We start from the raw sequence: 57,671 nt of genomic DNA on the forward strand, positions 1-57,671 counted from the left end.
ACCTTCCCGACGTCTGTCGGGACGCTCTATCAAGCTGATTTGTTTGAATAATGGGAATTAATCAAAGTAAGTATTTAAAAACAAAAAAGGCCTGCATTTCTGCAAGCCTTTTTGTGGAGGATAACGGAGTCGAACCGATGACCTCTACACTGCCAGTGTAGCGCTCTAGCCAGCTGAGCTAATCCCCCATTAAGTTTGTATTAGAGTACCAGAGACACTTGCTCTAGCCATCCCGATAGCTATCGGGATAATCCCCCAAATCGGATTGCAAATATAGAAAGGGATTTGATTTAGACAAAAGAAAAAAACTACTCGGAAGAATAATTTACCCGGGTGAGAATACTTCTGCCCAAAGTTACCTCATCAGTGTATTCTAATTCACCTCCGATAGGGATGCCTCTGGCGATGCTACTGACCTTGATATTCAGTTCTTTGAGCTTCCTGCTAATAAAAAATGAGGTTGTGTCTCCTTCCATGGTCGCAGGTAAAGCTAAAATTACTTCCTGCACTGCTGACCCAGCACATCGTCGGATTAAGGATTCAATTTTGAGTTCATCAGGCCCTATCCCCTGAATAGGAGAAATTACCCCGCCAAGCACATGATACAAACCTTGGTATTGACCTGTATTTTCTATGGCCAATACATCTGGGATATCTTCCACCACGCAGATGATTTGCTTATCCCTTCGATTACTTAAGCAAATACTACAAGTATCTCCCGAATCAGCTACATTATGACAAGTGGAGCAGTATCGGATATCTTTACGCAATGCTAGTAAAGCACTGCTGAGTTCTTCGGTAACAGTTTCTTTTTGTTTTAATAGGTGCAATGCCAATCTCAAAGCAGTTTTCTTGCCAATTCCTGGCAACCTGCTGATTTCATTGACGGCATCTTCGATTAATTTAGAGGGAAAATTCACGCGAAACCTGTTTTATACGATGGCTGCTTGGATGCCCGCATCAAGTATAGCTTGGCACATTGGTTTTAATTTGCTTCTGCTTCCATACTTGACAGTACATTTACCCTTATAATGGATAATCATCGTACATTGTTCAGCTTGCTCGGGAGAATGTTCACAGACCTTGATTAAGGTCTTAATGACATGGTCAAATGTATTTACTTCGTCGTTAAATACGACCAACTCATACTCCTCTACGTCAATCAGTTCTTCTACCAGAAGCTCAGCATCTTCTATGTATGTTTGTGTCTCTACCATGTGAATCATTTTGCAAATTTAATTATTATAAACAACTTAGCGAAACTTACAGCCCTTTACTATGAACTCTTCCATGGTTTTGATGGTCATTTCGGCCTATTTCGCCTTGCTTTTTTTGATTTCTTGGTTGACTTCAAGAAATGTCTCATCGGACACCTTTTTCACAGGAGACCGACAGTCTCCTTGGTTTTTGGTGGCATTCGGGATGATCGGGGCTTCTTTGTCAGGTGTAACCTTCATTTCGGTACCGGGAGAGGTCGGTAATAGTAACTTCTACTACTTTCAAGTTGTTTTGGGATATACACTTGGATATTTTACTATTGCTAAGGTCTTACTGCCTTTGTATTATCGACTCAACTTAGTGTCTATCTATGCTTACTTGGAAGAGCGCTACGGTTTTTGGTCATATAAGACAGGTGCATTTTTCTTTATATTATCCCGTACCTTAGGTTCTTCCATTCGAGTATTTTTAGTAGCGGGCGTATTACAATTAATCTTATTTGATGATTGGGGAATACCATTTTGGGTTTCAGTTTTGATTACGGTATCATTGATTTGGTTATACACCCATCGTGGGGGGATCAAGACAGTCGTTTGGACGGATACACTTCAGACCTTATTTATGCTTGTGGCTGTTGGTGTGAGTATTTATCTGATCGGGAAAGATTTAGGGATTTCGGGAATAACGGGCTTTATCAAGACAGTGGGGCAAGATTCCCGATCGGAAATATTCAACTTTGACTGGCAGGCAGGAACTAATTTTTTTAAGCAGTTTGCCTCAGGCGCCTTTATTACCATCGTCATGACCGGTTTGGATCAGGATATGATGCAAAAAAATCTAACCTGTAAAAGCTTGGGAGACGCTCAGAAAAATATGTTTTGGTTCACTACAATTCTGGTAGTGGTGAATTTAATGTTTCTCTCCTTGGGAGTATTGCTTTATATCTATTCGGAAACCAATGGGATCACAATTCCTACCCGTTCTGATGATTTATATCCATTTTTAGCGACCCAACATTTTTCAGCAATTGCAGGGATTACCTTTGTTTTGGGGATTACAGCAGCAGCCTATTCAAGTGCAGATAGCACTTTGACAGCATTGACGACATCCTTTTGCTATGATTTTTTGAATATCGAAAAGCGTTACAATAAAAGTCGACAGGTAACTGTTCGCAAGCAGGTACATTTGGCCTTCACACTATTGATGTTTGTGGTTATTTTGATTTTTAGATGGCTTAATGACCAAAGTGTGATTAATGCGGTATTTATAATTGCGGGTTATACGTATGGTCCTTTGTTAGGATTATATGCATTTGGTTTATTTACCAAATGGCAGGTGAAAGATAAAGTAGTTCCATACATTGCCATAGCAGCACCAATTATTGCCTTTGTAATTAGTCAAAACTCTGAGGCATGGCTCTGGGGTTACAAATTCGGATTTGAAATTTTGATTTTAAATGGATTATTGATGTTTACTGGATTGTGGTTGATCCGGAAAAAAACGAGTTAACTATTATGATTATCGGCAATTATGCCAAAGTCAAAATAATATACACGCTATTGCAGATTATCGACCACAGTCAACGGACGACTGTCAACAGATGCTTGAAAACATCATGAATCTATTTATTTGCTTAGCTACTGGAGTGAAAGCGAAAAATCATATTAAATATTTTGATCCAAATGTATTGGATCCCAAAAGTGCTGCTCGAAGTTGATGATTTGATCATTTCTCACGATCACTCCTTCAGCTTCCAATAATTCTTGCATGAGGGTAGGGGTTGGAAAATGATGTTTACCCGTCAAAAGCCCGTTTCTATTGACTACTCGATGGGCAGGTACCTCTGGTTCACTGTGACTGGCATTCATGGCATAGCCCACCATACGAGCTCCACTTTTTAACCCTAAGTAATTAGCGATTGCACCATAGGAGGTTACCCGTCCGTAGGGAATCAGTTTTACAACCTGATAGACCAAGTCGAAATAGTTTTCTTTTGCTTTCATAATCAGTGTATTGCCAGCTAGTTGAGAGAGTCAATTGACGAAATCGAGTATAATTGAGTATATTAGGGCTTTGAGCAAACATACTATAATTTGTCATGGAAAGAAATATAATCATAACAGGTGCCGCAGGAAATTTAGGAAAACAGGTAGTTGCAAAGTTTAAAAGAGAAGGATATAAAGTCATTGCTACTGTTTTACCAAATTCTGAGGAAGAAGTCGAGGATGCGGATGATGTATATGAAGTGGATGTGACCAACGAAACATCTGTGGCGGAATTTGCTAAAGAGTATCAGCTGCAGTACGGAGAAGTGGACGCTATCGGACTATTAGTGGGCGGTTATGCAAGTGGAGGCATAGAAGAGACCAGTGTGCAGGACATCGAAAAAATGATGCAGTTGAATTTTTTCACAGCTTTTAACATGGTCAAAAACTTCCTTCCAATATTCAAAAAGGCAGATTTTGGAACTTTTTTATTCGTAGGAGCACGTCCAGCTCTACAACCTGCCGATGGAAAAGGCGTTGTGGCATATGCTTTGAGTAAAAGTTTATTGTTCCAATTGGCGGATTACGTGGCAGAGGAAGTCAAAGATTCGAAAATCAGGTCACATATCTTTGTGCCGAGTATTGTCGATACTCCTCCCAACCGTGAAGCCATGCCGGAGTCAGATTTCTCTCAGTGGGTGAGTCCTGCCGAAATCGCAGAAGCCATGCATTACGCAGTCAATACCCCATCCTTGAGAAATATGACATTCAAACTTTATGGAGGTGTTTAACAAATTAATGTAATCATGTTTAAATCAGTAGCGCTAACCGCAATTTTAGTATCTCTTTTTTCTTTGACAGTTTGGGCTCAATCTGAAAAAGATACCCGTAATCTGCGTTCATTTGATGCAGTTAAAGTATCCAATGGTATCGTAGCAGAGTTGGTCAAGGGAACAGAAAACAAAGTTGAAATTACAACTGTTGGAATTGAGGCAGGAAAAGTTGAGACGAGTGTGGTTGGGGAAACTTTGGAAATTCGCTTAGCTAGAGGAAATTACCGAAATCATACAGTGAAGGTAAAAGTGACTTATGTGGAGGTTTTGGGCATTGAGGCTACTACCAATGCGCAAGTGACTGTACGCTCTACGATTGAAGCTGGTGAAGCGTATTTGTTTGCTACTACAAGCGCTTACATTGAAGCTAAAATCAATACGGAAATATTGAATTTGGAAGCTGCGACCAATGCACGGATTCTGGTGTCAGGGTCAGCTGATCAGTTGAATATCAAAGGATTTACCAATGCAGATATTGATGGAAGTAATTTCAATGCTTTTGATGTAGAATTACAAGCCAATACAGGTGCGAAAATTAGTTTTCAAGCCAATTCATCTATTACCGGTTCCTTAGCAACGGCCGCTAAAGCGACGTATTCAGGGAATGCCTCGGAGATTGCTGTTCGAACCACTACTGGTGCTAGCCTTAACAGACAATGAGAAAATACAGCTATATAATTGCCTTGTCATTATACATCTTTCTTAGCCCATCTGCTTTTGCCCAAGAGGAGCAAGCTATTCAGCAAGTAATCGCAACCTTGTTTGAAGGGATGAAAACCAAGGATCTATCTAAGATAGAACCTGCCTTTTTGCCTGCTGCACAGATGCAGACCGTCAATGCGAATCCGTCGGGAGCAACTGTTGGGACCAACTCAGTACAGGATTTCTTCAATCGCATTGCGACTACGCCGGCAGAGACTATTCTGGATGAGCAAATACTTGATTATCAAATCAAAGTCGATGGTCAGATGGCCTCTGCTTGGACACCTTATCGGTTTTACGTCAATGGAGCATTCAGTCATTGCGGAGTCAATTCTTTTCAATTGATCAAAACTTCCGAAGGCTGGAAAATCACCTATATCATCGATACCCGTAGGAAAGAAGGTTGTGATTAAAAAAAAGAGAACCGAAATAAATTCGGTTCTCTTTTGTAAAGTGGTTAAATGCAGGCTAATAAATTTACTCCATTTTCACTACCTGTTCTAAGTAAACCTGTCCTTGTTCGCCTTTGATTTGTAAGAGGATTGATTGTGCCTCCCAGTCAAAAGAGGCTAATCCATAATGAAGAGAAGCGATTAGATTCCCCACTCTGTAAGGATTGTACTCTTCCCTATAGCTCTTCCAGACATGGGTCATGCCACTGGAGGTTATTTCGAAGATTCCGTTGGGGAAATCATCGTCTTGCCATTTGGAGATTTCCGCAATGTGACGGTCTCCGCTGATGAGAATGGGATTTTTTACCCTACTTTCAGCAATTAGTTTCAATAATTTCTCTCGTTCCTTTGGGAAATTTTCCCACTTTTCATACGGATGTTCGGTAGGGATAAATTGGATTCCTGATGCAATCAGATGAACCTGGGCGGTACTACCTTTTAGTTCCTCTTCAAGCCATTTCCATTGCTCTTCTCCCAATAATGAGCCTTCAAGGTTGGGTTGATAAACTCTTTCAATTGTAACAAGTGTATCCCTATTGTATCGAGTATCTAGTAGGATGACCTTCACTCGTTTTCCTTTTTCTCCGTACTCATAAGATGCATAGACACCTTGTTGCTTCCTTCTTGGGCTTTCTTTTGGTTCGTCCAAAAAATCCAGCATCAACTGCATGGATTCTTTCTTTTGAGCGTAGTATTTTCCTCCATCGTTGATCCCGAAGTCGTGATCATCCCAGGTTCCGATGATTTCACTTTTACGTACCAATTCCTGATAGGCAGGAATGGCTCGTTGAGCTTCATATTTTGATTGGAGTAAGTTCATATCGTGCGTATCTCCATATACATTATCTCCTAACCACATAAACACTTGTGGTTGATCCTTCAAGATAGGTTTCCACAAAGGTTGTGGTAAGTCATGCTTATTGCATGAACCGAAAGCAATTTTATGAATAGGTTGAGTTTGAGCATTTCCATTGAGTTGAATAGAAAGTGCGATTAGTATGATGAGTAGAAGTACTCTATTTTCTTGCAGTGATACCATATGTTTGATTAGTTGAATAAGTAGATGCCTTAGGGGCATACGGATTGGGTTTTATGGATTTATTTTTTTTATTGATGAGTTTGGATACGGTTTGGCGACTAACGCCAGTCATTTGGGCAATGTCTACAAGCGATAGCAGGGAATGAATTTTGATAGTTTTTCCTTTCATGTCTTGAACTTCACCTGTAAATTCTTGAAATATAGCGTGTATCCTATCTATGGGAGACATGGTGCAGATTTTATACAATCGTGTTTCCATTCTACACCAACGCTGAATAGTTGTTTGATTAAACCAGTCAGAAATAATGGGGTCATGCACAATCATTTTTTTGTAAAATGCCAAATCAATGCTTGCCACCTCACAGTCAGTCATCGCTTTAGCGAATTCAAAAAACTGACCATTCAAGTATCGGAGATTACCAAAAACTTCCTTGCGATATAATAAGTCGTAGCAGATCTCTTGTCCTTCTTCTGAATATGTTCCGATCTTAACTACTCCTGATAAGATTTGAAACATATCAGCAGGTTTTGTCGGTGGCATATAGATATACCTCCCTTTTTTGATGGTAAGGGGCTTGATTAACTGCTGATACCCGTTGACACCTAGGACTTTTTCAAAATACGCAAGAATGTCCATTGTTTTTTTTAATAAAGTTGAGGAAGTATCAGCAGATATACCACATACTTCCTCAATCTTCACCAAAGCTTAATATTCGCTTAATTTTTACGTGTTAAAAGGAATATCGAATCCCCATTTGAACTCTCCAAGGCGTACCATTGATAGGCAATACTCCTACACTTTGCTCTACATTGTACACGTATTGTTGAGTAGCCTGATTGAAACCTCTGATACTTTGAAGGTTTCTTGAGCTGCTAAGGTTGTTATTCACCCCCCAGTCCTTGTTAAGCATATTCATAAAGTTGAAAACATCCGCAGATAATTCTAATCGTTGATTTTTAACAATATTGATGTTTTTCAATAAGCGAAGATCCAAGTTATAAAACATTGGATTCTCTCCTCCGTTTCGTTCTGCTATCTTTCCAAAACTTTCGCGAAGATACTTTTTCGCACTCTCAGCAGTATTCGGGTCATTCAAGATCGCTTGATACCCATCTCTGATAGCCTCCGGAGTATTTGGGTCATTTGGATCGAAGACAAAGGCCAATGCATTGTTTAGTGGGAAATCTCCCTGTAAAGAGCCATTTGACACTAAGAATGAGTAACGCGATCCACCAATACCTATCAAAGTAGCACCCAAAACAAACCCCTTCCAAGTAGGAGTAGCACCGTTTAAGACTATTTTATCTCGGAACTGATTGTCTGAATACGCCCAGTTTAAGTTTCGGGAATCATCAACTACAGGAAGGAAGGTAGAGGTATTGGCCACGCAACAGTTGTAAGAACTATTGTCAAATGCTTGATTGTACGTATACGAAGCGGTAAAATAGCCATCTTTACCAATCCTAACACTTCCATCCAAAATCAATGCATATTGATATCCGGCAGCTACCGAATTCAATTCCAACACTCTTCCAACATCAGCAGATTTTCTGGAATTCAACCAGTTGGTCTGTCCGTTGGCACCAATGGTAGAGGCCGGTACAAATACTCCTCTATTGGCTTCATTGGTTAATCGGAAAAACGGTTCATCGACAAGATTCCGCTCCAAGTAGACATAGTTATTGAAGGTGTAGGAATACAGGATATTAGCACCGAGCCTGTATCTACTGTTGAATAATTTATTATAGTTGAGGTTTGCCTTAAAGGTATTAGGGATCCTAAAATCATCTGCTATACTATTGATTGTAGAGATGAAGCTAGCGCCCTCGGGAATTCCAGGTGCTTCTACACCATTTCTATAACCGATGAAATCAGCTTCTGGCACTAGTGCTCCCTGTACATCAATCGCGGCCAGCATGGCTCCAGAGTTCTGAATGTTGTTTACTTGTGCATAGTAATGAGGTTGAGCAGCAAATATTCCCGCTCCAAACTTCAATACGTCTGTATTTTTCCCCTTTACATCCCAAGTCATCTGCACTCTAGGTTGGATATTTCTGAAGTCGGCAGGTTTGTTGTCAGTCCTGATGCCTAGTTCTGAAAAAACAGAGGGGTTAAATGCTGCTTCATCCATAAATAGGGTAGCGTCATAGCGAATACCAAAAACCATGTTCAAGTCTCTATGAGGATTGTATTCCATTTGTCCAAATAAGGACATGTCTAAGACTGTTTGTTTGACGATTGGAAGTCCTTGTAAGGGTACTTCCCGGGCATATCGGAATGGATTGTTGTTTTCAAAGTCCTGCATAGAGTTGTAAAAAAATCGTCCATTCTGTTCATTGGACAATAGGGTTTCCAAATACGTGACCATATTATCAGTGCCAAAAGTAAAATTCACTTTTCCTCGCTGCATGTAGGTGGTATTGACAATGTGGATTTGACGCTCCATGTTGGTTTCAGGTAAAAAGCGCTGTCCACCGATCTGCACATTAGTGGTCTGTATGGCATTGGGATTGTTTTCGGTTGGGAAAGGGGAAACAATCCTAACAATAGCCCTTGGCATGTTGGTCACAGGTAATTGTCGGTTGACGGAGAAAGCTCTTTCAGCATGTTGCAATTGTACCTTTAGCTCGTTTGTGGTATTGGCATTGGCAATCGAACGAAGGGACACAAGCAAGCTGTTCTCTCTGGAAGTGAAATCACCCCAGACCTCTGCTAAATTAATGGCTGTATTGTCATTGACGGAGAATGGATTAGACCAGTCCGTGTAATTATTTCGGATGGTCAGTTTATTGTTTTTGTTTATCTGCCAATCAACACGAGCAAAGAAGGTGTTTGCAACAGTTTTTCTTGCAAATTCTCCCACTTGTTGTTCTGGACCCACTCCATACAGTCTTCTAGCTACATCTATAAATTTGTCTAGGGTATCTTTTCTGATTCGGAGTCTTCGTTCATCATCTTCATTGCGTATATCGGCAATAAATACCGGTTCACCAGCATCTTGTCTGTCAAATACCGTAAAGAAATGTACTTTGTCTTTAATGATCGGACCGCCTAAGCTGAAACCCCACTGATAATTATAGAAGCTTACATCACGTCTATTTCCACGGATATCATTTGGACTTGCTAGGTTATCGTTTCTGTGGTACACGAAGGCGGAACCTTCCATTTCATTGGTTCCTGCTTTGGTTACAGCATTTAGTGCTCCACCTGCTTGTCTGCCCTGAGTTACATCATAAGAATTGGTAGCAACCTCAAATTCACGGATGGCTTCAATGGAAACGGTGTAAGGACCTCTACCAATTTCGCCTGCCGTAAGCTGATTTCTCGCATTTACACCATCTAGCGTGACATTGGTGGATGTTCTCCGTTGACCACCTAAATTGAGGCCTCCGCCTCCTTGGAGAGGTGAAAGTGCAGTGAGGTTGGTAAAGTTCCGGCCTTCTGTGGGTAAGTTTTTGATTTGTTTGGAATCAATGGCTGTCACCGCTCCTAACTTGTCCACTTGGTTTTTGAAACTATCCCCTGAAACAACTACTTCTTGAAGGTCAGAGCTACCATAATCCATGGCTGTTTCAATGTTGATTCGGTCTCCCTGATTCAACTGATAACCTGTTAACTTCTGTGTGTTAAACCCAATAAAGCTAATTGTAACACTGTAAGGCTTCCCTAAGGGTAGTTGTTGCAGTTGGAATCTTCCATCCACCCCGGTAATTGTGCCAGCTTGAAAGCCTGTTGACTCATTTCTAACGACTACTGTCGCGCCTACCAAGGGTTGCTTGGCATCGTCTAAAATCAAGCCTGCTATGGTAGCATTGGTGGCTTGCGCTTGCAATTCTTGTACGGCCAATAGACTAATCGTTAAAGTAAGAAATCCGATTAGCAGCCGCATACTTTTAGTTTGGAATTTGGTAATCATGAAAGTAAGATTGATGGTTTTGTTGTACAAATCTCATCATGATTAACTCCCTCAAATGTTAAAATTTAACATGTTATGCATTCGTAAATATTCCTTCACAAAGGCTTAATACAGTTCATCTATCCTCAAAAGGTGAGTTTTGATGATTAAATAAAAGAGTAAAAAAAGTTGGAGTGGTTTATGAAAGAGTTGATCCCATAACTCTAATAAAAACCACCCGCTTATTGATGTTTGTTCAATTAAATCTCCGGATTTTTGAAGTTTTCTCAAAAACCTTTTTGCTTTTTAGGATTTTGTGAGTAGACTTGTCAAGATTTTATAAAAAATGATGTTTGCAGTTCCAAATAAACCTAACTTTATAGGATTCGGGAAGATTTCCGAAGGCTGCATGGTATTCATGGGGACCACCCTATTCTTTTTCACCACCACCACGGGCTGAGCCCGTTTCTTATATCATATAGCCCCATTGTATAGGCCTTTATTTGAAGGTTGTCTGTCATAATATTTAGCCAAAAATCACGCATTTATGAAAATTTTAAAGTTTGGAGGTTCATCAGTAGCCAATGCCACGAATATCCGAAAGGTATTTAATATCCTACAAGAACAAAAAGCTCTTGGAGAGTTTGCAGTCGTTTTTTCTGCATTTGGCGGGGTTACAGAGATTTTGTTGGCATGCGCACAAAAAGCCAATGCAGGTGATCGTTCGTATGTAGGAGAGTTGAAAGCCCTTGAAGAAAGACACTACGAAATATTGAAAAGCCTCATCCCTATTCAGCATCAATCCTCAGTATTGACTTATGTGAAGGTTCGTTTCAACGAATTGGAGGATGTTTTTCATGGGATATACCTGATTAAAGAGTGTTCCCCAAGGACCTTGGATTATGTGGCAAGTTTTGGAGAGCGACTCTCGGCATTTATTTTGGCAGAAGCCTTGAAAGTCGAAGGCTTTGATTCAGTATTTGTGGATGCCCGCGAGGTCATTCGCACCAATAATCGTTTTGGTAATGCTAAAGTTGATTTCCCAACGACCAACGACCTGATTGCAGATTTTTTCCATAATCGACCAGGTTTAAAGGTGATTACTGGGTTTATTGCTTCCTCGGAAAAGGGTGAGACAACGACTTTGGGTAGAAGTGGTTCGGATTATACTGCAGCGATTTTTGCATCGGCTTTAAATGCTACCTCCTTGGAAATATGGACAGATGTATCCGGTGTGATGACATCTGATCCTCGATTGGTGTATACGGCTTTCACTATTCCTCAATTGACTTATAATGAGGCCATGGAATTGTCCCATTTTGGGGCAAAGGTGATTTTTCCTGCGACGATGCAGCCTGCGATGAAAAAGGGGATCCCTATTTATATCAAAAATACCTTTGAACCTGAAAATGCTGGAACTTTAATCAATGGAGATGATCCTTCCGGTCAGATTATCAAGGGAGTATCTTCCATGTCTGGTATCTCTTTATTGAATATCCAAGGAGCCGGACTGATAGAAGTTGTCGGTGTAAGTAGACGGGTGTTTGGTTCCTTGGCAGATGCAGGTGTAAATGTAATCTTAATTAGTCAAGCCTCCTCCGAGCATAGTATCTGCGTGGCTGTTCGTGGCCATGAAGTTGGAAAGGCAAAAGAAGCGATTGAACAGGAATTTCTTCCGGAAATAAAAAATGGGGAAATGGACCCTGTGTTGATTACACCGAATATGGCTGTAGTGGCAGCTGTGGGTGAAAATATGAAACATAATCCTGGCTCTAGTGGTCGAATGTTTCAAGCGTTAGGCCAAAATAATATCAACGTGTATGCCATCGCTCAAGGGAGTTCGGAGTTGAATATTTCTGCGGTAGTTTCCCAAGCTGACTTGCAGAAAGCGCTCAACGCACTTCACGAGGCCTATTTCTTGTCAGATAATAAAGTGTTGCACGTCTTTTTGGTTGGGGTAGGCTTGATAGGAAAGGCATTGATCAAAATGATAGCAAGCCAACAGGAAAAGCTACAACGGGAAAATGATCTGGATATTCAAATCCACGGTATTGCCAACTCCAGATACATGGCTTTTCATGAAGATGGGTTTGATCTGAAAAACTGCCCGGAACCTCAAGATGCAGAGGGGGCACAAGCGATGAATTTGGAAGCGTTTATTGCCCAAATGGAGTCCATGAACTTCTCTAATTCAGTTTTTGTGGACTGTACAGCAAGCCAAGAGGTTGCGGATTTATACGATAGAGTGCTGGAGGCCAAAGTCGCTATAGTTACGCCAAATAAAAAGGCAAATTCTGGTGATTTGGCCAAATACAAATCATTGAAAAAGCTGGCTTACAAGAGGGGGGTAAAGTTTTTGTATGAGACCAATGTGGCTGCTGGACTTCCTGTCATCAACACCCTGCAGGATTTGATGCTCAGTGGAGATAAGGTGTTGAGAATTGAGGCGGTGCTGAGTGGCTCGATGAATTTTATTTTCTCTGAATTTGAAAAAGGATTGCCCTTCTCTGAAGTCGTCAGACAAGCAAAGGAGAAAGGGTATACCGAGCCCGATCCAAGAGATGATTTGAGCGGAATGGATGTGGGTAGAAAAATCCTAATTCTTGGTAGGGAAGCAGAGCAGGAGTTGCATTTTGAAGATATTGATATTCAAAGTATGGTCCCTGATGATTGTGTGGAAACCAAGGATGTAGAAGAGTTTTTCACCAAACTCAAGGCCCATGATGCGGCGTTTACGCAACTTTTGACCGAAGCACAGGAAACAGGAAAAAAACTCCGTTTTATGGCTACCTTGGAAAATGGAAAGGCAAAGGTAGGATTGAATTCTTTAGATAGCTCGCATCCGTTTTATACCCTGAAGGGGAGTGATAATATGATCTTATTTACAACGGAGAGATACCATGATTTCCCAATGATTATCCGTGGACCTGGAGCTGGTGCTGATGTGACAGCGGCGGGAGTATTTGCTGACGTGATTCGTTTAGGTAACTTTACCCGATAAGCTATGAAAGCAGTTACTGCCTTTGCGCCGGCCACTGTTGCCAATGTTTCCTGTGGCTTTGATATCTTAGGTTTTGCCATTGGGGACATGGGTGATCGGGTGAAAGTTTCATTAAGCGATCAGCCTGGATTGCGGGTGGTTTCCATTACTGGAGATGGTGGGAGGTTGCCTTTAGAGCCTGAAAAAAATACCTGCACAGTGGCGATTCAGGCTTTCTTGGATCGGCTAAATTCCAATCAGGGATTGGAAATTTCTTTGATGAAAGGACTTCCTTTGGGTTCTGGTATGGGGTCTTCCGCTGCAAGTGCCGCAGCCGCATTGATGGCGGCCAATGAGTTGATGGGCAGTCCATTTGCCAAAGCGGAGTTGGTACCCTTTGCCATGGAGGCTGAGCGGGTTGCTTGTGGTGCAGCACATGCGGATAATGTGGCTCCTTCTATTCTGGGTGGCTTTGTCCTGATTCGGGATTATGCCCCATTGGATATTATTAAACTACCTGTGCCAGAAGGTTTATACACTACCTTAATTCATCCGCATATTGAATTGCGGACAGCGGACTCACGATCTGTTTTGAGAAGGCAAATTTCTTTGCAGGATGCAGTAGTGCAGTCAGGGAATATTGCTGGGTTGATTTCTGCTTTGTATACTTCTGATTTGAAGTTATTGGGCAGGTCTTTGAAGGACGTGATAGCAGAACCTTATAGGGCTTTATTGATTCCCGGTTTTTATGAATTGCGGGAGGCTATTCAAAAAGTGGGAGCTTTGGGCTCAGGTATTTCAGGTTCAGGCCCTACCTTGTTTGTCTTGTCAGAAAGTAGGGAAATTGCTGCTCAAGTAGCCAAGGCAAGTGAAGAAGTGTATGCTAAAATAGGTTTAGGCATGGATGTTTCAGTAGCAGAGGTCAATCCTGTTGGAGCCTATGTTGTTGAATCAGTTTAAAAATTAACTTTTCATAAGCAATGAAGTTTTACAGCACAAATAATCCTGAGAGTTTTGTATCGTTGAAAGAAGCAGTCATCAAAGGTTTGGCTCCAGATCAGGGCTTGTATATGCCTGAGAAGGTTCCTATGATGCCAGCTGAATTTTTTCAAGAACTACCATTTTTGAGTTTCCAAGAAATGGGAGTAGAAGTCATTCGAGCACTTTTCAAGGAAGATCTGACCGAAACCCAAATTCAAGCGCTGGTGGAGCATACGTTGTCATTTCCAGCTCCCTTGGTACAAGTGGAGGAAGGAGTTTATTCTTTGGAGCTATTTCATGGACCGACGTTGGCATTCAAAGATTTTGGCGCACGCTTTTGCTCAAAATTGATGTCCATGTTGATGGCAAAAGAAGAGCGACTAGTGCGGGTGCTCGTAGCTACTTCCGGGGATACGGGTTCTGCTGTTGCTAATGGTTTTTACAAGGTGCCAGGTGTGGAAGTAATCATTTTATACCCCAAAGGGAAGGTTTCCAAATTGCAGGAAAAGCAGTTTACTACTTTGGGAGAAAATATTCATTGCTTGGAAGTAGACGGGGTTTTTGACGACTGTCAGCGTATGGTCAAGCAAGCGTTCTTAGATGAAGAATTGAACCAAAAGATGTTGCTTACATCTGCCAATTCCATCAATATTGCCCGTTGGATTCCGCAGTGCCTATATTATTTTCATGCATGGGCTCAATTGCCTGATAATGATAAAAAATTGGCAGTATCTGTACCTAGCGGGAATTTTGGTAACCTAGGTGCTGGAATTTTAGCTGAGCGAATGGGTTTGCCCATCGATGTTTTTATTGCAAGCACCAATGTCAACAAGGTTGTTCCGGAATTTTTGGACTCTGGGATTTTTGAGCCTATGCCTTCGTTGGCAACTATCAGTAACTCCATGGATGTGGGTAATCCAAGTAACTTTTACCGTCTGTTGGATTTGTATGGAAATGACGAGGAGAAACTCAAGTCAAAAATGATCGGCTACTTTTTCTCTGATGAAGAAACTGCTGATGCCTTGCGTAAAGTTAAAGCCACAACAGGGTATATGATGGATCCCCATGGCGCTGTAGGATACTTGGGTCTAAAGAAGTTTTTGGAAGGGGAAAAAGAGGGGTTTCAAGGCATTTTCCTAGAAACAGCCCATCCAGGTAAGTTTCAATCCACTGTAGAAGAAGTACTCCAAGAATCCATCCAATTACCCGATCGCCTACAAGCGTTCCTGACAAGAGAAGTGAAATCTGAAAGCATGAGGAATGATTTCGGGGAGTTTAAAGGGTATCTTTTGGCTCGCTAACTCGAGGATCCCTCACAGATAAAGCAGATTTGGTAGATTTGGCATAAATAATTGATTCTATTTATTTTAGATAGATTTATTCATGTGAATTTCCCTTTTGCAGAAATCACACTTGCTATCTGTGCTCAATCTGCTCAATCTGTTTAATCAGCGAGAGACTTTTTCTTTGATGTGATTGACGATTTGCTCAGCATGTATAATGGAGTTTTCTATGAAAAACTCTCGTGTATTCAATCCTCCGCAGACTACACCGGCCAGATATACACCTGATACGTTGGATTCTTGGTTGGATGGATCATAGCATGGTTGTCTTTTTTCATCTAAACTGAGTTCTACTCCTAATTGATCGAGCAAAGCAAAGTTTGGGACATAGCCTGTCATGGCGAAAACAAAGTCGTTGGGAATGGTAACTTTGCCAGAAGGAGTATCGAGAACCACTTCTTTTTCTCGGATTTCTTTCACACGGCAGTTGGTGTAGGCCTTAATTGAACCTTCTTTGATACGGTTTTCTATGTCAGGCTTGACCCAATATTTTACATTATCATCAATTCCGTCACCCTTGAGTGCCATGGTTACTTTGCCTCCCTTTCTCCAGATTTCGAGTGCTACATCTACAGCAGAATTCGCTCCACCTACCACCAGAACTTCCTGACCGATGTACGGCCAAGGCTCTTTGTAATAGTGACTGACTTTTGGAAGATTTTCACCTGGAACATTCATGAGGTTGGGCAAGTCATAGAATCCTGTAGCCAAGATAATATTATAGGCTTGGTATGCTTGTTTACTTGTGGTAATTTCAAAAATTCCTTCTGCATTTTTCTGCAAGGTTTTTACTTCCTCGTACAAGTTAACTTTAAGTTTCCATTGCTGAAAAACTCTCCTGTAATACTCAAGAGCCTCTGTTCGGGTAGGTTTATGAGAAATGGACATGAAGGGAATACCTCCCATTTCTAGCTTTTCGGAAGTAGAGAAAAAAGTCATGTTGAGAGGGTAGTTAAATAAGGAATTGGTAAGCACTCCTTTTTCTATAATTACATAGCTGATATTTGCCTTTGCACAGGCAATACCGCAAGCCAATCCTATTGGACCTCCCCCTACAATCAATACATCCAAAATTTCTTTCACGTCATCAGTTTTTTATAACATTAAATTGAAGGCTAGTATCTGAGTGGGTATTTTTTAATTGATCAAATCTCCGCTCCACCAAGGTTACCTCCCCTGTATGCTTCCATAACAAGACAGTAGTGTTAACTGTTCCGTAAATTCCCTCAGCGTGAATAAACTGGCAGCTCATCAGTCGCTCCCTTGCCAAGCCTAAGCCAGTCTCAGGTAACTCCTCGTCAGGAGCAATTTCTCTAGAGTGGAGTATTGGCATCATGGAAATGGGATCAAAGTTTTCTGATGCAATCAGATTTTCTAAACCCTCTTTGGCTAAGGTAAGCTTTGGCCAAGGGGTTTCCAGTAAAGCATTGCTCAGTCCGTAGAGACCTGGAGTTAGCGAACGTATACCTTTATCATAATTTGACAGGTAGTAGGCGACAGTTGGATCACCTACAATTATGTTGAAACCTTCAAAATCATTCCCCTGAGGCTCCAGTGATTGCACATAGTCGAGCGGAGGAATGGATGAATTAAGGTAATTTTTTACTAATTCTCCGCGGCTTTTACTGTTGGGTTTAATGTTCCGCATATCCCGATAGTTCGTAAGGAATGCAAACCTGCCATTAGGATGCATGGCGAGCCAAGTTCCCCCTGCTCGAAGGTCTTTACCTCCAAAAAATCCAGTTTCCCATTGATGGATTCCCTGTGATGGCCGATCAAAAAACTCATCTCTATTGGCCACTAAGATAAGTTTGTAGGTTGGGTGATTATCCCAATTAAATGTTATTAAGCACATCCCGCAATCTAGTGATTTAAGTAAAAAGTTTGAAAAAAATTTTGACTACGATTTTTATCGTATATATTTGTACGAATAAAATCGTAGACTTATGGAGAGCAAACCTACTGAGGCTGAGTTAGAAGTTTTGGCCTTGCTGTGGCAAATGGGGAAAGCAACGGTTCGGGAAATCCATGAAAAATTAGCTGAAACCAAGGAGACAGGTTATACCACTACTTTGAAGATAATGCAAATCATGCATAGCAAAGGTATGTTGGGGAGGGACGAGGCCAATCGTACCCATGTGTATTTTCCTGCGGTAGCGCAAAAAGATACGCAGCAGACCTTGATCAAGAGTTTTGTTTCTGCTGCTTTTGCAGGTTCTTCCAAAGATTTAGTATTACAGGCGCTTGGTCAAGGTAAGCCGACCAAGGAAGAAATTGATGAAATTCGGGCATTTTTAGATCACATGGAAAAAACGAGCTAATGGAATTGTTTACTTCATTGATAGCTCCTCAAATTCAAGAGGCCTTTGGATGGATGTTGATTCATTCCATTTGGCAAATCACAGTGGTGGGATTGTTTTTTTGGGGACTTCTGTTTTTTGGAAAAAATCTTTCAGCGACAAAGAAATACCTAGCTGGTATGATTTGTATAGGATTGATTCCCTTGATGGCAGCCATCACTTTTACTTGGTACATTGACTTGACTATTGATATACCAACCGAAAATTTCACTTCCGAATTTGGTTATGAAGCTGATTTGGAATCTGTTATTATAGAAGCCCATAATCCGTCCACTATTGATAGCATCACCTATTTGGAGAAGTATGTTAGTCCTTATATTCCATTGTTGGTAAAAGGATGGCTTTTGGGTGTTTTTCTTTTCTTGTGGAGGACCTTTATGGGTTGGAGTAGCCTCAGAAATCTTCGTCAAAAGCCTGTGGAGCAATTGAATGAGCGGTGGCAAGAACTTTTCGATCGTATTTTGGAAACTGCTAAACTCAGTTCTTTGGTGGGAATCTATAGTAGCAAGTTTGTAAGAGTTCCGCTAACGTTTGGAGTACTGAAACCCATCATTCTTATTCCGTCTGCCCTGCTTTTTCAAATGAATCCAAACCAGTTGGAAGCTATCCTTATGCATGAGCTGGCGCATGTCAAGCGAAGAGATTATCTATGGAATTTTTTGCAGGTAATGACAGAAAACATCTTCTTTTTCCATCCTATTTGTTGGTGGATTACTAAGGAAATCCGAAGGCAGCGGGAATTGGCCGCTGATGAGTGGGCAATTGCCCAAGGGGTAGCTCCCCAAGAATTGGCCTTTGGTCTAGCTACTGTAGCTTCGTTTCAGCTAAATCATGCTGTCCCAGAATTTGCCATGGCCGCAAGCAAACCAAAACATCCAACCTTAGAACGCATCAAAAAATTATTGGGAGTTCAGAGCTCTCCATCTCAACCAACTACTTTAACCACACTTACCATGATCACAACCATCATTATCTCTGTTTTCCTCCTGGGAATGAATCAACCAGTCAATAGTATTCCTGCTGATTTGGAAGAAACTGTCGTAGAAGAACAACTAATTGCTCAACTACAAGAAGTTGAAGCGAGGGATACTATACCTCCCATTCAAAAGGTAATCCCTAGTTCCCCTAATGAACCTCTGACTGTACCAGCTGTGGAGGTTGCTAAGTCTAAGGCGTCAGATAAGCCTATTACAGCAGTAGCCGTTCAACGGAGGGGCTTCAACACTTACTCGGTTTCGTCTTTTGAATCTGTTAGTGCTGTACCCTTTGCGGATTTATCGGGTTTATCCGGACTTAGTGGTTTTGCCTCTTTACCTCAGGCTTCTTTTGAACCCATACCTGACTTAAACCTTAAGCCGATTACAATTCAGCCACTAAAGCCTATATCTATCCCGAGTTTCAATGGAGGGATTACATTCCCAAGTTCGGATACCACAAAAAATATTCGGAAGGTACAGAGCATTGTTATTCATAATCTGTCTGATACTTTGTTGCTGGACTCAAAAAATCTACGTGCGAAAATAGTAAAAGCAGACAGTGTGGTAGTATTTCCTTTTTACAAGTTAGACTCACTAAGCAAGGTACAGACGTTTGTTTTTGAGAACTTTCAATAGGATAGTTTATTCTTTGGGAACAAGGGTCGCAGTATACGTTTTACAATGGACTCTCTTGGGATTAAAAATCTTTTTTCAGATAGTGTAAGAGTAAACCAAAGCAGATCAAACTTCTACTTCAAAAATGCCGACAAAAACCTGATTGATATTGAAGACTTGGTGAGAAGTCTACAAGAGTCTACTCAAAAGCAGCGTGAGTTTTCTGAAATCAGAACCAAGGAATTGAAGGAGATGTTGAAGCTGAATCAGCAAAAGCTCAAAGATTGGCAAGAAGCTAATACACCGGCTTTGGAAGAGCTTCAAAAACAATTGCAAAATTGGCAAAAGGAAAATGAGCAGCAAATGAAAGAATTGCAGCAACAGATGAAACTGTTGCAGGAAGAACTGCAACAATTGCTAAAGAATCAGCAGCAATCAGGTAAGAAATAATTTGAATCTAAAAAAGAAAAGGAGGTCAATTGACCTCCTTCTGAATTTATTTAATTCACAAAACTGCCATCAGATTTGTGGAATCAATTTAACTAATAAGCCGGTAGCTTCTACTAAGGCATAAATATAGCCATCAGGGCTTTCGGATACTTGACGTACTCGACCAATACCGCTCAGTAGGGTTTCTTCGTGTGTTACTTCTGTTCCGGTTAGCTCCAATCTCGCAATCTGCATTCCTGCCAATCCAGCTACTAGCAAGTTTCCTTTCCAGGTAGGGTATTTATCGGAAGTCACCAATGCCATTCCGCAAGTAGCGATGGAAGGCACCCAATAGGTCACAGGTTGCTCCATTCCTTCTTTTTCGGTCAACTCTGTCAGAATACTGCCATCGTAATTTATGCCGTAAGAAATCACTGGCCATCCGTAATTTTTACCTTTTTCGATCAAATTCAGCTCATCACCGCCTTTTGGCCCATGTTCTACAGCCCAAAGTCTGTTATTGGCTTTGTCATAAACCATCCCTTGGATATTTCTATTCCCAATACTCCAGATAGCTCCTTTGGCATTTGGTTCATTGACAAATGGATTGTCAGCTGGGATTCTGCCATCGTCATGCAATCTAAGCACTTTACCATGATCATTATCTAGTTCTTGTGCATTCATTGGTCTAGAACCTTTATCGCCGTTAGCAAAGAACAGGTAACCATCATTGTCAAAAACAATTCTAGAGCCAAAGTGTCTTCCACCTCTCCATTCCGGTCCACAGACATAGATGTCCTCATAATCGGAGAAGTTGGTGCCGGATAGTTTGCCTCGACCGATAACCAAAACCTCTCCATCTCCCTGAGTTCGTGAGTAGGCTAAATAAATCCAGCCATTGGAAGCATAATCTGGGTGTAAAGTCACATCCAACAGACCAGCCTGATTGATTTCCCTTACTTGGGGAAGTCCACTGACTTTATCCCCTGTGAATTTGTCATTGTCAAAAATCAACATTTCCCCAGCCCGTTCTACTACCAACATGCGTCCATCAGGTAACCAAGTCATTCCCCAAGGACTGATGAAATCAGTGTATAGGGTATCTACTTTAAAGCTAAGTTTCTCTGAACTGACTGCAAATGGATCAGGTTCAGCAGTAATGGTAGGTTCTTTGTCCGCACAGGATACAGCACTGAAGCCTATCAGCCCTGCCACTAATAAAGTCAAGTATCTTCTTTTTTTCATGAGTTTGTGATTTGTTATTCAGTTTTATGTGATGCTAACCATCTGAATCAATAGGATTCAAGTGATAGTTGATCGTATTTTTTGTCGATTGGATGTCTTTTTCACTTGTAAAAGTACTGATTTTTGGGCCATTTTGTTCGAATCAATTGATAGACGGAAAGGTTTTGACCTTGAAGGCTTTTGATTTTGACTAGAGGAAAGTAACTTAGCTTCATTACAACATGGATTGCTATGCATAACCAAATCTGGATTATGAGCTCGACTTTTGATCAGCTCAACTTAGACCAAACGATTCTTAAAGCTCAAGAGGCTGGTGCTCAGGGATTGGATCTGTGTGTTTTTCGAAAAGATGGCACGAGAAATGACTTTGTTGCCACACATTTGGATTATGAAAACTTTGATACGGATGCTGCTCAAGTGATTCTGGAAAAATTCAATAGAGCCAATCTTCGGCTATCAATTGGTGCTTTTGATAATCTGATAGGAGGGGATCCTGTTCAGCGCAGATCGAATCAAAATCATCTGCTCCGCTTGATTCGTATGGCCTATTTACTCGGAGGAGATGAAAACGACGTAAAGGTAGGCACCTTCGTAGGCTACAATCATGAATTGGGCATTCAGGAAAACGGATTCGAAAAGAATTTGCTGGAATACCAAAAGGTTTTTGAGCCGATAATCCGCTATGCAGATGATTTGGGAGTGAGTATTTTGTATGAAAACTGTCCTATGGAAGGCTGGAGGTCCTCGGGTTATTGGGGTACTTTTAATAATTTGTCTGGAGTGTTGGCTGCCAGAAAGTTGATGTACGAACTAATTCCTTATAAAAATCATGGAGAAATTTATGACCCCTCCCATGATATATGGCAACATACCGATCCGCTAGCAGTGATTCAGCATACCGACATGGCTCGATTGAAGCGTATTCACGTGAAGTCAACTCGGAATATCTCCGATCCTTTTTGGGGGAATATGTACGCCATGCAACGGGTGAATCCCGATTTGGCAGCTAAAGCTGGAGTACCTATTTCAACAAATCCTTGGGATCGACACCATTATGAGGCTACTTTACCAGGATTCGGATTGGGAGATCATTTGGATTGGAGGGCTTTTGTGGAAGTCTTGCAGCAAAAGGGTTTTACGGGACCGTTTGAAATCGAAAATGAAGCTAAGCTTTCTAAGCAAACAGGTAACATGGGTGCTATCATGCAAGGAATCAAAGCTGCGGTCAATAACCTAGCCCCTTTACTGTATCCATTGACCGAAGATGGATTTGTGTATCCTAAAACTATGGTAGAACCGTTGCAAGATGTGCAGAGAAAAGATGTGCCCGTGGTGACGATGGAGGAGTTGGGGTGAGTTTAGAAGCGAGATGCGAGAGATGAGAAGCGAGAGTTTAGAAACAAGAAACAAGAGGCAAGAAGCAAGAAACAAGAACTAAAAATGAACATCATAGAGGATTGTCATTCTTTATCAAGTTGCATAAAAACGCTGTTTGAACACAGGGTATGCAAATGTTTTTAAAGCCAAAATCCCGACCTCGAAGAGGTCACATGTTAATAGCTAAATTATTTGCAGCTAGCGACATTCGACTCCGTTCGGAGTCGAACCTATTCCGAGATGTATTGTAACTATAAATATTTGATCCCGCTGGGATCGGAGACTTTGTTTAAGTATTGAAGAATTATAAAAAAAATGTCAAGAATTTTCAGGACGTTACAAAAAGTCTAATCTCTCGCTTCTCGTTTCTCGGCTCTCTTCTCTCCTTTCCACTTGTGGATCACAAAAATAACCACTCCTATTCCTGTCCAGAGGAAGGTGTCCAATATCTCTTTGGCTTGGGTGCCTGATAGAAGCCAGATGGTGGCAAGAATTCCTATAATTGCCAGGGTGTTTCCGTATCGCACTCGGAAATAATCTTTGCTAGTTTGAGTTTTTCGTAGTTTAATTAAAGAGGCACATACCAAGGCGTATAGGATCAATCTTGCAATTACGGATACGGCCAGGGAGTTCATAAATCCCCAAACAATTGCTACGAATGCCACCAAGCTCGCAAAGAATACAATGGAAATATGGGGGGTTGCAAACTTTGGATGGATTTTCCCAAAAATGGCGGGCAATTGATCTTCACCACTGAGGGCAAATGGGAGTCTCGAGCCACTCAAGATTTGTACATTTAATGTCCCCAAAATAGATATCACTGCACCAATCGTGATAAATGTTCCTCCCCAGTATCCCAGCATTTGATTGGCAGCATCTGCTAGAGGCTTTTCGGAACTTGCTAAATCGGGGAGCGTGCCTATGGAAACCACTTGGATCAAAATATAAAAACAAGCGATGATAGTAGCTGCCATCATCAATCCGAAAGGCAGATTTTTCTTAGGATTGACAATTTCACCGCTATTCACCAATCCTGCTTCAAACCCTCCAAAAGCAAATATCAAAAGCAAGGTGGATGCTGAGAAATCTGTTAAACTAGGTATTGGTCCAGGTTCTAAAAGATCCGTATCGATAAAAAAGAAACCTACAACTATAAACAAAGCCAATGGTATCAACTTCGCAACTGTCAATACATTACTCACTTTAGCAGTATTTTTCACACCAATCCAGTTGAAATAGGTGATGATGCCTGTAATCAATAGAATCATGCCTATCCTGACTTCCTCTCGTGCAAAAAAGCCCGAAAAAAAAGTGAGGTATAGAATCAGTAAATTAATCAATGTAGCATAGCTGAATAGGCGGGTCAACATCAATAGCCATCCAATAATAAAAGCGGGGATGGGTCCAAATGCTGTATGGACGTAAAGGTATGGTCCTCCTGTTTTATCAAAGCGTGAACTGACTTCGGCAAATACCAAAATCAGTACAACCATCACCAAGGCGCAGACCAAAAAAGCAGCAATGGAATACACACCTGATAATGCAAAAACCTTTGCAGGTAGGGCGAATATTCCCGCTCCGATAACAGAATTGATGATGAGGAATACTAAATCCCAGCGCTGTATGCCACGTTTGAGTGAGGTTGTCTTCTGCTCCAAGGTGATTTGTTTTTAGAGGAAATCCACGTCTACACTGAATGGATATTTCATCAGGTATTGTAGGGCTTCTTCAATTTTAAGGTCCTCAAAAAGCACCTTGTATAGGTTTTCGGTGATTGGGGCGCGCATATTGCCCTTTCCTTCCAAAAAGGCTTTCATTACTTTGATAGTATTGATGCCCTCAGCAGTTTCTTGCATGGTTTGTTCGATTGCTGTCAAACTCTCGCCCTGTGCCAATCTGTAACCAACCGTGTAGTTTCTGGAAAGGGTAGAATTGCAAGTCGTGACCAAATCACCGATTCCTGCCAAGCCAATAAAGGATTTGATGCTTCCACCAAGGGCATTTCCAAGGTAGGCCATTTCTACCATACCCCTGGATACTAAAAGCCCTTTGGCATTTTCCCCAAGACCCATACCTGCCAAAGCACCTGCAGCAATTGCAATGATATTTTTAAGCACACCTGAAAGCTCGACACCTATGATATCTGAATTTCCATAAACCTGAAATTTCTCTGATCGTAACAGCCGCTGCCCTTCCAAGATGACCTCATTGTAAGGACTGGCAATAACGGTAGCTGCCGGATGTCCTAGCATCAACTCCCTCGCAAGGTTCGGTCCAGCCAGACAACCAACACGAACGACGACGGTCTCCTGGAGAATGACTTCGCTCATCGTCAAGATGTTTTCCCGTTTGATTTTTGGTAATTGTTCCAAAGATTCCCCTGATGGTAAGGAAAGACATAAGCCTTTCGTACCATGGATAATCATGTGGTAGGGGTAGAGATGGGGCGCAAACGAGCGAATCACTGCCTGAAAACCAGAGGAAGCCACCATGAAAAACAGCACATCACAGTTTTCACAAATAAATGCTGGGTCTTGAGTAGCCTGAATGTTTGTATGAATGGATTGACCATCCACGGAATGTTGTTGGTTAATTTCATCCACCAGGTCCGTTCTTCGAACGAATGCAATGACCTGACTTTTTTCTGCAAGTATATTGGCTATGGCTGTACCAAAACTACCCATGCCCACTACGCCAATTGCTTTGGGTTTAGAAGAGTTTTTCGAGCTCATATCCATGTAATCTATTGTGATAGAAATAAAGTAAATTCATGTCTTGGGTGACGATATTACCCACTTGGTTTCGAATAAGCGGACGCTTGGCATGATACATGCCTACATTGTCTAACCCATGGGCAATAAGTAAATCCATTTCTTGCATCAAATGAGGTGCTGTATTCACTTTACCTTCGGATTTTAGTTCCAAGATTCGGTTCAGCACTTGTTCACACTTTTGTTTGAAAAGCTCATAATCCAATTCAATTTCTTCTTCCGGTAATCGAAGCAAGTTGAATAAATCAAGTTTTCTGTTTTCTGCTTTGATCATTTGAAAGGCAGTAAATGCTACCAAATGTGAGCTGAAGACCCGGTTATTTTTATGGAATTCTTCGACAATTCGATCAGCAAGACGCTTGGTATATTCTTCTTCTCTTTGTGGATCGACATTGACGTTTCCGTTGTAAGTGAAGTAGTCTTGTGTGTGGATGATTCGGCCGTTTTTGTCATAACTATTACCATCATTATCCACATAGTTGCCCATGATGTCCATTGCTTTTCCAATGGAGACAGAAATATCCGAGCCTTTGGTGAAAAATTTCACCAAGAACTTGGAGATTTTATAGGAAGTGGAAAATTCATCCGTTTCTCTATAATACCGTTCTTGTCCTGTGATTGTAAGATATTCCTGAATCAGCGAAGGAGCCTCCAATACAAAGTGATAATTGATGGTAACAGGTACAATGAATACTTTTCCGCCAACATCTGTTAATCCTTTTTGATAATTCACCCGCTGCGCTTCGATGGCAGTGCTTAGCAATCCCATTTTCAATTTTTTCTCAATCATTCCACTGCGAGAGCGCGTACCTCCCGGGAAAAACAAGCTATGCGCACCATACTGGATTGCCTCTGAAGAATAGGTTTTCAAGGTCTCCAAATACAGTAAATTCTTTTTTCTTCGGTCTACTTTATAAGCTCCAAGTGCATTCATAAAATAGGCGAAAATCTGAATATTGAAAAGGTTGAGCCCTGCACCATAAATAAATGGAGGTAGTCCCAATACCGAGATAATCCAACCGATAAGGATACTGTCCAAGTTGGAAAAATGGGTAGGGACCATCACGATGGTTCCTTTGGATGCAAGTTCCCGAATTTCGTCTGTAGCGCCGACAATTTGAATTTTGTCCTGAAGCGAATACTGATTACTAAAGAGTGATTTAAATCCTTTCACACGAGCAGCATTGAGCAATCGCCCAAAACCGAAAGTCACCATCCTTCTTGTCAGTTTGTAATGTGAGTGTACAAAGTTACTGGCAATTTCCTCTGCGTATCGGTTAGTGATTCTATCGAGTATGGTAATGTATTGCTCTTTTTTTTCTGCTTTTGATAGCGCAGTATCAGCGGATATCTGGACTAATGCGGATTTGACATCATTCCAAAAATCGTAATCGTCCTCCGGATCTACGTCCCAAGGATTTTGTTTAATCCGCTGTTTTTCCCTGTAAAGAGTTGTCTCAAGCTCCTCTTTTAGCAAATCCACCTGACCATTGGTAATTTCTAAAATGGCTTTTTTACTGGATTCTGCCACTTTTTTAACAAAATCCTTTCGGTTTTTACTCAAGCGGACAACGGGCCATTCGTCTTTTTTGGGTAAAATTGGCTCGTATTTATGTTTGATGTATTCGGTTTCCAATGCAGGATTTCTTTTTGGGTAAAAACAAAGATAGTAAAAAAATAGAAGGCTTTGAATAGAACTTTTTACCGAGAAGTTGATTTAAGTATGTGTGATAATCTTATCTGATCGTCTTAAATTCTATTTGAAAGTTGCAAATTATTGCATTACACCGAATAAATATTCCATACGCTTTTTTGACAGCGCTTTATTCCGTTGTATACTTGCATCGTTAATTTCCTATGAAAGCTGACCTGAAGCAAATACAAGCGCCCATTTCTTCTGAAATGGTGGAATTTGAGAAAAAATTCCGTGACTTTATGAAAAGTAAGGTCAAGTTATTGGATCATATTACCAATTACATCGTCAGACGTAAGGGGAAGCAGATGCGCCCTATGTTTGTGTTTTTGACTGCTGGAGTTTGTGGGGGAATTCAGGAATCCACCTACAGAGGTGCAGCTTTGATAGAATTACTTCATACAGCTACTTTGGTCCATGATGACGTGGTGGATGACGCTAACTACAGGAGAGGATTTTTTTCCGTCAATGCCTTATGGAAAAATAAGATTGCTGTATTGGTTGGTGATTATTTGTTGTCAAGAGGATTGCTCCTCTCGGTAGATCATGGGGAATTTGAGCTTCTTAGAATTGTATCCCACGCAGTAAGAGAGATGTCTGAAGGGGAGTTGTTACAAATTGCCAAAGCTCGGAAGCTAGATATCACAGAAGAAGTCTATTACACCATTATTCGACAAAAAACTGCAAGTTTGATAGCTTCTTGCTGTGCCGTAGGTGCATCTACCACTGGGGCATCCGAAGAGGTAATCGAGCGTATGCGTTTATTTGGGGAAAAAGTAGGTATGGCATTCCAAATCAAAGATGACTTATTTGATTACGGGGAAGATGAAATAGGTAAACCACTTGGTATTGATATCAAGGAAAAGAAGATGACTTTGCCTTTGATTTATGCCTTAAACCATGCGTCTTGGTTGGACAAGAAGAAAATCATTTACCTTATTCGGAATAAAAACGAGGATAAAAAAGCTGTTAATCAGGTAATTGAATTTGTAAAAAAATCAGGGGGGATGGATTATGCCTCGCAAGTGATGAATACCTATTTCCAAGAAGCCTTAGATTTATTGAAAGAGTTTCCTGAATCGGAGTACAAAACTTCATTGGAATCATTAGTTCGCTATACAATAGAAAGGAAGAAATAGTTTTTTTTCAAAAAGGTTTATCGTAAATTTATTGTCGATCAAACCTATTTTTCATGTCACACACAGATTCCCGCAGGGCAGCCGCCCGTCTGTATAGTAAATTAAAATACGGATGGGTCTGGGCTACCACCTCCTTTGCCGGTAACTTCATTCTGGCGATTATTACCACCTCATTATTCAGTAATCTTGGATACGGACAAGAGGTGAATTATGTCTTTTTCCTGGCAGTTTTGGCTGTAGGGCTTTGGGTGACCGAAGCTATTCCGCCTTTTGCTGTTGGGATATTTATTTTTACGGGAATTTTGTTGGGATTTGGGACGGATTATATCCTGGAAGATGCCAAAAAGCCTGTGGAAATGTACCTCGGGACATGGACCAGTAACGTGATTTGGCTGTTGTTGGGAGGTTTTTTTCTAGCGGAAGGGATGAGTATCGTGGGCTTGGATCGCGATCTCTTCAAGATGACCATCAAACGATTTGGTACCGAGCCCAATCGGCTTTTATTGGGCTTGATGCTGATGACCGGAGTGGCCAGTATGGTGATGTCTAATACCGCTACTACCGCTATGATGATTTCATCAATACTTCCAGTAGTACGGATGTTGGGTAAAAACTCACCTTACTCTAAAGCGCTTATGGTGGGTATTCCGGCAGCAGCTACTTTGGGAGGGATGGGTACCATTATCGGTAGTACACCGAATGCAATAGCCGTTGGTGCGCTTCAAAAAGAGGGCATCAACATTACCTTTATCGATTGGATGATTTTTGGAATTCCTTTGGCGTTTATCACTTTGTACTTGTTTTGGTGGTTTTTGAAAAAGACCCTCAAATTGGATGGAATCAAATTGGATATGTCGGAAATCACCAAGTCCCGTCCTGATAATCGCCCAAAATTTGAAAAAAATGCTGTGATTTTCACCTTGATTGTAACAGTGTCAGCCTGGTTGACCGAACCCATTCATGGTCTTCCTATTGCAGCGACTTCGGCTATTCCAATCGTATTGTTGACCATGCTGCAAGTAGTACGGGCTGAGGATGTGCGTAAATTACCCTGGGATACCCTGATGTTGGTAGCTGGTGGTTTGGCTTTGGGTATTGCGATGGTAGATGTTGGCTTGACGGATATTATCATGAAAAGTATTTCTACCTTACCAGTACCTGTATTTGCAGTGGCTGCAATTTTTGCCTTTGTTGGGGTGTCTATCTCTAATATCATGAGTAATACCGCGGCAGCATCCATCTTGGTCCCACTAGGGCTGGCATTACCGGGGATGTGGGGATTAGCTACACCTTTGATTATTGCCATTAGCTGCTCTTGTGCATTGTTACTTCCTGTTTCTACACCTTCCAATGCCATAGCATTTTCCACTGGCCTGGTAGAGCAAAAAAGTTTTAGACCTGGAGGTATTTTGATGATGCTTGTTGGTCCTGTCCTAGGTTTTGGGTTGGTATTGGTGTATGCGTTGATCTTTAAATAATCAAAAAAATAACCGCCATTGTGAAATTGAATTTGATACAATGGCGGTTTTCATTTTATTCATTCAATAACTCTTGAATAAAAGCTTCATGTTCTTCAATCCATCGTTCGTAGTAGGCACCTGTGCCGGGACCGTTGAAGCCTGTGTGGATTTTTCTGACGGTGCCTGATTTATCCAAATAGATTAAGGTAGGAAATGCAATTACTTGATTGAGGGCGGGTAGAGCTTTGGAAGCCTCTTCTTTGTTGCTGCTGCCTGCGATTAGGAAGGTATAGTTTGCTTCTAGTCGTTCAATTGATTTTTTGACACGCTCGCTTGCATAAGCAAAATCTGCTTTGCTTTCAAAAGCCAATCCGATAATCTCAATTCCCTTATCCTTATTTCGCTCATACCAAGGGGCTAAAAAGCGAGTCTCATCCACGCAATTTGGACACCAAGTACCAAATAATTGGATAAGTACTACTTTGTCTTGGAATTTAGGGTCATTGGAAGAAACCATCGTTCCGTTGACATCAGGAAATTCAAATTCTATGCGGTCGTAACCTTCTTTGAGATAGTTCATGCTGTAGGCATCGGGCAATTCAAATGTCTCATTTCGAACGGCAGTAAAGGTTTCCCTGTAGCGTGGACCGCTTCTGAATGTTCCTAATAATTTACCTTCTTCCGATACCGTAGCTTGGAATAAAAATGCATGACTTCCATCAAAGGTGCTTAAGAGCATTTCATTTCCTGAAACATTTCCCTCCAAAAATCTATAATCACCAAGTGGGGTAAGAAATGTCCCGCTGATTCGGTTGCCATTTTGCTGAAATAAACCGATAGCATCGTATCCGTCTCCATCTGCTTTGCTGAATCTGACCTTCCACCTACCCGAAAAATCGACCGAAGGCTCAGTAGTGACAGAAAATCTACTGCTAAATCCCTTTGATCCTTGCACAGGGATGAAGTAATCAGGCACAAAGTTTTTGATAAACCCTCCACTGATGGCATCATCGTTTTCCAGTTTTAATTTAAGCACACTGTCAAAGACGCCCATGGGAATGAAAATAGAGTCCTCTTTGATTAAGATCTCATCAAAATGGTGGATGTCCCGATCATTTTTGATAAATACCTCCCACTTTTCTCCACTTTCCTGAAAGATAAGTTGGAATGGAATAACATCTGGACTGATGACCAATTCCATACGCCAATCTCCAGATAGTTCTAAGGTGGATTTCTCGTTGGTTTGACAACTGAAAAGAACCCAACTTAGCAATAAGCCTACAAACACTTGATTTTTCATAGCTATTTGAAATAAAGCAGCCCAAAATTACTTCAATGTTTCCCAATCATCCTAGCAAACTAATAGGAATTATATGGAAGGTGTCCACCATATTTTGTGAAAACTTCTCTAAAACTTAAAAAAAAGTGGGAAATTCTCCCACTTTTCCCCCACTTTTAAACAGTCGGTTAAAAAGTCTCTTTAACCCCCTGATTTTGATTCAAAAAATGCGTTTTTTGATTTTTTGATTAGGTTTTTTTAGCTTAACTAAAAGCCTCAAGCAACTGATACTCAAGTTAAATTATTGAGATTTTTTCGAAAAAAAATTGGGATATCTGAAACTTTTGAATAGTTTTATAAAAAAGTGGAGAAAAGTGGGGTAAAGTGGTGGATTGTGTGAAACCTTTTCTTACTTTTGTGATTACAGCAAACTCAAGATAAGCCCATGGGAATGTTCAACAGTAAGTATGATGTCAAGATCGACGCAAAAGGTCGTCTGGCATTGCCTGCCAAAATAAAGGCGGCAATTCCGGAGTCCAATGGCGGCGAACTCATCTTACGTTATGGTGACGATGGCTGTCTTGCGTTATACACTCAAGTCAAGTTCAAGAAACTTTTACACCAAGTTGAATCCCTATCGGATAGAGATCCTATTCAGCGAAAAATCAAGAGAAGTTTTTTTGAAAGCATGACTGAGGTGGAATTAGATAGCGCCGGTCGTATTTTGATTCCAAAGCCATTTTTACAGTGGTCTGGAATAGACAAAGACGCTGTGGTTTGCGGTGTCAATGGACTAATTGAGATCTGGAGTCCGGAAAAATACCAAGATAACACCTTGGACCCTGCAGAGCTCTCAAAAATGATGGATCAATACCTTTCATAAATTTATAATGACAATTAGAGATTACCATATCCCCGTAATGCTAACTCCTTGCATTGAAGGCTTGGCTATAGACCCTAATGGAGTCTATGTGGACTTGACTTTTGGTGGGGGTGGTCATTCCAAGGAAATCCTGAAGCACTTGGATAAAGGGCATCTCTACGGTTTTGACCAAGATACAGATGCAGAAGCAAATGTGCCTGATGATAGCCGGTTCACCTTTGTGCAAGCTAATTTCAGAGACTTTAAAAAATATCTAAAACTGTACGGTGTGAAGCAGGTGGATGGGATTCTAGCTGATCTGGGGATCAGTTCTCATCAGATTGATGAGCCAAGTCGTGGGTTTTCCACCCGTTTTGATGGAGCTCTTGATATGCGCATGAGCAGTGATCTTGAACTTACGGCAGGAAAAGTATTGAATACGTACGAAGAAGGTCAATTACATAAGATTTTTGGGATTTATGGAGAAGTGAAGAATGCAAAGACGCTTGCACAGGCAGTTGTGTCACGCAGAGCGATGAAGACTTTTGATACGACAGCAGATTTTAAAGAATTCTTACAAAAGTTTGCCCCAAGAGGGAAAGAATTTAAATACTTCGCACAGGTATTTCAGGCATTGAGAATTGAGGTGAATGATGAAATGGGTGCTTTGGAAGAGATGCTGTTGCAGACGGTGGAGGTATTGAAGCCCGAAGGAAGATTGGTAATCATGAGCTATCATTCCTTGGAAGATCGCTTAGTGAAAAATTTCATCAATAAAGGAAAATTTCAGGGAGAGTTGGAAAAGGATTTCTATGGAAACCCAATCAAGCCTTTGGATTCGGTAGTTCGTAAGGCTATCGTAGCGGATGCGGAAGAAATCGCTCGGAATAACCGTGCGAGAAGTGCCAAATTGAGAATTGCCAAAAAAAACTGAGATGACGGAGAATACTTTCAGAAAAAGAATCAAAGCGAATGGCAAGTCAAAAGGCCCTCAAAAGAGTCTTTTTTCTCGTTTGGACGAAAAGCTGAATGTTACAGCCATTTTCGGGGAGGGGATACCGGTAAAGTTTGTGCCTCCGATTATGTACGCCGCTTTGATTGCTATGATTTATATCTGGAGTAATCACCGCTCAGAGCGCATGATCCGGCAAATTGAGCGGGTACAGCGGGAAGTAGAAGATCTGAGAGCAGATGTCACCACGCTGGAAGCTGAGTTTATGTACAGCAGTAAGCAATCAGAAGTCGCTAAGAAAATTCAAATTTTAGGAATAGAAGAAATAAAGGAACCACCATTTAAAATAGTATCGAAGAAGTGAATATCAAAAGTTCTATAGTGTTACGCGTAAGAATCGCCTTCATCTTGGTGGCGATATTTGCTATCGCTATTTTTTATAGAATCATGGTACTACAAGTGTCTGAGCGGGATGTGTGGGAGGCAAAAGCAGAAAATTTACATTATCAAATGAGGCCTATTTCAGCCACAAGAGGTAATATCTATGCCGGTGACGGCAGTTTGTTGGCTACAAGTCTGCCTTTTTATAGAGTAGCATTGGATCCTGTAGTAGCATCCGATGAAGTTTTTAAAGCGGGGATCGATACGCTTGCCAATAAATTGTCCGCTTTTTATAAAGATCAGTCCGCAGCAGCCTACAAGCGAATGATCAGCGATGCACGCTCATCTAAGAAGCGCTACCTTATCCTCAATAGAACCCAGATAGGTTATCAGGAAATGCAGGAAATGGCTTCTTGGCCAATTTTCAGAAGAGGTAGAAATGGAGGAGGAGTGCTTTTTGAAAAAGTAGAAAAACGCTATAGACCATTCAAAGAACTGGCTGGTAGAACTGTAGGCTTTATCAATGAAGATGATTATGGGGCTGGATTAGAATACAGTTTCAATGAATATTTAACTGGGAAAAACGGTGAAGCATTATTTCAGCGAATAGCAGGAGGTGTTTGGAAGCCTGTCTTTGATGCGGCAGATGTTAAGCCTGATGATGGGTTTGATGTGTTAACTACCTTGGATGTCAATATTCAGGATGTAGCAGAGTCAGCATTGCTTCGTCAGTTGATTGCCAAAGATGCGGCATTTGGTTCGGTGATTGTGATGGAAGTGGCTACAGGACATATCAAGGCCATTGCCAACTTACAGAAAAACAAAAATGGTAGAGGATACGGAGAGAATTATAACTATGCCATAGGAGATCAAGGGTTGACCGAGCCAGGCTCTACATTCAAGCTGCTTTCCATGCTTGCCTTATTGGAAGAGGGTAAAGTGGGATTGTCTGATAAAGTAGATACTGGCGAAGGAGTTTTTAAATTCTATGACCGTCGGATGACAGATGCCAAAAATGGGGGGTTTGGAGTATTGACCGTGAAAGAGGTATTTGAAAAATCTTCCAATATCGGTGTTTCCAAACTGGTAGAACAGAATTTTGGTCATAACCCTTCGAAGTTTGTCGGCTATCTGGAAAAGGTTGGCTTAGATAAGCCTGTAGGATTCCAATTGATAGGCGAAGGCGAACCGTATTTTAAAAAGCCTGGCAGTAAGCTATGGTATGGTACGACATTGCCTTGGATGTCCATTGGTTATGAAGCAAAACTCACGCCTTTACACACCTTAATGCTTTACAATGCTGTAGCTAACAATGGCACGATGGTGAAGCCAATTATTGTACAGGCTATCTCCAAAGGTGGTAAAGTTGACACGAAGTTTGAGACAGAAGTAATTCGAAAAAAAATAGCTTCAGATAAGACCATCTTGCAATTGCAAGAACTTTTAGAGGGAGTGGTGTCTAATGGGACCGCCCGAAATATTTTCAGCACTGATTATAAAATAGCTGGTAAAACAGGTACAGCCCAGAAATTGGTCGATGGAAGATATACCCAACGCTACTACACTTCTTTTGCAGGATACTTCCCGGCAGATAAGCCTAAGTATTCAGCTATTGTAGTAATTGATAGCCCGGTTGGTTTTAATGCTTATGGAGGAGATATTTCAGCCCCTGTTTTCAAGGAAATTGCTGATATGATTTTTTCTCAAGACATCGAACTTAATCAGAAAACTCCATCTAAGGTTTTTAGAGCTTCGAATACCAGTTTTCCAGCGGTCAAAACAGGCAAGGTAGATGAGCTTCAAATGATCTGTAACAAGTTTGGGATCTCTAATCATTTTCAGGGCAATGCCGAAGCTTGGGTGAGATCTGTACCACAGATGAAGTCGATTCAGTGGCAGACGAGGCCAAATCCCGAAAAGCTAGTACCGGATGTGAGTGGAATGACCTTGAGAGATGCACTGTATGTATTAGAAAATAAAGGACTTAGGGTTATGTATCAAGGTAAAGGCAAGGTGAAAGATCAGTCTATACCAGCAGGTGCCCCCGTGCAACAGAATAATATTATCAATTTGGTTTTGGGATAAATGAGAGTGCTGAAAGACATATTATACAAAGTTTCCCTAGTATCGACAGTAGGAGATATGGAGCAGGTGATCGGGGAGATTCACTTTGATAGCCGCAAGGTGAAGCAAGGTGATCTATTTGTGGCTATACCAGGCACACAGGTAGATGGACATGATTTTATTCCCACAGCCATTGCGAATGGTGCTGCTTGCATTGTTTGCGAACAACTTCCATCAGAACAATTAGATAAAGTTGCTTACATCCAGGTAGTCAATGCTCCCCGCGCTTTGGGGATCATGGCTGCCAATTATTACGAAAATCCATCTGAGAGGCTGAAGCTTGTGGCGGTAACTGGTACCAATGGTAAAACTAGTACCGTCACGCTTCTCTTTCAGTTGTTTACAGAGATGGGCTATCGTTCAGGAATGATTTCTACCGTAGAAAATCGCATCCATGACACGATTGTACCTTCTTCCCATACGACGCCAGATTCCTTGCAATTGCAGTCATTATTGAAAAAAATGGTAGATGCAGGATGTACTCACTGCTTTATGGAGGCGAGTTCCCATGCCATTGTTCAGGAGAGAATTGCAGGTCTTCACTTGGCAGGTGCGGTGTTTACCAATATCACCCATGATCACTTGGATTACCACGGTACCTTTGATGAGTATATCAAAGCTAAGAAAAAACTCTTTGATGAACTGGCTAAAGACGCATTTGCATTGGTAAATGCAGATGATAAGCGAGGTATGGTGATGTTACAAAATTGCAAATCTACCCATCAGACTTTTGCTCTCAAATATCCTGCTGACTTCAAAGCCAAAGTGCTATCTAATACGCTTGAGGGCTTGGAACTGGATATCAACAATAAGCAGATATGGTTCCGCATGATCGGGGAATTCAATGCATATAATCTATTGGGAGTGTATGGCACGGCTGTATTGCTGGGTGAGGACGAGGAAGAGGTGTTGATGCAATTGTCAAAAGTGCGGGGTGCTCAGGGAAGATTTGATCAAATCCATGTAGGTGGTGTCACTGCAATTGTAGATTATGCTCATACTCCTGATGCTCTTGAAAATGTTCTCAAAACTATTGCAGGTGTACGCACCGGGGGTGAACAGGTGATTACGGTAGTAGGCTGTGGGGGCAATCGTGACCGAAGCAAGCGTCCTTTGATGGCAAAGATTGCCACGCAGTTGAGTGACCGGGTGATATTAACATCTGATAATCCACGGGATGAAGAGCCTGATGCGATCTTGAAGGAAATGGAGGCTGGAGTCAATCCAGTGGATTTCAAGAAAACCATGACGATTGTAGACCGAAAGGAAGCCATCAAAACAGCTGGTATCCTAGCCAATGTTGGAGATATTATTTTGATTGCAGGAAAAGGGCATGAAACCTATCAGGAAATCAAGGGAGTGAAATATCCTTTCGATGATCGCGCTGTAGCGCTTGAATTACTAGAACTATTGAAAAAAAATTGACATGTTGTATCCAATTTTTGAATACTTAGACCGAGTGCTTGATGTCCCTGGAACGGGAGTGTTTCGCTATATCTCTTTCAGAGCAGGTATGGCGGCACTCTTGTCTTTAATCATCACCATCACCTTCGGTAAAAACATCATTGATTGGATCAGAAGCAAACAAATTGGTGAGACAGTTCGCGATCTTGGCTTGGAAGGGCAGGCAGAGAAAAAGGGAACGCCTACCATGGGAGGACTCATGATTATGGCTGGAATCATCATTCCGACCTTGTTGTTTGCCAATATCAATAACATCTATATCATTCTTTTATTGGTAACCACTGTGTGGTTAGGGGTAATTGGTTTCTTGGATGATTACATTAAAGTATTCAAAAAGAATAAAGAGGGCCTGAGAGGTCGTTTCAAAATTGCAGGACAGATCATCATAGGAATCATCGTAGGCGCTACCCTCTATTTTCATGAAGGGGTAGTCGTGCGAGAATTTACAAATCCCGTATCCATTGAGGAAGGTGTGGTAGAAACACCTGCTTATCGAGATGTAAAAGTTGCAAAAACAACCATTCCATTCTTAAAAAATAACGAACTCAACTACGAAAATTTCCTTGGATTTTTAGGAGATGGGGTTACGCCAATCCTATATATCCTGTTGGTGATTTTCATTATTACTGCAGTGTCCAACGGTGCTAACATTACCGATGGCATCGATGGACTCGCAGCTGGGAGTTCAGCGATCATAGGGCTGGCAATAGCTATCTTCGCTTACATCTCAGGTAATGCTATTTTCTCACAATACCTTAATATCTTCTTTATTCCTAATTCAGGCGAGTTGGTGATTTTCTGTGCGGCTTTTGTAGGTGCATGCGTCGGCTTTCTGTGGTACAATGCCTATCCGGCTCAGGTATTTATGGGAGATACGGGAAGCCTGATGCTAGGTGGGGTGATTGCTGTACTGTCTTTGACTTTAAGAAAGGAATTATTATTACCAGTGCTATGCGGGATTTTCGTGATCGAAAATGCTTCAGTGATCATTCAGGTATCCTATTTCAAATATACTAAAAAGAAATATGGTGAAGGTAGAAGAGTCTTTTTGATGTCACCACTTCATCATCATTATCAGAAGAAGAATATTCATGAAGCTAAGATTGTGACTAGGTTTTGGATCATCGGGATTCTTTTGGCCATCATCACATTAGCCACTTTGAAATTAAGATAACATGAGCAAAAAGATAGTCATACTGGGTGCAGGCGAAAGCGGATTGGGAGCAGCAATGCTTGCCAAACAGCAGGGCTATGCCGTGTGGGTATCTGATGGTAGCAGCATCCGTGCAGATAGAAAAGAGCAGTTGAGCCAAGCTTCCATTGCATTTGAGGAAAATGGGCACTCAGCAGAATTAGTTTTGGCAGCTGATGTGATTATCAAGAGCCCTGGGATTTCTCCTCAAGTGAAGTTGATTCAAGAGGCAACAGCTAAAGGGATTTCGGTCATTGATGAATTGGAGTTTGCGAGCAGATTTACCCAAGGGAAGGTCATAGCAATCACTGGAACTAATGGTAAGACAACTACTACTTTGTTGACATATCACCTCTTGAAAGAAGCTGGAGTAGATGTTGGCTTGGCAGGTAATGTAGGGCAAAGTTGGGCAGGTCAACTAGCCAAAGGTGAAGATCATGCATGGTGGGTGTTGGAGACGAGTAGTTTTCAGATAGATGGATTTGTGACATTCAAACCAACTATCGCTGTGTTGACCAATATTACACCGGATCATTTGGATCGCTATGACTATGAAGTAGATAAGTACATTCAGTCAAAAATGTCATTGTTTGCACGCATGCTGGCTACAGATACAGTGATTTTCAATGCTACAGACACCTTAACTCAAAGAGGATTTTCTTTGAATCAAGTGAATGCAAGCATTCAAAAAGTATCCTTGGACTCCAAAGATGGAATGGATGCTCATTTGGAAGGTGATACTATTCAAGTACAAGAATGGTCTATTCCTGTAGCACAATTGTCTATTCAAGGGAAGCACAATGTCTTGAATGCAATGATGGCACTGTTATCGGCTAAAGCTGTTGGAGTTTCAGAGGTAAGCGCTCTAAAAAGCGTCCAGACATTTAAAAATGCTGCCCATCGCATGGAACCTATCAGGACCATCAACGGGGTGACTTTTGTCAATGACAGCAAAGGTACTAATGTAGACGCCACAGCTTATGCTTTGGATAGTTTCAATAGTCCTTTGGTATGGATAGCAGGAGGTGTAGATAAAGGGAATGATTATAGTGTACTCTACCCAATTATAGAAGGAAAAGTAAAAGCCTTGGTCTGTTTGGGGAAAGATAATTCAAAATTGAAGCAGGCATTTGGTGCACATATTCCACAGATACAAGAGGCAGAAGAGATGAGAGAGGCGGTCAAATTATCCATGGAAATAGCGGAGGCAGGTGACATTGTGTTACTTTCTCCAGCTTGTGCAAGTTTTGATCTCTTCAAAAATTATGAAGATAGAGGGAATCAGTTTAGAGAATCAGTAGTGGCATTAGAAAAAGGGATGGCCGTATGAATGCATTGAAGGCATGGTTTGATAGAAATCTGAAAGGTGATCCAATCATTTGGTTCATCGTGATTCTGCTTTCTATCCTCAGCATTCTAGTCGTGTACTCCGCGACTGGGACCTTAGCACATAAAAGAGCAGGAGGGGATACGGAGAAATATCTATTTTCCCATGCATTATATGTGGGGTTTGCCCTTTTCTTGATGTGGGCTGCCAGCAATATCAAGTACAAGTACTATGGAGTTGTTGGTAAGTTTTTGTTGATCTTATCGGTACCGCTTTTGCTCGTCACCTATTTCTTTGGTTCTGCTGTCAACGAAGCAAACCGATGGTTCCAGATTCCTTGGACCAATATTGCTTTCCAGCCTTCAGATGTTGCTAAGATGGCCTTAATTGCCACTTTGGCTTCTTTATTGGCTAAAAGGCAGCGAAATATTGCAGATTTCAAGCAGTCCTTGATTCCCATGATTTTGGTGGTAGGCTTGATCTGTCTGTTGATTGGTTTGGCCAATATGTCCACAGCAATCTTGTTATTTTCTACCTGTTTGTTGCTGATGTTTATCGGAAGGGTACCATTGAAGCAAATTTCACTCTTGTTGCTAGTAGGAGGTATTGCTCTTTCATCGGCTATGATGCTGGGTCAGCGTGGTGGTACTTTCCAATCCAGGATAGCATCATTTACTAATAAGGAAGAAATTCCTTATCAGGCAGAGCATTCCTTCATCGCCATTTCAACTGGAGGATTGACAGGAAAAGGTCCTGGTAAATCAGAGCAGCGCAATACTTTACCTCACCCTTACTCTGATTTCATTTATTCCATCATTGTGGAAGAATACGGAATGATTGGGGGAGTGGGCGTGCTGTTTTTATACCTGGCATTGCTATATCGTGGTATGCGTATCGTAGTATCATCCACCAAACCATTTGGGGGATTGCTTTCTGCGGGCTTGAGCTTTGCATTGGTCTTACAGGCCATGGTCAATATGGCAGTAGCGGTAGGTTTAGGGCCAATTACAGGCTTGCCTTTGCCATTATTAAGTATGGGGGGGACATCCTTGTTTCTAACAGGATTTTCAATAGGAATTATTCTCAGTGTAAGCCGAGGCGATCATGATGATCAACTCGATGCAGCACCTGATCAAAATAAACGAAGAAGAGCATTTCAAGCTGCCTAATGAAGCAAGCAAAAGGAACATATCGCATCATGATTAGCGGAGGAGGTACTGGAGGGCACATCTATCCCGCTATTGCCATAGCGAATACCTGGAAAGAACGCTTTCCAAGTACAGAGTTCCTTTTTGTCGGTGCTGAGGGAAAGATGGAAATGGAAAAAGTACCTGAAGCGGGATATAGGATTGAGGGGTTGAAAGTAGCAGGATTGCAGCGCAGCTTGAGCTTAAGCAATTTAAGCTTGCCATTCAAACTGTTCAATAGCTTGAAAAAAGCAGGTCAATTGATTCAGGAGTTCAAGCCAGATGCGGTTGTCGGTGTAGGGGGATATGCGAGTGCCCCAGTTTTGTATATGGCACAGCGCAAAAAGATTCCAACACTTATTCAAGAGCAAAACTCCTATGCTGGACTAACTAACAAGCTGTTAGCTAAAAAAGCGCATAAAATCTGCGTAGCCTACCCAAATATGGAGCAATTTTTTCCAAAAGAAAAACTGGTCTTCACTGGGAATCCTGTTAGAAAAGATATCCTAAATCTAGAAGGTAAAAAGGAATTGGGCTTAGAAAAGTTTGGTTTGAGTGCCGATAGAAAAACTATTCTTGTCATTGGTGGAAGTTTAGGCGCCCGCACAATCAATCAAGCGATGTTGGCAGATATGCAAGCGCTGGAGCATGCCGGCTATCAGGTTTTATGGCAGACGGGGAAGTTTTACTTCGAAGATATGCGCAAGCAAGTGCAAGCTGCTCAACTGAAACACATCCATCCGATGCAGTTTTTGAAAGAGATGGATTTGGCTTATGCAGCTGCCGATTTGATAGTATCAAGAGCAGGTGCTTTATCTGTTTCAGAATTGAGTTTGGTAGGGAAAGCAGTGGTCTTTATCCCTTCACCTAATGTAGCGGAAGACCATCAAACTAAAAATGCGATGGCTTTTGTACAGGCTCATGCAGCTGTCTTATTGAAGGATGCAGAAGCTGTTGGCAATTTGAAAAAAACGATTGATCAAATCCTTGAAAATCCTGCTCAAGTAGCGGATCTAGGTAAAAATATTCAAACGCTGGCGAAGCCGTCAGCTGCAGAAGAAATCATTGAGGCATTGGAATCCATTATTAAATGAACGTACAAGGCATCCATAGAGTCCATTTCTTAGGTATCGGTGGTATCGGTATGAGCGCCATTGCCCGATGGTTTAACCATTTGGGAAAGGTAGTGACCGGCTATGATCGTACGCCTTCTGCCTTGACGGATGCATTGGAATCAGAGGGTATCGCTATCAGTTTTGAAGATTCAGAAGCAGCTATTCCTATGGCTATCAGAGATAGTAAAGAATCCTGCTTGATTGTGTGGACTCCAGCCATTCCAAAAAATGCTGTCCAGTTGAATTATTTTCTTTCAAAAGGATATGCTGTGCACAAGCGTGCAGAGGTACTTGGGTTTATTACTACAGGTATTCCAACTGTTGCAGTGGCAGGTACTCATGGCAAAACGACTACTTCATCCATGGTGGCTCATTTGCTAAAAGTGGGAGGAGTGAACATGTCTGCATTCCTGGGAGGTTTGACCCAAAATTATCAGAGTAATCTGATTCTACCAGATCAAGACCTGTCCGAGCCTGTGGTAGTTGTGGAGGCAGATGAGTTTGACCGTTCCTTCCTTTCTCTTCATCCAAATACTGCGGTGTTGACAAGCGTGGATCCAGACCATTTGGATATCTATGGTGATGGCCAGGAAATGCTTCAGGGATTTAAATCTTTTGTGTCATTGATTCCTGCGAGCGGGAAATTATATATCAGTGAAGAGGCTTCTCGTAAGTTGCCTTTAGAAGGTCTCCAAGTACAGGATATTCGAGTATATGGACTTGGAAAAGCAGGGTATGCGGCAAGCAACATCAAGCCTTTGGCGGGATCTTTTGTGTTTGATTATAGCAATCCTCGGATTGAGATGAAGGGCTTGGAGTTGCATATGCCAGGTTACCACAACGTGGAAAATGCAGTGGCTGCTATTTCCATCGCCTTGGATTTTGGGATTTCTGAGAAAGCTGTAAGAGAGGGGATTGATAGTTTCAGAGGAGTCAAGAGAAGATTTGAAATCTTGGTTCAGAAAGAAAATCAAGTATTTATAGATGATTATGCACACCATCCGGAGGAAATCAAAGCTTTCCTCGGTTCGGTGAAGGCCATGTATCCTCAGCACAAGTTGACAGCTGTATTTCAGCCGCACTTATATTCACGTACGCGTGATTTTGCCAAGGACTTTTCCAAAAGTCTTTCTTTGGCGGACCATGTGGTCTTGTTGGATATCTATCCTGCAAGAGAACTTCCTATGGAAGGGGTGACGTCAGCTATGTTGTTGGATGATATTTTGTCTCAGGAGAAAACCTTACAAACGAAGGAAAATCTAATTCCATACTTGGAGCAGCATAGACCGGAAGTATTGGTGACGATTGGGGCAGGGGACATTGATCGATTAGTGGAGTCTTTAACCAAATTTATGCAAGAGGGATGAGCACGGGCATGAAAAAAATATTGGTTTTTGCTTTTGCAGCTAGTGTACTAGTCGCTTCCATTGCTTTGGTAGAAAAGAAAGAGTCCCGAAAGAAGTTGGCAGGCTTGGAAATTAATATTCAGGGGGTGAGTGATGTCTATTTTGTGGATGATGAAGAGATTAGAGATTTGGTCTTGGGTGAATTCCCTAATTTGAGATCTGGTCTTGCCATGCAAGAGGTGAGTTTGTATGCCATAGAGAAGAAGGTTTCTAGTCATCCTTTTGTGAAGAATGCAGAGGTATTTACAGACGTCAAGGGCAATGTAACTATTGACATCCAACAGCATGTGCCGATTGCAAGAATTGTAAAACCTATGGAGGCGGATGCTTACATCTCTGATGAGGGATTGATATTGCCAACATCCTCTAAACATACTACACGGGTGCTCTTATTGTCTGGAAAATTTGCCGAGCAGTTGACCCAAGAGGAGAATCTGCTAGAGTCGTATCCTCAAATCATGGACTTGGTTTATTTCATCCATGGGGATGATTTCTGGAGAGCGCAGATTCCTGAGATTGAGTTAGTCAAAGAAAAAGATATACGCTTATACCAGCAAGTAGGACATCAAGTGATTGAATTTGGTGATGCCAATGATTTGGAGGAGAAGTTCCATAAAATCACGCTGCTTTATGAGCAAATTCTTCCCAAAAAAGGCTGGGATGCCTACAACAAAGTGAATGTGAAATTTAAGAATCAGATAGTTTGTGAGTAAATATTGATGCTATGGAAAATGATAAATTTATAGTTGGTTTAGACATCGGAACTACCAAGATATGCGCCGTGGTAGGCCGAAAGAATGAGTTTGGCAAGCTAGAAGTCTTGGGTATGGGCAAGGCTGTTTCCGATGGAGTAATCCGCGGGATAGTGACCAATATTGACAAAACTGTAAATGCTATTCAAAAGGCTGTTGCAGATGCGAGCGATATGGCGGAAGTCGATATCGGTAACGTGATCGTAGGGATTGCGGGACAGCATATCAAGAGCACCATTCACCATGGCAGCATTATCCGTGCAAACTACGATGAGGAAATCACTGTAGAGGACGTGCATCGTCTTTCCAGCGATATGGAAAATATCGTCGTACCTCCGGGCAATAGCATCATCCATGTCATGCCTCAGGATTATACTGTGGACTACGAACCAGGTATCAAAGATCCTGTTGGAATGTCTGGGTCCCGATTGGAGGCTGATTTTCACATTATCACTGCACAAACTACCGCTATCAATAATATCAACAGATGCGTCAGAAGAGCTGATTTGTATTCTAAAGAATTGATTTTAGAACCATTAGCAAGCTCCTTAGCTGTCCTAAGCGATTTGGATAAGGAGGCAGGCGTATGTTTGGTCGATATAGGAGGCGGAACTACTGATATCGCTATTTTCCATGATGGCATTATCCGCCATACAGCTGTGATTCCTTTGGGAGGGAATATCATTACTACGGATATCAAAGAAGGCTGCATGGTTTTACATAATCAGGCGGAATTATTGAAAACCAAATTTGGTAGGGCTATCCCTGAGGAAGCTAATCCAAATGAGATTGTTTCCATCCCAGGTTTGCGCAATAGACCACCAAAAGAGATCTCTATAAAAAATCTGGCTAGCATCATCCAGGCTCGTATGGAAGAGATTATTGAATACGTACAAAGTGAGCTTGTAGCAAGTGGATACTACAAAAAATTGGCCGGAGGTATTGTATTGACTGGAGGAGGTTCTCAATTGCAGGGAGTAGCCCAGCTTTTCGAATACTTGACAGGCTTAGATACCCGTATTGGTTATCCAAATGAGCACTTAGGTAAGTGCAAGGTAGAAGAAATCAAGAGTCCAATGTATGCGACTTCAGTTGGATTGGTACTTGCTGGATTCAAATCATTTGATGACAGAGAAGATTACTACAAGCAAAAGAAAGACGAAGATAAACGTACGAATCAACCAACAAATAAAAAGTCGGCGATTACTGCCCAATCAAGCGGTAATATCCTTTTGACCATCAAGAATAAATTGAAAGACATTATTATCAGCGATATACCTGATAATAGTTACTAGGGCTTATCATATTGGGGGAGATGCTTAGCACTGCTTTTCATTTCCCTTTACTTCACCAAAGTAGAAAAAAGCAAAACCATATAATTCACCAACAAACACCATTAAATGTCAGATAACATGAAAGATTACAAATTCGATCTTCCTAAAAATCACAAATCAATTATCAAGGTAATTGGCGTAGGAGGAGGTGGTTCCAATGCTGTGAACCACATGTACAACCAAGGTATCAAGGATGTGGAATTCGTTGTAGTAAACACCGATGCACAGGCCTTGAAAAGTAGCCCTGTTCCATTGAGACTTCAGCTTGGAGCCAATCTAACCGAAGGTTTGGGTGCAGGAGCGAATCCTGAAAAAGGTAAAAACGCTGCATTAGAAAGCAAGGAAGATATCCGAGAGTTGCTTTCCGACAATACTAAGATGGTTTTCATCACCGCTGGTATGGGAGGAGGCACAGGTACGGGTGCTGCTCCAGTCATTGCTAAAATTGCTAAGGATATGGATATCCTGACGGTAGGCATTGTGACTGCGCCTTTTATGTTTGAAGGAAGGAAAAAGATGATCGCTGCACAGCAGGGAATCGAGTCTCTTCGCGAAAACTGCGATACTGTTTTGGTTATTTTGAACGATAAATTGAGAGAGATCTACGGAAATCTTGCCATCCGTTCAGCATTTGCGAAAGCTGATAATGTTTTGACCACTGCAGCTAAATCTATTGCCGAAATCATCACCATCCATCAGGATGTAAACGTGGATTTCGAAGATGTGAAAACAGTTATGAAAGATGCAGGTGCCGCTGTGATGGGGTCTGCAACTGAGGAAGGTGAAGGCCGTGCCATCCGTTCTGCTGAAAAAGCTATCGCTTCTCCTTTATTGAACAATGTGGACATCAAAGGAGCGCAAAAGATTTTGCTTTCCATTATGTCCGGTGAGGAAGATGAACTTTCTATGGACGAATTGAGCGAAATCACGGAATATATTCAGGAAAGAGCCGGTGATGAGGCAGAAGTAATCTTTGGTCAGGGTATCGATCAAGATTTGGGCAAAGCCATCCGAGTAACTGTTATCGCAACAGGTTTTGAGATGGATAAGCTTACCACAGCCTCTCCTTCTAAAGCTTCCCAGCCTGTAGTAGAAGATGAAAAGCCTGTTGCTGTCCAAAAGCCCGAAAGCTTTAAAGTGATTGATTTGGAGTCTGGAAAAGCGAAAGAAGTAGAGGAGGAAATCCCTGCGGTAGGCCAAATGATGACTTTGACTTTTGAAAAACCCATTTTTCAAGTAGCCAATGAGGAGAAAAAAGAAGAGGAACCTGTTCGTAAGGAAGAGATTGAAGAGGAGGAAGTAAATACTCCTAGTTACGAATTTACTGAGCCGGAAAAGATCATTATCGAATTGGATCAGCCAAAAGCCAAGCCTTCTTATGAATTTGAGGCTAAGCCGAGTTATGAGTCGCAGCCAAAGGTAGAAGCAAAAATCAGAGAAGAGGAGTCCAAGCCAGCTTATGGCAATGATTACTATGAGGAAATGAAGAAGAAGGCAATTCAGCGCGCTCACGATCGATTTGAAAAGTTGAAAAGCTTAAAAAATTATGGTCAGAATCCTGAAGAGTACAAGGAAAGTTTGGAGACTCCTGCATACGTACGTAAGCAAGTGAAGCTATCAGATGTACAACATTCTTCTGAAAGACATGTATCCAGATTTAATCTGAGCGATGATAATGAGATCTTGAGAAACAATAAGTTTCTTCACGATAATGTTGATTGATTAAAAATCAATCAACATTTCCGCTTGGGACTGAAGTAATTCCATGTACAGCCTGTTGGTGAGCAGGTTATCTGACATATTTTCCTCAATCTTAGCTAGCTTTGGTTTGAGGGCAAGTACATGCATCCCCAAGTAGTGGAAGATGTCGGTGAGGTGGCTCAATGCGATGCCACCCCCGCCAACTCCAGAGGACAATCCCACCAAAGCACATTTTTTATCCCGGAAATGGTTCGGGTAATTCATACCATCAATAAAGGTCTTTAATACACCTGGAAAAGAACCATTGTATTCGGGGACGATAAATACAAATTTTGCACCTTCTTTCACCCGATCGTGAAAGGCGTTAAAAGCAGGATTTTTGCCATTATTATGGTACAGGGCCGAAAAAGCAAAATCGTGCGGCAGGTCATTTAACTCCAGAATTTCAGAGGACTCTCCCAGTTTTTGAAGAATATTTTGATATATCAATGCCAACTGCCTAGATAGTGGGTGAGGGCGATTGGTACCTACGATGATTTTGATGCTAGATTTTTCCATAGGATGAATACAAAGAAACTTCCAAAATGGTTTAAACATAAATGATTTTCTTATTTTGGGAAAAAATACAGAATATGAGAACTGAAGCCCAAATAGACTACACCGAACAAATCAATCACGCAGCTAACCATATTCAGGGGATTCATCCTGATACTATTGAGATAGGAATTATTTTAGGTACTGGATTAGGTCAATTGATACAGAATATTGAAGTCGAGCATGAAATCCCCTATGAAAAAATCCCCTTTTTTCCAGTATCAACTGTAGAAAGTCATAAGGGAAGACTTGTCATTGGTCGTTTATCGGGGAAGAAAGTCTTAGCCATGCAAGGAAGGTTTCATTATTACGAAGGCTACTCTATGAAAGAAGTAACCTTTCCTGTGCGAGTGATGAAAATGTTGGGTGTAAAAACCTTGATTGTGTCCAATGCTGCGGGTGGATTACATCCCGATTACAAGATTGGGGATTTGATGATTTTGAATGATCATATCGATTTATTTCCTGAAAATCCATTGAGAGGGAAGAATTTGGATGCATTTGGTGTCCGCTTCCCTGATATGAGCGAACCATATAGCCATCGATTGATTGAATTAGCCAAGCAAATTGCCCAAAAGGAAAGCATTCATGTCAATGAAGGAGTTTATGCAGCCGTACAAGGACCTAATTTGGAGACAAAAGCAGAATACAGGTATCTTCGAACCATTGGTGCAGACGCTGTTGGGATGAGTACCATTCCCGAAGTAATTGTTGGTCGACACATGGATTTGGAAATCTTTGCAGTTTCTGCGATTACGGATTTATGCTCTCCAGGTAACATCAAGAAAGTTTCCATCGCAGAAGTTTTAGCCGCCGCTGCCATTGCTGAGCCGAAAATGTCCACGGTTATTAGGGAATTGGTAGGGGCTTTGTAGGTGGTAGTGATAGACAGTACTTTCTTTGTACCAAGTACTAAGTACCAAGTACCAAGTAGGGATTCAGGTAGAAAAAAACATGAATAGTAAGCCTACTACTAATCGAACCGTCAACAGTTGACCGTGGACAGTGGACTTTATTCACTAATCACTTAATCAACTAATCACTAGTATTGTACCAAGTACTAAGTACCATGTACCAAGTACCAAGTAGGGATTCAGGTAATAAAAAAGAATAATCGTGTTTCAACCACAATCGAGCTGTCGACAGTTGACCGTGGACAGTGGACCCTTATTCACTGATCACTTAATCAACTAATCACTATATTGTACCAAGTACTAAGTACCAAGTACCAAGTAGGGATTCAGGTAATAAAAAAGAACAATCGTGTTTCAACCACAATAGAGCTGTCAACAGTTGACCGTGGACAGTGGACCCTTATTCACTAATCACTTAATCAACTAATCACTACTCACTATTAAACTACTCACTATGTCCACTACACCCACCTATCTAGAACAAGCCCAGCAAGCGGCTGCATACATCCGATCTGTGACCTCAGGGGAGGCAGATACTTTGGTGATTTTGGGATCTGGATTAGGCGGTTTTGTGGAGGAGTTGGTTGATGCACAGGTGATTTCTTATGCCTCCATTCCTTTTTTTCCTACGTCAACCGTTGAAGGGCATTCTGGGGAGCTTTTATTGGGGAAAGTTGAAGGTAAACTAGTTTGGGTGATGAGTGGGCGCTTTCATTATTATGAAGGCTATGGATTGGAAGAAACGGTATTTCCATTGCGTGTATTGAGTCTGCTGGGCTTGAAGCGTTTGATTGTATCCAATGCAGCCGGAGGTCTTAATCCTGAGTTTAATGCAGGAGATTTGATGTTGATCACGGATCATATCGATAAATTTCCCTCCAATACCTTGCGTGGAAAAGAGGCGATGGATTTTGGTATTCGTTTTCCCGACATGAGTGAACCATATAGTCAATCATGGATAGCTCAGGCAAAAAGCGAAGCATTACGATTGGGGATTTCACTCAGAGAAGGGACATATGTGGGTGTGACAGGTCCAAGTTTGGAGACCAAAGCAGAGATCAACTACTACAGAATCCTAGGTGGTGATGCTGTGGGAATGAGCACTGTTCCTGAAGTCATAGCAGCTAATCAGATGGGTATGAGTGTTCTTGGTTTGTCAGTCATTACCAATGAGTGTATTCCCAAAAATCAGCAATCTTTTTCCCATGATTCGGTAGTTGAGGTGGCAAAATCGGCAGGAGGGAAGATGCAGAAACTTGTTTGTCAACTTATAACTTCTTAATGTTTGGTTGTTTTTTCAAGCAACTTTTGGAGAAAATTAGTTGGAGTGATAGGCTATTTTCCTCTTAAAAACTTTCATCAGTTGTTGGTTGATAAACTCTCGTTTTTCAATCCAGTTGCCGAAATCGTCATATAGGTACGAGTAGGTTTTAGTCGTTGAATCTCCTGTATGGAAGGAATTGATTTTCTTTTTAACAACGTTTCCGTATGCATCAAAGTCATTCACGAAAAGACTTACTTGGTTGCCTCTTTTGGAGGATTGCCAGCTTTTTTCAGGAGTAAAAATGCTACTAATAAATTGTCAATTTTGTGATCCAATGTTTTAAACTGTCTCAAAAGTGATTGGATAAGATAGTTTTTAGTTTTTGCAATTTTTACAAAAAGTATTGTTGGTTTGTCTAATTTTTATCAAATTACATTTCGTGTTTGAACTTCGTGATTTATGAATCTTCGTTTGCTTCTTTCGTTGTTGGCTTTACTCTTACTACTATTTTCTTGTAGGAAAGAATCTAAACTTGAGTTGGTTTTAGACGATCGAGAGCAAATCAGCTATAATTATCATATTCGGCCCATTTTATCGGATAACTGTTTTGCCTGCCATGGGCCTGACGCCAATAAGCGGGAAGCAGGTCTTCGATTGGACATAGCCGAGTATGCTTATGCGGCTTTGAAAGAATATCCCAATCAGTTTGGGATTGTACCACATGACCCCATGAATTCGGTTGTTTTTCAACGGATAACTTCCTCAGATCCTGGAGAAATAATGCCTCCTCCAGAGTCCAACTTATATCTCAGTGAAGAGGATATAGCATTGATTAAGCGATGGATAGAGCAAGGAGCAATTTATGAACCACATTGGGCCTTTGAACCGCCTCAAAAATCTGCGCTTCCATCAGTGAAAAATAAGCAATGGCCTTCCAATGAAATCGATTATTTCATATTGGCGAAAATGGAAAGCAAAAAGCTTGCTCCTAACCCAGCAGCAGATCGATTGACGCTGCTAAGAAGACTGTCCTATGACATTACGGGTTTACCCTCCAGTTTGGAACTTCAAGAAAAATTCCTTTCCAATCAATCGGACTTTTCCTACGAACAATTGGTAGATGAGTTACTTAACCTGCCTTCATTTGGTGAAAAAATGGCCGTGTTCTGGATGGATATCGCTCGTTATGCAGATTCTTATGGATATCAAGACGATAATATCCGTACCCAATGGCCGTATCGTGATTGGGTGATTCATGCATTTAATAAAAATATGCCTTATGATCAGTTCATTACTTGGCAGCTGGCAGGGGATTTATTGCCAAATGCTACAAAGGAGCAGATTTTAGCGACAGCCTACAATAGAAATCATAAATACACGGAAGAGGGTGGTGTGATAGATGAGGAGTATCGAGTAGAATATGTTTTAGATAAGACCAATACGTTTACTAAGGGAATTCTAGGTTTGACTGTGGAATGTGCGCAATGCCACGACCACAAATACGATCCGATTTCCCAGAAAAATTACTTTGAGCTTTTTGCCTTTTTCAATAACACACCAGAAAAGGGCTATGAAGGTGATGTGGTACAATCTAAGCCAGCGAAAACGCCAATCCTGTGGATTGAGCGTACAGATATTGATGAATTGCTGAAATTTATCAATCATTCCGATACCAGTAGTATTATGGTTTCCGTAATGGAAGAATTGAAAGAAACACGCAAAACCTACATCCTGGATCGGGGCCTGTACGATGCGCCAAGTGAAGAAGTTTGGCCAAACACCCCCGCAGCTGTTTTTGCCTTTGATGCTTCCTTACCAGCCAATAGGTTGGGACTTGCTCAATGGACGACGGATGCGCAAAATCCATTAACAGCCCGTGTTTTTGTCAATTTGATTTGGCAGGAAATTTTTGGACAAGGAATTGTGGCTTCCACGGGTGATTTTGGTATGCAAGGTTCGCTACCTTCGCATCCGCAGCTCTTGGATTGGTTAGCGGTAGATTTTGTAGAAAATGGTTGGGATATCAAGCGACTTATCAAGCAGCTGGTCATGTCTTCCACGTATCAGCAATCTTCTGTCATAGATTCTAAGAAATATGCGGTAGATCCAGGGAATACGTATTTGGCACGAGCACCCCGATTACGGTTGACCGCAGAAAGTATTCGGGATATGATTTTGGCGAGTTCAGGATTATTGCACTCTGAGGTTGGCGGTCCTAGTGTCAAGCCCTATCAGCCAGCCGGACTTTGGGAAGCTGCGAGCTCGGGTAGAGGAGAATTGCGTACCTACAAGCAAGCAACTGGCAATCAGCTCTACAGAAGAGGCTTGTACACCTTTATTAAATTGACGGTTCCCCCTCCCATGCCTATTATTTTTGATGGGAGCAATCGGGATGTCTGTGAGGTAAGCAGAAGTCGCACTAATACACCTTTACAGGCATTGGTCATGCTCAATGACCCCTTGGTTTTGGAGGCATCTAGGTATTTAGCTGCCCAACTTATGAAGGATGGAAAGGAGACATCTCAGATGATCACCACTTCCTTTATGCGTATTTTGGGACGAAAGCCTAACCGACAGGAACTGCAGATTCTTTCATTCTATTATCAAGATGAAATGGATCGTTTTAGCAAAGAGCTATCAGCAGGAGTAACCTTGATCCACCAAGGAGCAAAGCCTTTAAATACAGAGTCAATTTCTCCAGAATTGATTGCTATGAGTCAGGTGATTACAGCCATATATAATTTAGAAGAAGCAATAACCAAAACCTAAGCACCATGGAAAAAGAACAATTGGAACATGGCCTTGGTCATAATCGACGTAAATTTCTCAGTAAAGTCAGCTTAGGTATCGGCAGTTTGGCCTTGGGTAGTTTGCTTATTCCTGATCTCTTTCGAAAGGGAACAGCGGAAGATGCGATCATGGATGCGTTACCTCATTTTGCTCCCAAAGCTAAACGAGTGATCTATCTGTTTCAAAATGGAGCCCCTTCCCAGTTAGAGTCTTTTGATTACAAGCCTTTGCTCAATAAACAATTCGGTATGGAACTTCCGGATTCTATTCGTAAGGGACAGCGATTGACAGGGATGACTTCTGGACAGGCTTCTTTTCCCTTGGTCGGTTCTCACTATGGTTTCCAACAATATGGGGAAGCCAGAGCTTGGATTTCGAATTTGTTTCCCTACACGGCGAAAGTGGTAGATGATATCTGCATTGTCAAGTCCATGTATACAGAGGCGATCAATCATGACCCTGCATTGACTTTTTTCCAAACAGGAGCGCAGGTAGGCAATCGTCCGAGTATGGGATCTTGGTTGAGTTATGGATTAGGGAGTGAAAACAATAACTTACCGGCTTTTTGTGTACTTCTAAGTAAAGGAAAGGGGAATGGACAAGGAGTATATTCTAAGCTTTGGACCAATGGCTTTTTGGACTCGGTTCATCAAGGGGTACAATTTTCTGCCAGTGAAGACCCTGTCTTATACCTCAATGACCCAAAAGGTATGAGAAGAGAAGACCGCAGAAGGATGTTGGATAAGTTAGCCCAACTTAATCAATTGAATTACCAAGCCTTCGGAGATCCTGAAATTACTGCTAAAATACAGCAATATGAAATGGCATTCCGCATGCAAACAGCTGTACCAGAGGTGACCGATATTTCTAAGGAGCCTGACAGCATCATCAAAATGTACGGGCCGGATTGTTTGGTTCCAGGAACCTATGCCGCCAACTGCCTATTAGCAAGAAAGCTATCGGAAAGTGGTGTTCGATTTGTCCAACTCTATCATCAAGGCTGGGATCAGCATGACAATCTCCCCTCTGAAATGGCCAAACAAGCGAAGGACGTGGATCAGGCTTCGGCTGCTTTGATTCAGGATCTCAAGCAGCGAGGATTATTAGACGAGACATTGGTGATTTGGGGAGGTGAATTCGGACGCACCAATTATTGTCAAGGGAAAATTCAAGTGGACAATTACGGAAGGGATCATCATCCCAAGGCTTTTTCTATTTGGATGGCCGGTGGTGGTGTGAAGCCAGGAATTGTCTATGGTGAAACCGATGAATTTGGATACAATATTGTGGAAAACCCGGTGCATGTACATGATTTTCATGCCACTATCCTGCATTTGATGGGAGTAGACCATGAGCGACTGACGTATAAGCATTTGGGGAGAAGATATAGGCTGACGGATGTACATGGGCATGTAGTGAAAGATTTGTTGGTCTAATATGCAAGTTCACCGTACCCATTCTTTGTTTATTTCTATCCTTCAGTATGTACTGATTGCTTTGCATGGGCTTTGTTTGGCTATTGCCATCGGCCATGCATACTTGGAAGTGCCTTTACTTCTGGAGGTTTTTGGTAGAGCGCATCCTTTGATCTTACACTTTCCTATTGTCTTATTGCTCTTATTAGTGGTATTATTATGGAACCCGAAGACTTTTGCCTTTCAAAATCAAATTCTTGCTCAGGTGTTGTTTTTGCTGACGCTCTGTATGACAGGTTTGACCGTATTGGCGGGGCTTTTTTTGGCAGCAGAATCAGGATACAATGCAGAGGAGTTTTTTGCCCATCAATGGCTTAGTATGGGTGTTTTTTGGATAGCAAGTAGTTGGTATTGGGCCTGGAGTAGGGGTAATCACTTCATTTCCCGACTTGGATCGCTCGGCACGGTAGTTTTGACTTTGCTTGCAGGGCACTTGGGAGCTTCGATGACTCATGGAGAGGATTTTTTATGGGCACCATTCCAGCAAAAAGCGGCTTCTGTTACCGTGAAATTAGAAGAGGCGATGGCATTTGACCATGTAATTCTTCCGATTTTGGAACAAAAATGTGTTTCCTGTCATAAAGCCTCCAAACAAAAAGGCGAATTGCGCCTTGACGGTGCTGCATATGTAGTAGCTGGAGGAAAGAATGGTCCCGTTTTGAATGCTGATAATCCCGGATTATCTCCTCTTTTACAACGGATATTGCTGCCCTTGGAACATGAGGAACACATGCCCCCCAAAGGCAAAGTGCAATTAACTCCCAACGAATTGGAATTGATTCGAGCGTGGGTTGAGGAAAGAGCACCTATGGAAAAATCTATGTTGAGCTTGGAGGACACGGGCATTTTTTTTCAATTAGCTAAGCAGACCTTTCTTTCAAATACGGGAGAGACTTATTCTTTTCCATTTGCACCCGCAGCAACTATTGCCAAGTTGAGTAATGATTTCCGGGTTATTCAATCCATTCATCCTGGTTCACCAGCGCTTCAGGTGAGTTTTTTTGGCAAAGGTAATTTCAAATCTGAGCAGCTGGATGAATTAGGTGCTATTCGCGAGCAAGTTGTCACATTGAACCTTTCGAATATGCCCTTGATGGAAGAGGATCTTCAAAAACTCCGTCAGTTTATCAATTTAGAAAAGCTTTTTTTGAATGGTACGGGTATTCGAGGAACGCACATAGATGCGTTGACAGGCTTGAAATCATTAAAAACACTTTCATTGACCGGAAATTTACTGGAGGCTACAGCTTTTGAAAAATTAGGGAAGTTGTCACAAGTTGATGCATTCTATCTTTGGAATACGGGAATAAATGAGGTTCAGACAGCTAAACTCTCTTCTGCCTTGCCTCTTTCAACGATTGATCTTGGTCACAGAGATGATGGACGGCTCTATCAATTGAATGCACCGATGATTCAAGCGGAGTCTGGTATTTTCCAAGAACAGGTAGAAGTAAGTATTAAGCATCCCATCAGTGGTGTGGGAATATTTTACACCTTGAATAATACAGCACCCGATAGTAGCAATTATCAACTCTATACAAGTCCACTTACCATCAGCAAAAATGCTCATCTTCGTGTGCGTGCTTTTGCTGATGGTTGGCTGGGCAGTGAGGAGGCTGAAGCTGTCTTTTTCAAAGCAGGAATTAAGCCTCAGAAGTATCAGTTGACATTTCCTCCTCATAATTCCTACAAGGGGAATGGAGTTGAAACCTTGTTTGATTTGGAAAAAGGTGATGAAGATTTTGCTTCCGGCAAGTGGTTGGGTTTTCAGAACACAGATGCTGAACTTATACTCGATTTGGAGCCAGGAAAAATTCCTCATACCATTGCGTTTAGCTTATTGAGTGCAGTATCCTCTTATATTTTTCCACCACTTACCGTGGAAATCTGGTCCAAAGGGACAGGAGATACATGGGTACTGCTTCACCGAGATAAACCTGAGCAACCGATCACTAATCAAGAACGAAAGCAATTGCTATTGGAGTATTCCTTGCCATCTAATGGAATCACTCAGATCAAAGCGATCTTAAAACCCGTGAATTCTCTTCCCGCATGGCATCCCGGAGCCGGTCAGCGAGGTTGGGTATTTTTGGATGAGGTATTGGTGAATTAGCGAGGCTTGTTAAAGGCAATTAGAGTTTTTCAAATTCAACGATGTATTCGGAGGGACATTTACCCATATCCGGGTATTTGTAAAAAAGCCTCGGCCTTATCCAAGCTTGAGTCTCTTGTTTTTCCTGTTTTGTGCGGGTGTACTTTAGTTCAAAATTAAGTCGTTGAAATTTAATGGATTAAGTCGATTGATTTTGTGTTTTTGGGTGTCTCGGAGTATTTTTAGTTTATGTTTGTGAGACGTAAAAGGAATTCTAGCGGTAGCTTTAGTGTACAGATTATCCAAAAAGTGGGCTGAATCAATAAAGTTGTCAAGTCTTTAGGCAGTTCTTTTGATGAATCAGAGATTGTTATCCTTGAAAATCATCGATTATCTTGCCAGATTCAAGAACAAGGAAAACAGCGTTTATTCCATCTATCGGCATATGGATAAGATTCATAGAAATTATAAAGATAGGATTGAACCGTTGATATTTAGACACTTCAAGAAGGTTTTAGGAGGGAATATCGGCCTTATTTTTATCATAATAAGACCTTTTTTTCAATGAGAATACCTCCATTAATGATACCTCATGTTGTATTAAGTAAGTTTTTTAGGGGAAATGAATATTAAAAAAAGTCCAGTCACGCAATTCACTCAAATTTTCAAGGAAGTTAGGATAGGGATTGAGATTTTTGTAGTGCAAATTTTATTCAGCCTATGGAGGTAATGTTAACGTATTTTTTATATTTTTTTCATACGATCTTTTTCTCCCTCTCCTCTAGTTGATCAGGGGTTATTTATTTAAGTTCATTTTTTTCGAGTAAAGAAAAGACTTCTTTCACCTCAAATGTCATGTTTAATCATTTTTCTATTTTATGATATAATTGAATCATAGAAGTTGACGACATTTATCAAGAATTTGGACTAAAGCGACCTGTCAAGGCGTAAAAAATGCTCAAATCATTTGCATGAATTCCAGCACAAAAAGGAAACTCAAACCCGTTTTGTGTGAATTTTGTATGAAGTAAAAAAATAAGGACTTAGAAATTTCTTTCTAAGCCCTTGATTTTCAGGGCTCCCCCTCTAGGGCTTGAACCTAGGACCCCATGATTAACAGTCATGTGCTCTAACCAACTGAGCTAAGGAGGAGTTTGTATGTGTTACCGTTTAAGGTGATGCAAAAGTAATAGGCTCATCTGTTCTATGCAAGTACTCACCCTAAAAAAATATGAAAATTCACGCCTTTTCAGTTTTTTCAATTCACAATCAGTCACTTATTTTTTGCTGGGAAAGGAGTTTGTTGTAGATATAGGTCACACCCAAAACCATCAATCCCGCAATCACTGCCAACAACACATTGTAAAATGGAGGGGCAGAAAGTGTCAAGCGGAGAAAAATGGTCGCCAAGGCAAAGGAAGAATACCGGAATAAGTTATAATACTTCGTTGTATACCGCAGTGAAAAGAGCAAGATAAACACATCCGTGAAAATTAAGAGCGTGTAAAAAAGCTTGATGCTGTAGATAAACTGATGGGTTTGGTATGCAGACACTACATCATACACTCCGAGGAATATAAAGGTGATGGTTAGATAGATAGAAATCAATTTTTTGATAGCAACAAAACTGATTTGCTCCTCATAGTTTTGAGTGATGCGAAAATGCCGCTGTGCTCGGTAAAACAAGCCCGTAATCAGGAATATCAAAATAGCCCCAAAGGCATCCGATATAATCGGCAACAACTCCATAGCAAAACCCAGTTCCCAATTCATTTCTCCTAAGTAATGCCCAAATTCCTTAAACGCATCCCGCAATAATAACAAGGAGATGATTTCAAATTGCTTGCCTACAGCATCAGCTACTGATTTTGGAAAGAGGAATATCAGCCCCAAAACCTCAAAAATCAACAGCACATTGAAGGCGAGTTCGATTGCGAAAAAAGGCGAAATCTGAATGAATGCCGGAAGTAA

At 41.4% G+C, this 57,671-nt stretch carries 46 protein-coding genes, 2 tRNA genes and 1 pseudogene (1 of these 49 running past the window's edge); 32 read left to right on the plus strand and 17 right to left on the minus strand.

What is annotated here, in order from left to right; genetic code table 11:
* Window positions 1–114: 114 nt before the first annotated feature.
* From ACXIUD_RS12500 to ACXIUD_RS12510, 3 genes are all read right to left on the minus strand, one after another.
* A tRNA-Ala gene (locus tag ACXIUD_RS12500) sits at window positions 115–188 on the minus strand.
* 120 nt (window positions 189–308) lie between these two features.
* A complete protein-coding gene (recR, locus tag ACXIUD_RS12505; RefSeq protein ID WP_458052983.1) occupies window positions 309–920 on the minus strand; it encodes a recombination mediator RecR in 612 nt (203 codons plus the stop codon).
* Between the two features lie 12 nt (window positions 921–932).
* Window positions 933–1,217 (minus strand): ATP-dependent Clp protease adaptor ClpS, encoded by a 285-nt coding sequence (locus ACXIUD_RS12510; protein WP_458052984.1) that lies wholly within the window; start codon window positions 1,215–1,217, stop codon window positions 933–935.
* 61 nt (window positions 1,218–1,278) lie between these two features.
* On the opposite strand from ACXIUD_RS12510, the gene ACXIUD_RS12515 reads away from it, so the two are divergent.
* Window positions 1,279–2,727 carry a sodium:solute symporter gene (locus ACXIUD_RS12515; protein ID WP_458052985.1) on the plus strand — a complete coding sequence of 483 codons (1,449 nt, stop codon included), beginning with the start codon at window positions 1,279–1,281 and terminating at the stop codon, window positions 2,725–2,727.
* A gap of 155 nt (window positions 2,728–2,882) precedes the next feature.
* Here ACXIUD_RS12515 and ACXIUD_RS12520 read toward each other — a convergent pair whose 3' ends face one another.
* Window positions 2,883–3,221 carry an MGMT family protein gene (locus ACXIUD_RS12520; RefSeq protein ID WP_458052986.1) on the minus strand — a complete coding sequence of 113 codons (339 nt, stop codon included), beginning with the start codon at window positions 3,219–3,221 and terminating at the stop codon, window positions 2,883–2,885.
* Between the two features lie 95 nt (window positions 3,222–3,316).
* Here ACXIUD_RS12520 and ACXIUD_RS12525 point away from each other — a divergent pair, with 95 nt between their 5' ends.
* From ACXIUD_RS12525 to ACXIUD_RS12535, 3 genes are read left to right on the plus strand one after another with little or no spacing between them, the layout of a single operon-like run.
* On the plus strand, window positions 3,317–3,994 hold the full coding sequence (locus tag ACXIUD_RS12525; protein WP_458052987.1) for an SDR family NAD(P)-dependent oxidoreductase: 678 nt from the start codon (window positions 3,317–3,319) through the stop codon (window positions 3,992–3,994).
* Between the two features lie 15 nt (window positions 3,995–4,009).
* Entirely contained in the window at window positions 4,010–4,696 is a 687-nt protein-coding gene (locus tag ACXIUD_RS12530; protein WP_458052988.1) for a head GIN domain-containing protein, read from the plus strand.
* On the plus strand, window positions 4,693–5,151 hold the full coding sequence (locus tag ACXIUD_RS12535; protein WP_458052989.1) for a nuclear transport factor 2 family protein: 459 nt from the start codon (window positions 4,693–4,695) through the stop codon (window positions 5,149–5,151). The genes ACXIUD_RS12530 and ACXIUD_RS12535 overlap by 4 nt, the downstream gene beginning before the upstream one ends.
* 64 nt (window positions 5,152–5,215) lie before the next feature.
* Here the strand turns inward: ACXIUD_RS12535 and ACXIUD_RS12540 are convergent, their stop codons facing one another.
* From ACXIUD_RS12540 to ACXIUD_RS12550, 3 genes are all read right to left on the minus strand, one after another.
* Complete coding sequence (locus ACXIUD_RS12540) at window positions 5,216–6,229, minus strand: alkaline phosphatase D family protein (protein WP_458052990.1); 1,014 nt, start codon at window positions 6,227–6,229, stop codon at window positions 5,216–5,218.
* Window positions 6,207–6,866: a Crp/Fnr family transcriptional regulator gene (locus tag ACXIUD_RS12545; RefSeq protein ID WP_458052991.1), complete on the minus strand. Its 660-nt coding sequence runs from the start codon at window positions 6,864–6,866 to the stop codon at window positions 6,207–6,209. The genes ACXIUD_RS12540 and ACXIUD_RS12545 overlap by 23 nt, the downstream gene beginning before the upstream one ends.
* A gap of 94 nt (window positions 6,867–6,960) precedes the next feature.
* A complete protein-coding gene (locus ACXIUD_RS12550; protein WP_458052992.1) occupies window positions 6,961–10,119 on the minus strand; it encodes an outer membrane beta-barrel protein in 3,159 nt (1,052 codons plus the stop codon).
* Between the two features lie 553 nt (window positions 10,120–10,672).
* Here ACXIUD_RS12550 and thrA point away from each other — a divergent pair.
* The 3 genes from thrA to thrC are packed head-to-tail and all read left to right on the plus strand — an operon-like array spanning window position 10,673 to window position 15,387.
* The gene (thrA, locus tag ACXIUD_RS12555) at window positions 10,673–13,126 is read left to right on the plus strand and encodes a bifunctional aspartate kinase/homoserine dehydrogenase I (RefSeq protein WP_458052993.1); all 2,454 of its coding nucleotides are present in this window, start codon (window positions 10,673–10,675) and stop codon (window positions 13,124–13,126) included.
* 3 nt (window positions 13,127–13,129) lie between these two features.
* The gene (locus ACXIUD_RS12560) at window positions 13,130–14,065 is read left to right on the plus strand and encodes a homoserine kinase (RefSeq protein WP_458052994.1); all 936 of its coding nucleotides are present in this window, start codon (window positions 13,130–13,132) and stop codon (window positions 14,063–14,065) included.
* Window positions 14,066–14,085: 20 nt separating this feature from the next.
* Window positions 14,086–15,387, plus strand: a complete 1,302-nt coding sequence (gene thrC / locus ACXIUD_RS12565) for a threonine synthase (protein WP_458052995.1) — start codon at window positions 14,086–14,088, stop codon at window positions 15,385–15,387.
* Between the two features lie 147 nt (window positions 15,388–15,534).
* Here the strand turns inward: thrC and ACXIUD_RS12570 are convergent, their stop codons facing one another.
* Both ACXIUD_RS12570 and ACXIUD_RS12575 read right to left on the minus strand, forming a co-directional pair.
* On the minus strand, window positions 15,535–16,512 hold the full coding sequence (locus tag ACXIUD_RS12570; RefSeq protein WP_458052996.1) for a YpdA family putative bacillithiol disulfide reductase: 978 nt from the start codon (window positions 16,510–16,512) through the stop codon (window positions 15,535–15,537).
* Between the two features lie 4 nt (window positions 16,513–16,516).
* Window positions 16,517–17,284: an NRDE family protein gene (locus ACXIUD_RS12575; protein ID WP_458052997.1), complete on the minus strand. Its 768-nt coding sequence runs from the start codon at window positions 17,282–17,284 to the stop codon at window positions 16,517–16,519.
* A 91-nt stretch (window positions 17,285–17,375) separates the two neighbouring features.
* Between ACXIUD_RS12575 and ACXIUD_RS12580 the strand changes: the two genes are divergently transcribed.
* From ACXIUD_RS12580 to ACXIUD_RS12590, 3 genes are read left to right on the plus strand one after another with little or no spacing between them, the layout of a single operon-like run.
* The gene (locus ACXIUD_RS12580; protein WP_458052998.1) at window positions 17,376–17,750 is read left to right on the plus strand and encodes a BlaI/MecI/CopY family transcriptional regulator; all 375 of its coding nucleotides are present in this window, start codon (window positions 17,376–17,378) and stop codon (window positions 17,748–17,750) included.
* Complete coding sequence (locus ACXIUD_RS12585; RefSeq protein ID WP_458052999.1) at window positions 17,750–19,402, plus strand: M56 family metallopeptidase; 1,653 nt, start codon at window positions 17,750–17,752, stop codon at window positions 19,400–19,402. The genes ACXIUD_RS12580 and ACXIUD_RS12585 overlap by 1 nt, the downstream gene beginning before the upstream one ends.
* 45 nt (window positions 19,403–19,447) lie before the next feature.
* On the plus strand, window positions 19,448–19,831 hold the full coding sequence (locus tag ACXIUD_RS12590) for a hypothetical protein (RefSeq protein ID WP_458053000.1): 384 nt from the start codon (window positions 19,448–19,450) through the stop codon (window positions 19,829–19,831).
* 69 nt (window positions 19,832–19,900) lie between these two features.
* Here the strand turns inward: ACXIUD_RS12590 and ACXIUD_RS12595 are convergent, their stop codons facing one another.
* Entirely contained in the window at window positions 19,901–21,055 is a 1,155-nt protein-coding gene (locus ACXIUD_RS12595; protein ID WP_458053001.1) for a PQQ-dependent sugar dehydrogenase, read from the minus strand.
* Between the two features lie 231 nt (window positions 21,056–21,286).
* Here ACXIUD_RS12595 and ACXIUD_RS12600 point away from each other — a divergent pair, with 231 nt between their 5' ends.
* On the plus strand, window positions 21,287–22,411 hold the full coding sequence (locus tag ACXIUD_RS12600) for a sugar phosphate isomerase/epimerase family protein (RefSeq protein WP_458053002.1): 1,125 nt from the start codon (window positions 21,287–21,289) through the stop codon (window positions 22,409–22,411).
* A gap of 368 nt (window positions 22,412–22,779) precedes the next feature.
* On the opposite strand, the gene ACXIUD_RS12605 is transcribed toward ACXIUD_RS12600, so the two are convergent.
* The 3 genes from ACXIUD_RS12605 to ACXIUD_RS12615 are packed head-to-tail and all read right to left on the minus strand — an operon-like array spanning window position 22,780 to window position 26,839.
* Window positions 22,780–24,090 carry an APC family permease gene (locus ACXIUD_RS12605; protein WP_458053003.1) on the minus strand — a complete coding sequence of 437 codons (1,311 nt, stop codon included), beginning with the start codon at window positions 24,088–24,090 and terminating at the stop codon, window positions 22,780–22,782.
* A gap of 12 nt (window positions 24,091–24,102) precedes the next feature.
* Window positions 24,103–25,164, minus strand: coding sequence for an NAD(P)H-dependent glycerol-3-phosphate dehydrogenase (locus ACXIUD_RS12610; RefSeq protein WP_458053004.1), 1,062 nt, complete (start codon window positions 25,162–25,164; stop codon window positions 24,103–24,105).
* Window positions 25,142–26,839, minus strand: a complete 1,698-nt coding sequence (locus tag ACXIUD_RS12615; RefSeq protein ID WP_458053005.1) for a 1-acyl-sn-glycerol-3-phosphate acyltransferase — start codon at window positions 26,837–26,839, stop codon at window positions 25,142–25,144. Before ACXIUD_RS12615 ends, ACXIUD_RS12610 begins: the two co-directional genes overlap by 23 nt.
* Window positions 26,840–27,060: 221 nt before the next feature.
* Here ACXIUD_RS12615 and ACXIUD_RS12620 point away from each other — a divergent pair, with 221 nt between their 5' ends.
* Together ACXIUD_RS12620 and ACXIUD_RS12625 are read left to right on the plus strand one after the other, a co-directional pair.
* Window positions 27,061–28,035, plus strand: coding sequence for a polyprenyl synthetase family protein (locus ACXIUD_RS12620; RefSeq protein ID WP_458053006.1), 975 nt, complete (start codon window positions 27,061–27,063; stop codon window positions 28,033–28,035).
* A 53-nt stretch (window positions 28,036–28,088) separates the two neighbouring features.
* Complete coding sequence (locus tag ACXIUD_RS12625; protein WP_458053007.1) at window positions 28,089–29,513, plus strand: SLC13 family permease; 1,425 nt, start codon at window positions 28,089–28,091, stop codon at window positions 29,511–29,513.
* 55 nt (window positions 29,514–29,568) lie between these two features.
* On the opposite strand, the gene ACXIUD_RS12630 is transcribed toward ACXIUD_RS12625, so the two are convergent.
* Window positions 29,569–30,795: a peroxiredoxin family protein gene (locus ACXIUD_RS12630; RefSeq protein ID WP_458053008.1), complete on the minus strand. Its 1,227-nt coding sequence runs from the start codon at window positions 30,793–30,795 to the stop codon at window positions 29,569–29,571.
* 430 nt (window positions 30,796–31,225) lie between these two features.
* Between ACXIUD_RS12630 and mraZ the strand changes: the two genes are divergently transcribed.
* The 13 genes from mraZ to ftsZ all read left to right on the plus strand — a co-directional run bounded on the left by mraZ (window position 31,226) and on the right by ftsZ (window position 46,592).
* Complete coding sequence (mraZ, locus tag ACXIUD_RS12635; RefSeq protein WP_458053009.1) at window positions 31,226–31,657, plus strand: division/cell wall cluster transcriptional repressor MraZ; 432 nt, start codon at window positions 31,226–31,228, stop codon at window positions 31,655–31,657.
* Between the two features lie 7 nt (window positions 31,658–31,664).
* Complete coding sequence (rsmH, locus tag ACXIUD_RS12640) at window positions 31,665–32,570, plus strand: 16S rRNA (cytosine(1402)-N(4))-methyltransferase RsmH (RefSeq protein ID WP_458053010.1); 906 nt, start codon at window positions 31,665–31,667, stop codon at window positions 32,568–32,570.
* Window position 32,571: 1 nt separating this feature from the next.
* Window positions 32,572–32,952: an FtsL-like putative cell division protein gene (locus ACXIUD_RS12645; protein WP_458053011.1), complete on the plus strand. Its 381-nt coding sequence runs from the start codon at window positions 32,572–32,574 to the stop codon at window positions 32,950–32,952.
* Window positions 32,949–35,054, plus strand: coding sequence for a penicillin-binding protein (locus ACXIUD_RS12650; RefSeq protein ID WP_458053012.1), 2,106 nt, complete (start codon window positions 32,949–32,951; stop codon window positions 35,052–35,054). Before ACXIUD_RS12645 ends, ACXIUD_RS12650 begins: the two co-directional genes overlap by 4 nt.
* A complete protein-coding gene (locus ACXIUD_RS12655) occupies window positions 35,055–36,518 on the plus strand; it encodes a UDP-N-acetylmuramoyl-L-alanyl-D-glutamate--2,6-diaminopimelate ligase (RefSeq protein WP_458053013.1) in 1,464 nt (487 codons plus the stop codon).
* Between the two features lies 1 nt (window position 36,519).
* Window positions 36,520–37,731: a phospho-N-acetylmuramoyl-pentapeptide-transferase gene (gene mraY / locus ACXIUD_RS12660; RefSeq protein ID WP_458053014.1), complete on the plus strand. Its 1,212-nt coding sequence runs from the start codon at window positions 36,520–36,522 to the stop codon at window positions 37,729–37,731.
* 1 nt (window position 37,732) lies between these two features.
* The gene (gene murD, locus ACXIUD_RS12665) at window positions 37,733–39,079 is read left to right on the plus strand and encodes a UDP-N-acetylmuramoyl-L-alanine--D-glutamate ligase (RefSeq protein ID WP_458053015.1); all 1,347 of its coding nucleotides are present in this window, start codon (window positions 37,733–37,735) and stop codon (window positions 39,077–39,079) included.
* Entirely contained in the window at window positions 39,076–40,245 is a 1,170-nt protein-coding gene (locus ACXIUD_RS12670; protein WP_458053016.1) for an FtsW/RodA/SpoVE family cell cycle protein, read from the plus strand. The genes murD and ACXIUD_RS12670 overlap by 4 nt, the downstream gene beginning before the upstream one ends.
* On the plus strand, window positions 40,245–41,357 hold the full coding sequence (murG, locus tag ACXIUD_RS12675) for an undecaprenyldiphospho-muramoylpentapeptide beta-N-acetylglucosaminyltransferase (protein ID WP_458053017.1): 1,113 nt from the start codon (window positions 40,245–40,247) through the stop codon (window positions 41,355–41,357). The genes ACXIUD_RS12670 and murG overlap by 1 nt, the downstream gene beginning before the upstream one ends.
* A complete protein-coding gene (murC, locus tag ACXIUD_RS12680; RefSeq protein ID WP_458053018.1) occupies window positions 41,354–42,745 on the plus strand; it encodes a UDP-N-acetylmuramate--L-alanine ligase in 1,392 nt (463 codons plus the stop codon). The genes murG and murC overlap by 4 nt, the downstream gene beginning before the upstream one ends.
* An 8-nt stretch (window positions 42,746–42,753) precedes the next feature.
* Window positions 42,754–43,497: a cell division protein FtsQ/DivIB gene (locus tag ACXIUD_RS12685; protein ID WP_458053019.1), complete on the plus strand. Its 744-nt coding sequence runs from the start codon at window positions 42,754–42,756 to the stop codon at window positions 43,495–43,497.
* 11 nt (window positions 43,498–43,508) lie between these two features.
* Complete coding sequence (ftsA, locus tag ACXIUD_RS12690) at window positions 43,509–44,831, plus strand: cell division protein FtsA (RefSeq protein WP_458053020.1); 1,323 nt, start codon at window positions 43,509–43,511, stop codon at window positions 44,829–44,831.
* A 117-nt stretch (window positions 44,832–44,948) separates the two neighbouring features.
* Window positions 44,949–46,592, plus strand: coding sequence for a cell division protein FtsZ (gene ftsZ, locus ACXIUD_RS12695; RefSeq protein ID WP_458053021.1), 1,644 nt, complete (start codon window positions 44,949–44,951; stop codon window positions 46,590–46,592).
* On the opposite strand, the gene ACXIUD_RS12700 is transcribed toward ftsZ, so the two are convergent.
* Entirely contained in the window at window positions 46,593–47,168 is a 576-nt protein-coding gene (locus ACXIUD_RS12700; protein WP_458053022.1) for an NADPH-dependent FMN reductase, read from the minus strand.
* Between the two features lie 35 nt (window positions 47,169–47,203).
* On the opposite strand from ACXIUD_RS12700, the gene ACXIUD_RS12705 reads away from it, so the two are divergent.
* The 6 genes and pseudogenes from ACXIUD_RS12705 to ACXIUD_RS12730 all read left to right on the plus strand — a co-directional run.
* On the plus strand, window positions 47,204–48,040 hold the full coding sequence (locus ACXIUD_RS12705) for a purine-nucleoside phosphorylase (protein WP_458053023.1): 837 nt from the start codon (window positions 47,204–47,206) through the stop codon (window positions 48,038–48,040).
* A gap of 493 nt (window positions 48,041–48,533) precedes the next feature.
* Window positions 48,534–49,361 carry a purine-nucleoside phosphorylase gene (locus ACXIUD_RS12710; protein ID WP_458053024.1) on the plus strand — a complete coding sequence of 276 codons (828 nt, stop codon included), beginning with the start codon at window positions 48,534–48,536 and terminating at the stop codon, window positions 49,359–49,361.
* Between the two features lie 441 nt (window positions 49,362–49,802).
* Complete coding sequence (locus tag ACXIUD_RS12715) at window positions 49,803–52,112, plus strand: PSD1 and planctomycete cytochrome C domain-containing protein (RefSeq protein WP_458053025.1); 2,310 nt, start codon at window positions 49,803–49,805, stop codon at window positions 52,110–52,112.
* Window positions 52,113–52,117: 5 nt separating this feature from the next.
* Window positions 52,118–53,569 (plus strand): DUF1501 domain-containing protein, encoded by a 1,452-nt coding sequence (locus ACXIUD_RS12720; RefSeq protein WP_458053026.1) that lies wholly within the window; start codon window positions 52,118–52,120, stop codon window positions 53,567–53,569.
* Between the two features lies 1 nt (window position 53,570).
* Window positions 53,571–55,721: a c-type cytochrome domain-containing protein gene (locus ACXIUD_RS12725; protein WP_458053027.1), complete on the plus strand. Its 2,151-nt coding sequence runs from the start codon at window positions 53,571–53,573 to the stop codon at window positions 55,719–55,721.
* Between the two features lie 228 nt (window positions 55,722–55,949).
* Window positions 55,950–56,241 (plus strand): annotated as a pseudogene (locus tag ACXIUD_RS12730) (hypothetical protein); the annotation flags it as partial.
* 537 nt (window positions 56,242–56,778) lie between these two features.
* Here the strand turns inward: ACXIUD_RS12730 and ACXIUD_RS12735 are convergent.
* Together ACXIUD_RS12735 and ACXIUD_RS12740 are read right to left on the minus strand one after the other, a co-directional pair.
* A tRNA-Asn gene (locus ACXIUD_RS12735) sits at window positions 56,779–56,852 on the minus strand.
* Window positions 56,853–56,969: 117 nt separating this feature from the next.
* On the minus strand, window positions 56,970–57,671 hold the 3' portion of the coding sequence (locus ACXIUD_RS12740; RefSeq protein WP_458053028.1) for a hypothetical protein. 150 nt of this gene lie beyond the right edge of the window; 702 of the gene's 852 nt are visible here — the last part of the coding sequence; the start codon falls outside the window, past its right edge; the stop codon is at window positions 56,970–56,972.

Source organism: Mongoliitalea sp. (genome assembly GCF_054166905.1).

Bases quoted from the DNA above. Each gene is read 5' to 3' on its own strand.
- ACXIUD_RS12715 (WP_458053025.1), top strand. From the start codon at position 49,803: ATGAATCTTCGTTTGCTTCTTTCGTTGTTGGCTTTACTCTTACTACTA.
- mraY (WP_458053014.1), top strand. From the start codon at position 36,520: ATGTTGTATCCAATTTTTGAATACTTAGACCGAGTGCTTGATGTCCCT.
- ACXIUD_RS12710 (WP_458053024.1), top strand. From the start codon at position 48,534: ATGTCCACTACACCCACCTATCTAGAACAAGCCCAGCAAGCGGCTGCA.
- ACXIUD_RS12590 (WP_458053000.1), top strand. From the start codon at position 19,448: ATGGACTCTCTTGGGATTAAAAATCTTTTTTCAGATAGTGTAAGAGTA.
- rsmH (WP_458053010.1), top strand. From the start codon at position 31,665: ATGACAATTAGAGATTACCATATCCCCGTAATGCTAACTCCTTGCATT.
- ACXIUD_RS12600 (WP_458053002.1), top strand. From the start codon at position 21,287: ATGCATAACCAAATCTGGATTATGAGCTCGACTTTTGATCAGCTCAAC.
- ACXIUD_RS12610 (WP_458053004.1), bottom strand. From the start codon at position 25,164: ATGAGCTCGAAAAACTCTTCTAAACCCAAAGCAATTGGCGTAGTGGGC.
- ACXIUD_RS12550 (WP_458052992.1), bottom strand. From the start codon at position 10,119: ATGCGGCTGCTAATCGGATTTCTTACTTTAACGATTAGTCTATTGGCC.
- thrC (WP_458052995.1), top strand. From the start codon at position 14,086: ATGAAGTTTTACAGCACAAATAATCCTGAGAGTTTTGTATCGTTGAAA.
- murC (WP_458053018.1), top strand. From the start codon at position 41,354: ATGAACGTACAAGGCATCCATAGAGTCCATTTCTTAGGTATCGGTGGT.
- ACXIUD_RS12700 (WP_458053022.1), bottom strand. From the start codon at position 47,168: ATGTTTAAACCATTTTGGAAGTTTCTTTGTATTCATCCTATGGAAAAA.
- ACXIUD_RS12705 (WP_458053023.1), top strand. From the start codon at position 47,204: ATGAGAACTGAAGCCCAAATAGACTACACCGAACAAATCAATCACGCA.
- thrA (WP_458052993.1), top strand. From the start codon at position 10,673: ATGAAAATTTTAAAGTTTGGAGGTTCATCAGTAGCCAATGCCACGAAT.
- ACXIUD_RS12630 (WP_458053008.1), bottom strand. From the start codon at position 30,795: ATGAAAAATCAAGTGTTTGTAGGCTTATTGCTAAGTTGGGTTCTTTTC.
- ACXIUD_RS12545 (WP_458052991.1), bottom strand. From the start codon at position 6,866: ATGGACATTCTTGCGTATTTTGAAAAAGTCCTAGGTGTCAACGGGTAT.
- ACXIUD_RS12520 (WP_458052986.1), bottom strand. From the start codon at position 3,221: ATGAAAGCAAAAGAAAACTATTTCGACTTGGTCTATCAGGTTGTAAAA.
- ACXIUD_RS12725 (WP_458053027.1), top strand. From the start codon at position 53,571: ATGCAAGTTCACCGTACCCATTCTTTGTTTATTTCTATCCTTCAGTAT.
- mraZ (WP_458053009.1), top strand. From the start codon at position 31,226: ATGTTCAACAGTAAGTATGATGTCAAGATCGACGCAAAAGGTCGTCTG.
- ACXIUD_RS12535 (WP_458052989.1), top strand. From the start codon at position 4,693: ATGAGAAAATACAGCTATATAATTGCCTTGTCATTATACATCTTTCTT.
- ACXIUD_RS12685 (WP_458053019.1), top strand. From the start codon at position 42,754: ATGAAAAAAATATTGGTTTTTGCTTTTGCAGCTAGTGTACTAGTCGCT.
- ACXIUD_RS12625 (WP_458053007.1), top strand. From the start codon at position 28,089: ATGTCACACACAGATTCCCGCAGGGCAGCCGCCCGTCTGTATAGTAAA.
- ACXIUD_RS12530 (WP_458052988.1), top strand. From the start codon at position 4,010: ATGTTTAAATCAGTAGCGCTAACCGCAATTTTAGTATCTCTTTTTTCT.
- ACXIUD_RS12580 (WP_458052998.1), top strand. From the start codon at position 17,376: ATGGAGAGCAAACCTACTGAGGCTGAGTTAGAAGTTTTGGCCTTGCTG.
- ACXIUD_RS12620 (WP_458053006.1), top strand. From the start codon at position 27,061: ATGAAAGCTGACCTGAAGCAAATACAAGCGCCCATTTCTTCTGAAATG.
- ACXIUD_RS12670 (WP_458053016.1), top strand. From the start codon at position 39,076: ATGAATGCATTGAAGGCATGGTTTGATAGAAATCTGAAAGGTGATCCA.
- ftsA (WP_458053020.1), top strand. From the start codon at position 43,509: ATGGAAAATGATAAATTTATAGTTGGTTTAGACATCGGAACTACCAAG.
- ACXIUD_RS12595 (WP_458053001.1), bottom strand. From the start codon at position 21,055: ATGAAAAAAAGAAGATACTTGACTTTATTAGTGGCAGGGCTGATAGGC.
- ACXIUD_RS12655 (WP_458053013.1), top strand. From the start codon at position 35,055: ATGAGAGTGCTGAAAGACATATTATACAAAGTTTCCCTAGTATCGACA.
- ACXIUD_RS12560 (WP_458052994.1), top strand. From the start codon at position 13,130: ATGAAAGCAGTTACTGCCTTTGCGCCGGCCACTGTTGCCAATGTTTCC.
- ACXIUD_RS12585 (WP_458052999.1), top strand. From the start codon at position 17,750: ATGGAATTGTTTACTTCATTGATAGCTCCTCAAATTCAAGAGGCCTTT.
- ACXIUD_RS12510 (WP_458052984.1), bottom strand. From the start codon at position 1,217: ATGGTAGAGACACAAACATACATAGAAGATGCTGAGCTTCTGGTAGAA.
- ACXIUD_RS12645 (WP_458053011.1), top strand. From the start codon at position 32,572: ATGACGGAGAATACTTTCAGAAAAAGAATCAAAGCGAATGGCAAGTCA.
- ACXIUD_RS12540 (WP_458052990.1), bottom strand. From the start codon at position 6,229: ATGGTATCACTGCAAGAAAATAGAGTACTTCTACTCATCATACTAATC.
- ACXIUD_RS12575 (WP_458052997.1), bottom strand. From the start codon at position 17,284: ATGTGCTTAATAACATTTAATTGGGATAATCACCCAACCTACAAACTT.
- ACXIUD_RS12515 (WP_458052985.1), top strand. From the start codon at position 1,279: ATGAACTCTTCCATGGTTTTGATGGTCATTTCGGCCTATTTCGCCTTG.
- ACXIUD_RS12525 (WP_458052987.1), top strand. From the start codon at position 3,317: ATGGAAAGAAATATAATCATAACAGGTGCCGCAGGAAATTTAGGAAAA.
- murG (WP_458053017.1), top strand. From the start codon at position 40,245: ATGAAGCAAGCAAAAGGAACATATCGCATCATGATTAGCGGAGGAGGT.
- ACXIUD_RS12720 (WP_458053026.1), top strand. From the start codon at position 52,118: ATGGAAAAAGAACAATTGGAACATGGCCTTGGTCATAATCGACGTAAA.
- ftsZ (WP_458053021.1), top strand. From the start codon at position 44,949: ATGAAAGATTACAAATTCGATCTTCCTAAAAATCACAAATCAATTATC.
- murD (WP_458053015.1), top strand. From the start codon at position 37,733: ATGAGCAAAAAGATAGTCATACTGGGTGCAGGCGAAAGCGGATTGGGA.